Raw genomic sequence first — 42,308 nt, forward strand, 5'->3', positions numbered from 1 at the left:
GTACGAGAGGTCATTGCGCGGGTACACGAACGGCTGGCCGATGCTGTACTTGTACGCCATGGCGACGAGCGTCGGCAGCTTCGCGATCATGCGGATCGCCGACACTTCGCGATGCTTCGGATTGTTGATGTCGAGCGAGTCGTGATAGAACGCGGACAGCGCGCCCACCGCGGCGACGAGAATCGACATCGGGTGCGCGTCGCGGCGGAAGCCGCGGAAGAAGAACTGCATCTGCTCGTGAACCATCGTGTGGTTCGTGACGGTCTTCACGAACTCGTCCTTCTGCGCCTTGTTCGGCAGTTCGCCGTTCAGGAGCAGGTAGCAGGACTCGAGGAAGTCTGCGTTCTGCGCAAGGTTGTCGATCGGGTAGCCGCGGTACAGCAGCTCGCCCTTGTCCCCGTCGATGTAGGTGATCGCCGAGTTGCACGACGCCGTCGACATAAAGCCAGGGTCGTAGGTGAACTTGCCGGTCTGGCCGTACAGTTTGCGGATGTCGATCACATCCGGGCCCATCGAGCCCTTGTAGATCGGCAGTTCAACGCTCGGCGAGTTGTCGCTGAACGATAGCGTGGCTTTTACATCAGACGGGGTCATAGCACATCCTCAATCGAAGATAAATACAGTTTGCAGGTCTGGCACGGCGCCTCCTGGCACCACCGCGTCTCAGACGTTGCGTAGCAACTCCAGCACCCGTTTCACGTCCGGGTCGGCAAGATCGCCCTCAGGTTCCTTGCGTGCGAGAAGCAAGTCCATCAGGTCGTTATCGCTCAGCTCGAGCAGGCGCGTAAGCGCACCCACGTCGGCGTCGCTGAGGTCATGTTCGTAGCGGCCAAAGAAACGCTCGAAAATCAGGTCGTTTTCGAGCAAGCCGCGCCGTGAGCGCCAGCGAAGGCGCGCACGGCGGAGGGGATCGGACTGATGCGATTCCATTTCGATAAAAACGCGATTACAGCAGATGGCAGCGTCAAACGGCGCGGCGAACCATCAGTTCCTTGATCTTGCCGATAGCCTTCGTCGGGTTCAGGCCCTTCGGGCAGACGTCGACGCAGTTCATGATCGTGTGGCAACGGAACAGGCGGTACGGATCTTCCAGGTTGTCGAGACGCTCACCCGTGGCTTGATCGCGGCTGTCCGCGATGAAGCGGTAAGCCTGCAGCAAACCTGCCGGGCCGACGAACTTGTCCGGATTCCACCAGAAGCTCGGGCACGACGTCGAGCAGCTCGCGCACAGAATACACTCGTACAGGCCGTCGAGTTCGTCACGCTGCTCAGGCGACTGCAGACGCTCCTTCTCGGGCGGCGGCGCGTCGTTGATCAGGAACGGCTTGATCGAGTGGTACTGGTTGAAGAACTGCGTCATGTCCACGAACAGATCGCGGATCACGGGCAGACCCGGCAGCGGACGCAGCACGATCTTCTGCGGCAGATCGTTCAGGTTCGTCAGGCACGCGAGGCCGTTCTTGCCGTTGATGTTCATCGCGTCCGAACCGCACACACCTTCGCGGCACGAACGGCGGTACGACAGGGTCTCGTCGACTTCCTTCAGCTTGACCAGTGCGTCCAGCAGCATGCGCTCGTGCGTGATTTCGAGCTCGTACGTCTGCATGCGCGGTGCCGCGTCCTTGTCCGGATCGTAGCGGTAGATTTCAAAAATTCGTTTGGCCATTTCCGATTCCTTTTGACTGGCTTGTGCCTTAGAACGTACGCGCCTTCGGCGGCACGGACTCGACGGTCAGCGGCTGCATGTGAACCGGCTTGTATTCGAGCCGGTTGTCGCCACTGAACCAGAGCGTATGGCGCAGCCAGTTCTCGTCGTCGCGGTGTTCGTAGTCGCTGTGGGCGTGGGCGCCACGGCTTTCCTTGCGCGCTTCCGCCGACACCATCGTCGCGCGAGCCACTTCGATGAGGTTCGCCACTTCGAGCGCTTCGACGCGCGCGGTGTTGAACACCTTCGACTTGTCCTTCAAGTGGATGTGCTTCACGCGCTCGGCGATTTCCGCGATGTCCTTCACGCCTTCTTCCAGCAGCGCCGACGTGCGGAACACGCCCGCATGCTTCTGCATCGAGCCGCGGATGTCGTTCGCCACGCTTTGCGCGTACTCGCCCGACGTCGAGCTATCGAGCGCTGCGAGACGCGACAGCGAGAAGTCGCCTGCATCGGCCGGCAGCGGCTTGTGCTCGCGCAGTTCCTTGACGTGCTTGACGATGTGGTTGCCGGCAGCACGGCCGAACACCACGAGGTCGAGCAGCGAGTTCGTGCCGAGGCGGTTCGCGCCGTGCACCGAGACGCACGAGCATTCGCCCACGGCGTAGAAGCCGTTGACGACTTCTTCGTGACCCTTCGGCGTACCCACGACCTGGCCGTGGATGTTCGTCGGGATGCCGCCCATCTGATAGTGGATGGTTGGAACGACCGGGATCGGTTCCTTGATGCAGTCGACGTTCGCGAACTTGAGCGCGATTTCGCGGATCGACGGCAGACGCTTCATGATCGTCTCGGCGCCGATGTGCGACAGGTCGAGCAGCACGTGGTCCTTGTGCGGACCCACGCCACGGCCTTCCTTGATTTCCTGGTCCATCGAACGCGAGACGAAGTCACGCGGTGCGAGGTCCTTCAGCGTCGGTGCGTAGCGCTCCATGAAGCGCTCGCCGTTCGAGTTACGCAGAATGCCGCCTTCGCCGCGCACGCCTTCGGTGATCAGCACGCCTGCGCCGGCCACACCGGTCGGATGGAATTGCCAGAACTCCATGTCCTGCAGCGCGATGCCCGAACGGGCCGCCATGCCGAGGCCGTCGCCGGTGTTGATGAACGCGTTCGTCGATGCCGCGAAGATCCGGCCCGCGCCGCCCGTGGCGAACAGCGTGGTCTTGCCTTCGAGGATGTAGACGTCGCCGGTTTCCATTTCGAGCGCGGTCACGCCGAGGACGTCGCCTTCCGCGTCGCGGATCAGGTCGAGCGCCATCCATTCGACGTAGAACTGCGTCTTCGCCGCGACGTTCTGCTGATACAGCGTGTGCAGCAGTGCGTGGCCGGTACGGTCAGCCGCCGCGCACGCGCGCTGGACGGGCTTCTCGCCGTAGTTGGCCGTGTGGCCGCCGAACGGGCGCTGGTAGATCGTGCCGTCGGCGTTACGGTCGAACGGCATGCCGAAGTGTTCCAGCTCATACACGGCGTTCGGGGCTTCGCGGCACATGAACTCGATCGCGTCCTGGTCGCCGAGCCAGTCGGAACCCTTGATCGTGTCGTAGAAGTGGTAGTGCCAGTTGTCTTCGCTCATGTTGCCGAGCGAAGCGCCGATGCCGCCTTGAGCAGCGACCGTGTGCGAACGCGTCGGGAACACTTTCGAGAGCACGCAGACCGACAGGCCGGCGCGCGCGAGTTGCAGCGATGCGCGCATACCCGAGCCGCCCGCACCGACGATAACCACGTCAAACTTGCGACGCGGCAGAGAATTCTTGATTGCAGCCATTCTTTACACTCTCCAGAGAATCTGCGCGGCGTAGCCAAGGCTCGCGAGCAACCACACGATCGTCAGCACGTCCAGCGTGATACGCAGGCCGACCGGCTTGATGTAGTCCATCCAGATGTCGCGCACGCCGACCCAGGCGTGATAGAACAGCGCGAGCAGCGTGACGAACGTTGCGAGCTTCATCCACTGCGTGGCGAAGATCGACGCCCAGCCGTCGTACGAAAAGTCGTGCGCACCGAAGAACCAGGCGAGCAGGATGACCGTGTAGACGGCCATGATCACTGCGGTGGCGCGTTGCGCGATCCAGTCACGCAGGCCATAGTGAGCGCCGACAACGAGGCGCTTCGGACCAATTCCGTTTTTGGCAGACATGTTTTAGAACGCTCCGAAGAGTTTCGCCGCAAAGGCGATCGTGAGGATCGTGGAGACGATCACGACAACGAGAGAGGTCGACTTGCCCTGCTGCTTGCCGACCAGATCATGGTTGAAGTCCATGAGGAGGTGGCGCACGCCGGCGCAGAAGTGGAAGAAGAAGGCCCAGCCGAGCACGAGCACGATGAGCTTGACAATACCGCTGGAGAGGAAGCCCTTGAAGACCTCGAAGCTGAGTTCCGAGGTGAGGCTCTGGTCAAACAGGTACAACAGGAAGGGCAGGAAGATAAACATCAGTATGCCGCTGATGCGGTGACCGATCGATACGCGACCCGCGAGCGGCAGGCGGTATGCGAACAATATCTGCCCAAGCCCGATGTTCCGGTATTCCGGCCTCGGTTTTTTTGCGGCTTCTGCCATGCTAGACCCCTACTTGGTAATTACACTAACTCACAATTTTAACGCCTTTTCATATCGCGCTGCAGCGAAATTGGTGTCCGGGGACTGCTGCTTGCGTGCGCAATGAAGGCGCCTTTGAGGGAAGCCGCATTTTTGCGATGCATCGCGCGGCCGCCCTTTCAGCTCAAATCATTCTGATAGTAGTACCCCGTTGTGACATACCAGCCACGGCGCACTTCGACAGGGCGGTCTCCATAGGTATAGGACACACGCTCGACGGAAAGCAATGGAAAGCCGGTCGGCACGCTGAGCAAGTCAGCCACCGCGGGCTCGGCGGCCACGGCGCGGATCTTTTCGGTCGCGCGAATCATGCGCGTGCCGAACTCCGCCTCGAACATGGCGTAAAGCGGTCCTTTATAGTCGGCGAGCCGCTCGATCGTGAGACCACGGAACACCGCACCCGGCAACCAGATCTCGTCGAGCACGGTGTTTTCGCCGTCGAACTGCAGCAGACGGCGGATCTGCACCACCGGGTCGGCGGGCTTCAGGTCGAGCTGACGCGCGATGTCGGCCGTCGCGCGCAGGCGCCGGCATTCGAGCAGTTTGCTGATGTGGGGGTGTTCCGCGCCGTCGTCGGCCAGCAATCTGAGAAAGCGAAACTGGGCGCGCTCCTCGTTGTGCGTTGCGACGAACGTGCCCTTGCCCTGGCGGCGCACGAGGAGGTTCTCGGCGGCGAGTTCGTCGATCGCCTTGCGCACGGTCCCCTGGCTGACCTTGTAGCGGCTGGCCAGTTCTACTTCGCTCGGGATGATCTCGCCGGGCTTCCATTCGCCGGACTCGAGACTCTGTGTAATGAGCCCCTTGATCTGCTGATAGAGAGGACTGAAGGTAGGGGACGGCGCTGCGGACGCAGACGCGGCCGTGCCGCTCTCGGGAGCGGGGGAATTCGCGTTGCTGGCCGGGTTCGCACTCATGGCGCGCATTTCAACATAAAGGCCCCCTCGACGTCCAGCATTTCCCGGCAATAGATATGTCTTATATAAGACATATGATAGTGTTGACTTTGCCCCCTCCGACTCCTACACTGCCGATCGAGCAAGGGTTTGCGGGTGGGTTTGCGTCAACGTGAGCGGGAACCGCCGGCAGCATCCACCTCGTGGCGCAACGCGCCGCAGGCCGCCTTCGCATCATGCTGTTCCCTCACCGCAGTAGAGGCTTCTCCGCCCCGCCGGCGCCCTTCGCGCCGCACCCTCGCGGACCAGCCAAAGCGAGCTGTAGCAGGAGTCGGCACACTTGATGCGGCCAGCGTCAGGCGCCCCTGTCGAGGTCGCGGCGCAGAGGGCGGCCTCACCCGAGGCGACCCCATCCATCCCTCGCTTTTTGTCGCTCAGGTTACCGGCACGCCGGGCCTGCCGCGACGCGCTGCCGCAGCCTTGCAGGTCGCGGGGCGCGAGTCCGGCAGTCCGTCCGCCTGTTTCACGAACGCCTCGCGTAACGCGCATATAGAATGGCGTTTTACCCTGGCGTCTAACGCACCCTCCTGGAGATTTTCAATGGCTAAGCCCGCAAAGCGCGTTGCCGTCACCGGCGCCGCAGGTCAGATCGGTTACTCCCTGCTGTTCCGCATCGCGAACGGCGACCTGCTCGGCAAGGATCAGCCCGTCATCCTGCAACTGCTCGACCTGCCCCAGGCGCAAGCCGCCGTCAAGGGCGTCGTGATGGAACTGGAAGACTGCGCATTCCCGCTGCTCGCGGGCGTCGTGGTCACCGACGATCCCAAGGTCGCATTCAAGGACGCCGACGTCGCGCTGCTCGTGGGCGCCCGTCCGCGCTCGAAGGGCATGGAACGCAAGGACCTGCTCTCGGCCAACGCCGAAATCTTCACGGTTCAGGGCAAGGCGCTGAACGACGTCGCCAGCCGCGACGTGAAGGTGCTGGTCGTCGGCAACCCGGCCAACACGAATGCCTACATCGCCATGAAGTCGGCCCCGGATCTGCCGAAGAAGAACTTCACGGCCATGCTGCGTCTGGATCACAACCGCGCGCTGTCGCAACTGGCCGCCAAGTCGGGCAAGGCCGTTGCTTCGATCGAGAAGCTCGCTGTGTGGGGTAACCACTCGCCGACGATGTACCCCGACTTCCGTTTCGCAACGGTCGAAGGCCAGTCGCTGACGAAGCTCATCAACGACGACGAATGGAACCGCAACACGTTCATCCCGACCGTCGGCAAGCGCGGCGCGGCGATCATCGAAGCGCGCGGCCTGTCGTCGGCGGCATCGGCGGCTAACGCGGCAATCGACCACGTCCGTGACTGGGTCCTCGGCACGAACGGCAAGTGGGTCACGATGGGTATCCCGTCGGACGGCTCGTACGGCATCCCCGAAGACATCATCTACGGCGTGCCGGTGACCTGCGAAAACGGCGAATACAAGCGCATCGAAGGCCTGGAAATCGACGCGTTCTCGCGCGAGAAGATGGACGGCACGCTGAACGAGCTGCTCGAAGAGCGCGACGGCGTCTCGCACCTGCTCGGCTAAGCCCGGCCAGGCTAACCGGACTCCGTTCGCGTAACGGGTTCCGGTTTTTTTGCGTGCAGAAACACTGACGGCGCGCAAAAAAAGCGGCATGTGTGCGCGTGCGGCGGGATGTCCCGCCTCGCGCGCTGCCGCTGATCCGGATGCGCCTTGCGGCACGCGCAGGGTGCATCCGAATCAGGTTTCATCTCCAACACTCGACCCCTGACGCCGACGATGCGCGCAATCCTTCCCGCCGAAGTGCTATTTGACGGCGAAGCGCCGCCGACCCTCCTGCCCGCGTGCGACCACTACGCGGGCAGCGAGAAGCTGATGCTGAAATCGCTCGCGCTGCAGCAACAGCTCGGGCCGGTATTCGACATCACGCTCGATTGCGAGGACGGTGCGGAGGTGGGCCGCGAGGCCGAGCACGCTGAACTCGTCGCGTCGCTCATCGGCAGTGAGCACGACCGCCATGGACGCGTCGGGGTTCGCATTCACGACTTCCATCACCCGCACTGGCGCGACGACGTGCGCCTGATCCTGCGCGCTGCAAAGCGCGCGCCGGCTTACATCACGCTGCCCAAGATCCGCGCCGTCGGCGACGCCGCCGAAATGGTCGCGTTCATCGAGGCAACGCGCGTGGAGATGGGCATCGACAAACCGATCCCGGCTCACCTGCTCGTCGAAACGCACGGCGCGCTCGCGCGCGTATTCGATCTCGCGGCGCTCTCCGGTGTCGAGGCGCTCAGCTTTGGCCTCATGGACTTCGTTTCGGCCCACGACGGCGCGATTCCCGACTCCGCGATGCGCTCGCCCGGTCAGTTCGACCACCCGCTCGTGCGCCGCGCGAAGCTGGAGATCGCGGCAGCCTGCCACACCTTCGGCAAAGTGCCCTCCCACAACGTGAGCACCGAAGTGCGCGACATGAGCGTGGTCGCGGGCGACGCGATCCGTGCCCGCAACGAGTTCGGCTATACGCGCATGTGGAGCATCCACCCCGCGCAGGTGAGCGCCATCGTGGCCGCGTTCGCGCCGCGCGAAGAGGAAGTGACGCTTGCGACCGAGATCCTGCTCGCGGCCCAGGCCGCGCAGTGGGGCCCGACGCGCCACGCCGACTCGCTGCACGACCGCGCGAGCTACCGCTACTACTGGTCCGTGTTGCGCCGCGCCCGCGCGACGGGCCTAGCCGTACCCGCCGAGGCCGCGCCGCTGTTCGCGCCGGGCGAGCTTGCGCAGGAAGCCATGTCGTGAACGACGTGGTGTAATTCATCAAGAACAAGAACATCGGAGCCAGCGCGAAGGGCGTCCGTCCGAAGTTATTGCAGTCTGTATCAATTTGCAGTCTGTATCGATAAATAGGTGAAAATAGCGTCCGCTGCGCGCTCTCGGGGCGCGCGCAGTGCTAGCCAGCGGCCGCAACAGCGGCCGCGCACTGATCAACCGATCTAGATATAAAGGTTTGACTCCATGAAAAAACTGCTGATCGCCGCCGTTGTTGGCGCACTGTCCTCGTCGATGATGCTCGCGGCTACCGACGCCGCTGCCCAGACTACGTCGACCACGGCCACCAAGCCTGCCGCGACGCCGGCCAAGCCGGCCCCGAAGCACCGCATCATCAAGCGCAAAGTGAACCCGGCCAAGGAAGCGAAGGTCGATCCTATCCCCGCGGGCTCGGAACACTGGAACTGTGCTGAAGGCATGGCGTTCGACCTGAAGGGCGACATGGCGCGTGACCAGATCGTGGTCGTCCACTGGGCGAACAAGAACTACAACCTGCCGCGTCAGGTCACCACGACCGGTGCCGACCGTTTCCACGACGTCGCCACCGGCCTCGACCTCGTCGTGATCCCGACGAAGGCGATGCTGTTCTCGGACAAGGACAGCTCGCGTCTCGCCGACGAGTGCAAGACTGTTGCCATGCAGCAAGGCGCACTGGCGCCGACCCAGGCCGAAGCGCTGAACCCGGCAAACCGTGCTCCGGCGGCTGCAAGCCCGGCACAGGGTAAGTAAGCACCGGCCCACAACGCGTTCCGCTTGACGGAACGCCTGGAACGCCTCGATGTCCGCTCCGATCGCCCATGTCCGGCCTGAGCCGGATCAGGTCCTGGTCGATATCGTCGACTATGTCCTGAGCTATCGAGTCGACAGTGCGCTCGCACTGGAGACGGCGCGGCATTGCCTGATCGACACGCTCGGCTGCGGGCTCGAGGCGCTCTCCTACCCTGCCTGCACGAAGTTGCTGGGACCGATCGTGCCTGGCACGATCGTCCCGCACGGCGCCAAAGTGCCGGGCACGCAGTTCCAGCTCGACCCGGTTCACGCCGCGTTCAACATCGGCGCGATGATCCGCTGGCTCGACTTCAACGACACGTGGCTCGCCGCCGAGTGGGGCCATCCGTCGGATAACCTCGGCGGCATCCTCGCGACCGCCGACTGGCTCTCGCGCACCGCAGTGGCGGAGGGCAAGACACCGCTCACCATGAAGGACGTGCTCGTCGGCATGGTGAAGGCGCACGAAATCCAGGGCGCTATCGCGCTGGAGAACTCGTTCAACAAGGTCGGTCTCGACCACGTGCTGCTCGTGAAGCTCGCCTCGACCGCCGTGGTCGGTCAGTTGATCGGCCTCACGCCCGACGAACTGATCAACGCCGTCTCACTTGCGATGGTCGATGGCCAGTCGCTGCGCACCTACCGGCACGCGCCCAATACCGGCTCGCGCAAGTCGTGGGCCGCCGGCGACGCGACCGCGCGCGCGGTGCGCCTCGCACTGATCGCGAAAACGGGCGAGATGGGTTATCCGTCGGCACTCACGGCGAAGACGTGGGGCTTCTACGACGTCTCGTTCAAGGGACAACCGTTCCGCTTCCAGCGCCCCTACGGCACGTACGTGATGGAAAACGTGCTGTTCAAGATTTCGTTCCCCGCCGAATTCCACGCGCAGACCGCGGCCGAAGCCGCGATGACGCTGCACAGCATGCTCGCGCAAAACGGCAAAACGGCGGAGGACATCAAGCGGGTCACCATTCGCACGCACGAAGCGGCGAAACGCATCATCGACAAGACCGGTCCGCTCGCGAATCCCGCCGACCGCGATCACTGCATCCAGTACATGGTGGCCGTGCCGCTCCTGTTCGGTCGCCTCACGGCCGCCGATTACGAGGACGACATCGCGCGCGACCCGCGCATCGACACGTTGCGCGCAAAGATGGTCTGTGTCGAAGACCCGCAGTTCACGAAGGATTACCACGACCCCGACAAGCGCTCGATCGCGAACGCGCTGATCGTCGAGCTGAACGACGGCACGGCGCTCGACGAAGTCGTGGTGGAGTACCCGATCGGTCACAAGCGACGCCGCGACGAAGGCATCCCGCTTCTGATCGAGAAGTTCCGGACCAACCTCGCGCGCCGCTTCCCCGCGAAGCAGCAGCAGGCGATTCTCGACGTCTCGCTCGATGCGGCACGGCTTCACGCCATGCCGGTCAACGAATACGTCGACTTGTACGTGATCTGAGCAATCAGGAAACAATCAGGCAATAATCAGGTATCCGTAGCAACCGTGTAGCAAAGCGTTATTTCCGCGATTAAACGAAGGAAAACACCATGGCCCACAATCTCCACAAAACGCTAAAGGAATTCGACAGCGGCTCCGGCAAAGGCAAGTTCTACTCGCTGCCGCAGCTCGGCAAGCAGTTGGGCGTCAAGATCAATCGCCTGCCCGTCTCGATCCGTATCGTGCTCGAGTCCGTGCTGCGTAACTATGACGGCAAGAAGATCGCGGACGAGCACATCGAGCAGCTGGCGAACTGGAAGCCGACGGCATCGCGCGTCGACGAAATCCCGTTCGTCGTCTCGCGCGTCGTGCTGCAGGACTTCACGGGCGTGCCGCTGCTCGCTGACATCGCCGCGATGCGCGGCGTCGCCAAACAGGCAGGCAAGGACCCGAAGGTCATCGAGCCGCTCGTGCCGGTCGATCTCGTCGTCGACCACTCGGTCCAGATCGACTACTTCCGCCAGAAGGACGCGCTCGACCTCAACATGAAGCTGGAATTCCAGCGCAACAACGAGCGCTACCAGTTCATGAAGTGGGGCATGCAGGCGTTCGACACGTTCAAGGTCGTGCCGCCGGGCATCGGCATCGTGCACCAGGTCAACCTCGAGTACCTCGCACGCGGCGTGCACAAGAAGACCGAAGGGGCTGACACCGTCTACTACCCGGACACGCTCGTCGGCACCGACAGCCACACCACGATGATCAACGGTATCGGTGTCGTGGGCTGGGGCGTGGGCGGCATCGAAGCGGAAGCGGGCATGCTCGGCCAGCCGGTGTACTTCCTCACGCCGGACGTCGTCGGCGTCGAGTTGAAGGGCAAGCTGCGCGAAGGCTGCACGGCAACCGACCTCGTGCTGACCATCACCGAAATGCTGCGCAAGGAAAAGGTCGTCGGCAAGTTCGTCGAGTTCTTCGGTGAAGGCACAGCCTCGCTGTCGCTGCCGGACCGCGCGACGATCGGCAACATGGCGCCCGAATACGGCGCGACGATGGGCTTCTTCCCGGTCGACGAAAAGACCATCGATTACTTCAAGGGCACGGGCCGCACGCAAGCCGAAATCTCCGCCTTCGAGAACTACTTCAAGGCGCAGGACCTCTTCGGCATACCGAAGGCCGGCGAAATCGACTACACAAAGACGCTCACGCTCGACCTCGGCACGGTCGCGCCGTCGCTCGCAGGTCCGAAGCGCCCGCAAGACCGCATCGAAATCGGCAACGTGAAGTCGACCTTCACCGATCTGTTCTCGAAGCCGGTCGCGGACAACGGTTTCAACAAGAAGGCTGCCGACCTCACGACCGAGTACAAAACGACCGACGGCGTGAAGCTGCACAACGGCGACGTGCTGATCGCCGCGATCACGTCATGCACGAACACGTCGAATCCGAGCGTCCTGCTCGCTGCCGGCCTGCTGGCGAAGAAGGCGGTGGAAGCCGGCCTCACGGTCGCGCCGCACATCAAGACCTCGCTCGCACCGGGATCGCGCATCGTCACGGAATACCTGACGAAGACGGGCCTGCTGCCGTACCTCTCGAAGCTCGGCTTCGAGCTCGCCGCTTACGGCTGCACGACCTGTATCGGCAACGCGGGCGACCTCACGCCGGAACTCAACGAAGCCATCACGAAGAACGATGTCGTTGCAGCGGCCGTGCTGTCCGGCAACCGTAACTTCGAAGCGCGTATTCACCCGAACATCCGTGCGAATTTCCTGGCCTCGCCGCCGCTGGTCGTCGCCTACGCGATCGCGGGCAACATCACGCGCGACCTGATGACCGAGCCGGTCGGCAAGGGCAAGGGTGGCCGCGATATCTACCTCGGCGACATCTGGCCGACGAGCGACGAAGTCAACGCGCTGCTCAAGTACGCGCTCGACGCCGACGTCTACCAGAAGAACTACAGCCAGCTCACGAAGAAGGGCGACCTGTGGAGCAAGATCGAAGGCGAAGAAGGTCAGGTCTACGACTGGCCGAAGTCGACGTACATCGCCGAGCCGCCGTTCTTCGGCTCGGACTTCTCGATGACGCCGTCGTCGTCGGTCGCCGCAGTCAAGGGCGCGCGCGCACTGGGTATCTTCGGTGACTCGGTCACGACCGACCACATCAGCCCGGCTGGTTCGATCAAGGAAGACTCGCCGGCAGGCAAGTGGCTGAAGGAAAACGGCGTGCAGAAGGCCGACTTCAACAGCTACGGTTCGCGCCGCGGCAACCACGACGTCATGATGCGCGGCACCTTCGCGAACGTGCGCATCAAGAACCTGATGATCCCGGCGAAGGCCGACGGCACGCGTATCGAAGGCGGCCTGACGATCCATCAGCCGAGCGGCGAACAGATGTCGATTTACGACGCCGCGATGAAGTACATCGCCGCCGACACGCCGACCATGGTGTTCGCCGGCGAGGAGTACGGCACGGGCTCGTCGCGTGACTGGGCAGCCAAGGGCACGCAGCTCCTCGGCGTGAAGGCTGTGGTCGCACGCAGCTTCGAGCGTATCCATCGTTCGAATCTCGTCGGCATGGGCGTTCTGCCATTGCAGTTCAAGGGTTCGGACAGCGTGACGTCGCTCGGCCTGACCGGCGATGAAACGTTCGATATCGAAGGCCTGACCGACGACTTCAAGCCGCAGCAGGATCTGACGCTCGTGATCCATCGCAAGGACGGTAAGGAGCAACGCGTTCAGGTGCTGCTGCGTATCGACACGCCGATCGAAGTCGACTACTACAAGCACGGCGGTATTCTGCCGTTCGTGCTGCGCTCGCTGCTGGCGGCTTAAGCAAGTCGCTCTACGGATACCGCATCTGGCAACGGATGCGGGTCACATCTGGAAGCCCGACGTAAGTCGGGCTTTTTTTGCGGCTTGCTCGATGCTATCGGGCAAGCGCTGGCTCCGCGAAACCAGTGTGGTGTCTTTCTGAATCGACGCGATAAGGCGAAACACATTCACCACGCATACGTTATCGACGCGCATTGACTTGCATCGGGGCCGTGACTATAACAAATCCAAAACCCTGAAGAATTCCTAAAGGACCACTTTTCCGATTCCGTACGTAATGGAACGTCGTGCTGTCGACGCAGCGTGACGTCGCTACTCCTTTGTCCGTCGACATCAAGCGTAGTTATATTGGAGTCCTCACGATACGGAAACTTTCTTACGCTGGTGGCCAGGTAATTTTTCGCCGTTGCGTCGGTGCACTTCCAGCTTTTGTGTGGAACGACTACCGCTGCCGGTGAAAGAGAGTCCATTGCGTCTTATGGTTGCGCGTTACCGCCAACGCACGATTTCGCCCACGTCCTGAAGACCCCTACCTTGCGAGTCCGAGGAGGTATGAGATGGCCATCAATATCCTGATCGTTATCGACGGCGAATTCCAGTTTCAAACCAATTCAGTCACGGATTTCACCTTTAACGCATTGGTGAGCACGCTGAAGGGCGCGGGCTTTCAGGTCACGACGGCCAATCGCGAAGCCGACCCCGGTGCCGATCATCAGAATTTCGTTTTTGGCGATCCCAGTATCAATCTGCTCGGCTTCGACATGATCTGGATGATTGCAGACGGAGGTTTTAACGATGCCCCGCCGTCCGGACCCGAGGGCACAAAGGGCCCCCTCGACGCGAATCAACTTAACGCTATAGCAAGTTTCATGGAGCAGGGTGGAGGCGTCTTTGCGGTGGGCGATCACTACAGCCTCGGCTCGGACATGTGCGGCCAGATCCCGCGAGTCCGCATCATGCGGAGTTGGTACGGCTTGAACGACCCCACGAATCCACCGGTCCCACCGAACGCCCCGCCCAATTTCACAGCTCTCGGCTCCACCCGGGCGGACACCACGGTCAAGAACAGTAGCGGGACATATCCCACGACCGACTATATGGGCAATACCATCACCCAGCCCTACGCCTACTTTGAAAATCAGTCGGACGCATTGCCACAAACCATCACACCGGCTTCGTCGCCGGCTCATCCGGTCTTGCGAAACAACGGGCACGATGTCACGGTTTATCCGGACCATATGCACGAAGGCAACGCGCTGGGCGTCGTCCCCAGCTTCGACTACACACAGCTATCGCCTTATGGCGATACCTCCCAGCGTGAATTCCGCACAATCACCTCTGCTCCCCCAGAGATGCCGACGGTCATCGCCACCGGCCAATCCCATAAGCAGGCCAGTTACTCGGTTAATGCCACTGGCCCAGTCGCAGTCGATGCGAGCCCAGCCGGCACATCGACGGTCAACACGCTTAGCGTGTACGACGGGCGCAATGTGGGTGTTGGCCGAATCGTCACCGGCTCAACGTTTCATCATTACCTGGACATCAATCTGACCGGCGTCCTCGCCACCACTGCGACGACGCTCAACAACATGGTTGGCGGCGACGCTGAACAAGGCCAGGGCCTCTCAGCCAATGCTGCGGCATTCGCCGACATTCAGGCCGTTTACATCAACATCACCAATTGGCTCGCGCGCCCGCAGCCAGCCATTGGCCTCATTCTCGATCGAAGCACCTTCAGCCAGAACGAGGTAACCGCAACGCCGAACTTCCCTGCGGCGATTTACGTGACGGTTGACGGCCTCAAGCCGTCCCAGTTTCCCGGTGGCGGCATCACCACACTTACGCCGACTGCGGCACAGCTGACACAGTGGGCACCGGCGGTCACCATCAGCGGCAGCGCGCCCATCACCATCGTCCCGACCGGGGTGGCGAGTGACGATCCCACTTTGGCGGATCGTCTGCAGCGGTTCACCTTCACCTATCAGGTCAATTTCACCGGAAACGCTTTCGGCTTCACCGGCAACGTCGCCACGATACCGGTCAGCGCATCGTTGACGACAAGCGCAGCAACTTCGCCACTCACCGACTCAGGGTTACTCGAACTTATCAAAGATGCGAACCCGTATATGCTCGATCTCGCGGACGGAAATTCGACGTCATGGCTCAGTTCGGATATCAAAGTATTTCATGTCGTCGCCGGCGACACGTTTCAGGGCGTTTCACTTCCCGCCAATGCGACGCGCGCTGATGCGCTAAATTTTTTGCGAAGCATCGTGTCCAGTATCACGCCAAGCCAGTTCACGCAATTGCCTTCGACCGAAGCCGGCTCCGTGTTGAGCGTAGCGGCCGTGACCACGGGCAATCCGCCCAAGCCGGTCTACAACTTCGCGCTAGCCCGCGTTCGACTGAGCCCTGCGGGCGGCGACGCCAATCCGGTACAAGTCTTCTTCCGAACGTTCATTTCTCAAACCACGGCTGCACTGACGTACCAGCTCGACGGCAGCGGCATGCCGACCGAGGGGTACCTCCAGACATCGGGAACGCCGCCCATCGACCTTCCGGGAACGCAGAATGGCGGGACGCAATGGTTATCGTTCCCATACTTTTCGGCGATACGCGTGCAACCGCCCAGCGCGCAGACCGACTCCGACAATTCCAAACCCGTTCAGGCGAGCGTGGGCTACCAGTTTTATGGGGCGCTGATTGACAACAACCTGAACGACCCCTATCTCACCTCGACGCCGGTATCGGGTGGCGCACAGAAATCCTTACCAACCATACTGATGGGTGAGCATCAATGCGTCGTCACCGAGGTCATCTATACGGGCGCACCGATCGTGAACGGCGCCACCCCGTCCAAGTCCGACAAGATTTCCCAGCGCAATCTGGCGATCAGTAGTGTCGCCAACCCGGGCTTGAGTGCCTCGCGCGTCGCCATGCACACGTTCGAGATCGAGGCTACGCCGGGTGCAATTTCGGCGGACTTCCCGCCTGACGAGTTGCTTTTCGCGTGGTCCAGAACAATCCCGGGTGGCACCCTGCTCAACCTTCATATCCCGAGCTGGAACGCCCAGGATGTGGTCGATCTCGCCAATCGCTTCTATGCGCGCCACGATATCCGGGCGATCGATGCGCATACGATCGAGCTTCCTTCCGGTGGGGACCGCTACGTCCCGATCCCGAAGAGCCTGAGCCGCCAGACAGGCGTCCTGTCCGTGCAGTTCCCTCTCGGGATACGCAAGGGCCAAAGGTTCGACGTGTCGGTTCAACAAATTACCAACCGGCAGCGCGTTACCGAACCACCGCCAAGGCAGGGCGAGCAGATCACGCTGGAAGAAGCACGGAAACTGATTGCAGGTATTTCATCGACTGCCTCGAAGGAAACCGGGATAGCGCGCTCAGCAGATGGCGTGCCTCGCGGCGTGTTCGGCCTCGGCGACGGACGCACGCTAGTGACCGATCTATCGGTATTCGATTCGGCGGGCGACCACGCAATAATCCTCACGCAGCCATCGCCCAAACTGCTGGAAGCGGCGAGCCTGGAGTCGAGGCAATGGCGCGAGCCCATCGGCGCGTTTCAGATCGGTATTCCCGTATCCACACAAGAGGATATGTTGCTCTACCATCTGCAGCTGCTGTCGATCATGAGCTGGCGCGTCGAGCATCTCGATCCGAAGAGCCCATGGTATCCGACCATGGTCTACTATCTTGAGCTACTGATCCTGAAGGTCCTGGCGCTCGGCGGTAATCCACACACCGTTCCGCCGACGCCCGACGGTAACATCCCCGTACTTCATGGAGGCGGCAAGGACGATGGCGGGGACGATGAATGTAAGGACGAAGACACGCGGGGCGTCGTGATCGTCAACATTTACGCGCAGGGCAAAGAGCACAAGAAGTGAACGTGCGCGGAATCGCGCCCTGCCTTACGGCAGGGCCGAGCTTTGGTCGCCGACTGAAAGAGACGCCCTGGAATAATGCCCGGCGCAAGCGGCATGAACGGAGGTTCGGCGGATATCCCAGGTGGCAAGGACGTCATCGCAATCCGCCTTTCGTATCGTCAGCATGAATCGCCTCGCACCGGATACCCATGTCGACGGGCAAGCAACGTTCGGGGGAACGAAGCACGTACTCTGTAACCCAGCGCTGTAACCCAGTGGTATCGAAAATTATTCGATGAGCTTGTTGAGCGATGCGAACTCGATGAGCGCCGCCAGCGACGACACGCCGAGCTTGTCGAGCACGCGCGTCTTGTACGTGCTGATGGTCTTGTCGGAGAGCCCGAGGCGCGCCGCAATACCCTTGTTGCTCATGCCGCGTGCAAGATACTGCAGCACTTCCACCTCTCGCGGCGAAAGCCCGTTGAGTGCGACGTCGCGCCCGCCACCGCAACTGCCGGCCGGGAAGCAATCGTAGCCCAGCAGCACCGCCTTCACGACGCTACACAGTTCCTCCACGCCGCGGCTCTTGCTGACATAACCGTTCGCGCCCGCCATGCGAGTGTGATTTGCCATCACCAGCTCGGGCTTGGCGGAGAGGACGAGAATTCGCGTGTCCGGCTGCGTCGAGCGAACGCCGCGGATCACGGATAGGCCATCGAGTTTCGGCAGTTCCAGGTCGAGAATCACCAGATCCGGCTTCAGCGACTGCACCATCCGTAGCCCTTCCTCGCCGTCGCTACTCTCGCCTACGAGTTCGTATTCCGTATGCAACACGTTGACGAGCATCTTGAGCACGATGGGATGATCGTCGATGACGACGATGCGCTTCATGATTTGATCCATATTTCCTGGGATTTGCACTCGAAAGCCTGTGGGCGTGAAACCTACAGCGTGAACGATGGGGCAACACCTGGATATAGGAAACGTCTGAATCGAATGGGGAACGATTGGACCGAGATCAACTTTCCGCACCAACGCTTTGAAATTAACTAATGCGTGAATTAGACTGGAACGCATGGTCCAGCGCCCCGTCACGACTACCAGATCCCCTGCATCGGAGTCCGAGCGAGCGCGGCCCCGGCCGCGTGGCCGGCGTCGCGCCGACGCCGAACTCGACGTGCGGGAACGGCTGCTCGCCTGCGCCACCCAACTCTTCGCCGAGCACGGCATCGCGGCCACCACCATGGCGCAGATCGCCACCGCAGCGGGCGTAACGTCGGCGATGGTCCACTACTACTTCACCAACCGCGAGAAGCTGCTGGACGCCGTCGTCGACGAGCGCATCGCGCGATCGATCGAGTATGTCTGGTCCAGCGTCGAGAGCGAAGGCAGTCAGGACCCGGACGCGCTGGTCGAGGGCCTCATCGCGCGCCTGTTCGATGTCACCGCGCGCATGCCGTGGCTGCCGCCGCTCTGGCTGCGCGAGATCGTCAATGAGGGCGGCCTGTTGCGCGAGCGGATGTTCAGGCGCCTGCCCTTCGGACAGTTGCAGCGTTTCGCGGCACGCATCGGCGAGGCGCAGCTGAACGGCACGGTCAATCCCGCACTCGAGGCACCGCTGCTGTTCATGTCGATCATCGCGCTCATCATGCTGCCGCTCGCCACGGCACCAACGTGGCAGAGCGCGAGCGGCTTGCCGAAGATCGATCGCGACGTATTGCATCGGCACGTTAGCGCGCTGCTCTCGGCGGCGCTGCGCGTACCGCCCGGAAAAACGAAGGCGCCAACGCGCCGCAAGCCACGGAGTGCGACATGAACCGCGTGTGGACCGGCCTCGCCCTCTGTGCCGCAAGCGCCCTGACGGCCTGCTCACGGCACGAGGCGCCTGCCTGGCAGGGCTATGTCGAAGGCGAATACGTCTATCTCTCGTCATCGCAATCGGGCACGCTGACTCAGCTCGACGTGCAACGCGGCCAGACGATCGCCGCCGGGACGAGCGTCTTCGGACTCGACTCCGTCAACGAAACGGCCGCGCGCGACGAGGCGCAGCATCAGCTCGCCGTCGCGCAATCGCAGCTTGCGGATATACAGACCGGCAAGCGCCCGCCCGAGGTACACGTGACCGAGGCGCAGCTCGCGCAGGCCATCGCGAACGCGCACAAGGCCGCGCTGCAGCTCACGCGCGACGAGGCGCAATTCAGTGCGGGCGGCATTCCGCGCGGGCAACTCGACGATTCGCGCGCCAACGCGGCCTCGACTGCGGCCCAGGTCCGCGAATTGCAGAACCAGGTGACGGTCGCGAAGCTCCCCGGCCGCACCGCACAGCTCGCCGCGCAGGCGGCCCAGGTCGAAGCGGCGCGCGCCGCGCTCGCGCAGGCCCAGTGGAGGCTCGACCAGAAGCGCGTCGCCGCGCCGCACGCGGGACTCGTGTACGACACGCTGTTTCGCGTCGGAGAGTGGGTACAGGCGGGCAACCCCGTCGTGCAGATGTTGCCCCCGCAAAACGTGAAAGTGCGCTTTTTCGTGGCGCAAACCGTAGTCGGCACGCTCGCACCGGGCCGGGGCGTGACGATCCACTGCGACGGCTGCCGCGCCGATATCCCCGCAACGATCACCTGGATCTCGAACTCCGTCGAATACACGCCGCCCGTCATCTACAGCAACGAGAACCGGCAGAAGTTCATCTTCATGGTCGAGGCGCATCCATCCGCCGACGACGCCATGAAGCTGCATCCGGGCCAACCCGTCGAGGTGCGGCTGCGATGAATACGCCCGCCACACCCGGTACGCGCGACGGCGGCGGTTCCGCAGAACACGGCTACGCGATCGACGTCCACAAGCTGAACAAGCACTTCGGCAACAAGCACGTCGTCAACGATGTCACGCTGCGCGTCGCGCACGGCGAGATCTTCGGTTTTCTCGGCCCCAACGGCAGTGGCAAGACCACGTCGATCCGGCTGATGTGCGGCCTCCTCACGCCGGATTCCGGCTCCGGAACCTGCCTCGGCTACGACATCCTGCGCGAGAGCGAGCAGATCAAGCGAAACGTCGGCTACATGACGCAGCGCTTTTCTTACTGGGAAGACCTCACGATCCGCGAGAATCTGGACTTCGTCGCGCGCATCTATCAGATGCAGAACCGGCGCGAAGCGGTGGACCACGCGCTCGAATCGCTCGGCCTCGCGAGCCGCGCGAATCAGCTCACCGGCGCGCTCTCGGGCGGCTGGAAGCAGCGCCTCGCGCTCGCCGCGTGCATGCTGCACGAACCGCGGCTGCTGCTGCTCGACGAACCCACCGCGGGCGTCGATCCCACAGCACGCCGCGACTTCTGGGAGGAACTGCACCGGCTCGCGGCGCGCGGCATATCGGTGCTCGTGAGCACGCACTACATGGACGAAGCGGAGCGTTGCCACAAGCTCGCGTACATCGCCTACGGCAAGCTGCTCGCGCAGGGCACCGCCGCGGACATCATCGCCTCGCAGGATCTCGAGACCTGGTCGATACACGGCGAACAGCTCACCGCGCTTTCGGCGCAGTTGCGCGCGATGCCCGGCGTCGACCAGACCGTGGTGTTCGGTTCGGCGCTGCACGCGAGCGGAAGCGATCACGCGGCGCTCGCGGCCGCAGTCGAACGTGTTACGGCAGGCAAGCCGCTGCGCGCGGAGCGCATCGACACCGGACTCGAAGACGTATTCATCTATCTGATGAGTCACGTCGAAGACAACTACGGTGCAAAAAGCGGGGCGAAAAAGTGAAGCTTCGTTTCGGGTTCTCGATGGCGCGCTGGTGGAGCATCGTGCTCAAGGAGTTTCTCCAGCTCAAGCGCGACCGCATCACATTCGCGATGATCGTAGGACTACCGATCATCCAGCTCACGCTATTCGGCTACGCGATCAACACCGATCCCAAACACTTGCCCACCGCGATCGTGATCAGCGAAGACAGCGTATTCGCGCGCAGCTTCGTCGCGGGCATGAAAAATTCCGCCTACTTCAATGTGGTCGAGACGCTGCCCAACGAAGCCGCGGCCCGTCAGGCGCTCGCGCGGGGCACGGTGCAGTTCGTGCTGAGCATTCCCGTCGATTTCTCGCGGCGGCTATTGCGCGGCGAGAGGCCGTCGCTGCTCGTCGAGGCGGACGCCACCGATCCCACCGCCATCAGTACCGCGCTCGCGGCGCTGCCGGGTCTGGTGGCTCCGGTCGCCGCGAAGGACCTCACCGGTCCGCTCGCGCACCTGAACGGCACGCCCGCCGCGTTCGACGTGCAGGTCCACCGCCTCTACAACCCCGAAGGCATCACGCAGTACAACGTCGTACCGGGCCTGATGGGCACGATTCTGACGATCACGATGGTGATGATGACCGGCCTCGCGATCACGCGCGAGCGTGAGCGCGGCACGATGGAAAACCTGCTCGCGACGCCGGTGCGCCCCATCGAAGTCATGACGGGCAAGATCGTCCCCTATGTGGCGATCGGTCTCGTACAGGCGACGATCATCGTGCTCGCCGCGCGCGTCGTGTTCGATGTGCCGTTCGAGGGCAGCCTCATGGCGCTTTATCTCTCGACGCTGCTCTTCATCGCGGCGAACCTCACGGTGGGCATCACGCTTTCGTCGGTTGCGCAAAACCAGTTGCAGGCCATGCAGCTGACCGTGTTCTATTTCCTGCCGAGCATGCTGCTCTCCGGCTTCATGTTCCCGTTCGCGGGCATGCCGGGCTGGGCGCAGGTCATCGGCAACCTGCTGCCGCTCACCTACTTCAACCGGCTCGTGCGCGGCATCCTGCTCAAAGGCAACGGCTGGACCGACCTGTGGCCCTCGGTGTGGCCGCTCGCCGTGTTCATGGTCATCGTGATGGCGATTGCAGTGCGCTTTTACCGGCGCACACTCGACTAGGCGGAGGCGCTCGGCCATGCGTGCTTTCTCGTTGTCCGCAACCGCGTGTGCGCTGATGCTCGCGGGCTGCGCGGTCGGCCCGGACTTTCGTACGCCTGCCGCGCCCGATACGACTACCTATACGCGCGCCGGCACGCCCACCGCGACCGCTGCCCCGAGTGGGGCAGGCGGCGGCGCGCAGACATTCCTCGCGGCACCGAACGCGCCGCGCGCATGGTGGACGCAGTTCGGCAGCCCGGCGCTCGAACAGCTAGTCGACGCTGCCCTGAACGCCAGCCCTACGCTCGATTCCGCACGCGAAAAACTCGTGGAAGCGCGCGAAAACTACAACGCGCAGGCTGGCGCAACGCTGTTTCCGTCCGTCGATGCGAAGCTCTCGGGCACGCGCCAGAAAGTCGACCTCGCAGCGTTCGGCATTACGTCCGCGCCGAATCCTCCACCGTTCACGCTCTTCGAGGCGACGGTCAGCGTGTCGTATGTCTTTGACATTTTCGGTGCGAATCGCCGCGCGCTCGAAGCCACGCGCGCCCAAGTCGACTATCAGGGTTACGAACTGGAAGCGGCGCGTCTTACCGTGGCGGGCAACGTGGTGTCAGCCGCAGTGCGGCGCGCGTCGCTGCGTCGCCAGATCGAAGTCACACAGCAACTGATCGACGCGCAGTCGCGCCAGCTTTCGATCATGGAGAAGCGGCTCGCGATAGGCGGTTCCGCTGAGATCGACGTGCGCAGTCAGCGCACACTGCTTGCGCAAACGCGCGCGACGCTGCCGCCGCTCACCACGCAGCTTGCGCAGACCGATCACCAGCTTGCGATCCTGTTGGGCGTCACACCGTCGAGCACGCAGTACGAAGCACAACTCGATGCCCTCACGCTCGACGCGCTGCATCTGCCCGACACCGTTGCGATCACGCTGCCGTCGACACTCGCCCGCGAACGGCCCGATATTCGTGCCGCCGAAGCGATGTTGCATCAGGCGAGTGCAAACATCGGTGTCGCAACGGCGAATCTGTATCCGCAATTCTCGCTCTCCGCACAGGCAGGCTCGGAGCGCACGCGTATCGCGGACATCGTCAGCGGGCTGAACATCTGGAATTTCGGCCTCGGGCTCGCACAGCCGGTTTTTCACGGTGGCGAATTGCGGGCAAAGAAGCGTGCGTCGGAGGCGGCCTGGAATGCCGCGTTTGCCGACTATCGACAGACTGTGCTGCAGGCGCTGCAGCAGGTCGCCGATACGCTGCACACGCTCGAAGACGATGCGCTCGAACTGCAGTCACGTGACGTGGCCGCGCGCGAGGCACAGGCGAATGTGGCGATCGCGTCTGCGCGCTACAAGGCAGGCGGCGTCAGCGAGTTCGCTCTCATCGACACGCAACGCACGGCGCTGCAGACTTCGCTCGACCGGACTCGCGCCCAGGCAGACCGCCTCGCCGATACAGCTGCGCTCTATCAGGCATTGGGCGGGGCTGCGCTGCCGGACGAGGCGGCAAGGTAGTCTCGCGCCACGCGACGCGCACAAACAAAAACGGCACCCTCAGGTGCCGTTTTTACATCATGCCTTCACCGCCCGTGCGGCATTCCTGCCGCGCAACCATTCAAGCGCGAGCAACAGGGAAGTCGAGAACACGATAAGGATCGTCGCGAGCGCGGCGATCGTCGGGCTGATGTTCTCGCGAATGCCCGTGAACATCTGGCGCGGCAGCGTCGTCTGATCGGCGCCCGCGAGGAACAGCGTCACCACCACTTCATCGAACGACGTCGCGAACGCAAACAGCGCGCCCGAAATCACGCCCGGCGCGATTACGGGCAGCGTAATGCTGAAGAACGTCTTCACCGGATTCGCGCCAAGCGAGAGACTCGCGCGAACGAGGTTGTAATTGAAGCCCTGCAGCGTCGCCGACACGGTGGTCACGACAAACGGCACGCCGAGCGATGCGTGCGCGAGAATCAGGCCGGTGTACGTATTCGCGAGGCCGAGCGGCGCGAAAAACAGGTACATACCGACGCCGACTACGACGACAGGCACGATCATCGGCGAAATGAGGATCGCCATGAGCACCGACTTGCCGCGGAAATCGGCCTTCGTGATACCGATTGCGGCCAACGTGCCGAGCACCGTCGCGACGACCGTGGCCGCCGGTCCGACGATGAAGCTGTTCTTCGCGGCCATGCGCCACTCGCTGGACATCACGAGGTTCTCGTACCAACGCAGCGACCACCCCGGAATCGGATAGACGAGAAAGGTACTCGACGAGAAGGACAGCGGCACGATGGCGAGCACCGGCAGCACGAGATAAAGCAGCGTCAGCACGGCAAGGCCGCGCAGCACGAAATACCACACACGCTCGACACCCGAGGTGTGCGGCGCGAAAAGGGGCTTGGCGAATTTCATCGAATGTGTCTCCGCGACGGCGTCAGCCGAGGCTCAGTTGCGTGCGCGTGAAGCGCCCGTAGACGAAGTACAGCACCGTCGTCGCCGCCAGCAGCAGCGCGCCGAGCGCGCAGGCCATGCCCCAGTTGATCGAGATGTTCGTGAAGTACGCCACGTAATAACTCACCATCTGATCGCCAGGACCGCCGAGCAGCGCGGGCGTGATGTAGTAGCCGATCGAGAGAATGAACACGAGCAGCGCGCCTGCGCCCACGCCCGGATACGTCTGCGGCACGTACACGCGCCAGAACGCCGCGAACGGATGGCTGCCGAGCGAGACGGCTGCGCGCTGATACGTCTGCGGAATCGACTTCATCACGCTGTAAAGCGGCAGCACCATGAACGGCAGCAGGATGTGCGTCATCGAGATATAAACGCCCACGCGATTGAACAGCAGCATGAGCGGATGCGAAATCAATCCGGTGCCCATCAGCGCCTTGTTGACGAGACCCTCGCCTTGCAGAATCACGATCCACGCGGCGACGCGCACGAGGATGGACGTCCAGAACGGAATCAGCACGAGGATCATCACGAGGTTCGCGCGGCGCTCGGAGAGCGTCGAGATCCAGTAGGCGAGCGGGTAGCCGAGCAACAACGCGAATATCGTCACGAACACGCTGATCGTGAACGTGCGGCCGAATACGTCGAGGTAGATCTGGTGGTCGGGATCGGCGGCAATGATGTTGCCGAACGCATCCTGACGGTGGTCGAGCGCCGCCAGCAGATAGAACGGCGAAATGCGCGAACTATTCTTCGCGATGGCCTGCCAGTAGCTCACGTCGTCCCAGCGGTCGTCGAGTTCGACGAGCTTCGCGCGCGTTTGCGCGGGCGTAAGCGTGAGCGGATGGCCGTCGTCGTCGGCGAGCGGCATGGCGCGCGCGGTCTTCGCAACGAGCGAGCGGAAGCCGGGAATTTCGACGTTCAGGCGGCGTGCGAGCGCACCCATCGCTTCGCCATCCTGAATCGCCGCGAGATCCTGCGTGAGCGCCACGAAAGCCGTATCGGGCGGCGCGCTCTTGCGGTCCCAGCCGCGCAGCGTCGTGATGGTGTGAGGCAGCGCTGTCGCCACTTCGGGGTTCTGCACCGCGCGCGTGAGCAGCGCGGCGATCGGCACGACGAAAATCAGCAGCAGAAAGATCGCCAGCGGCGCGATCAGCATCAGCGCCATCGTGCGTTTTTTCGCCTGTGCCACGCGCAATTCGCGCTTTAGCCGGGCCGTCGATTCGCTGCCGGTGTCGGCAACGGGGGTCACGGTGGTCATCGTTGTCACAGCCTGTCTCCTACCCATACAACAGGCCGCGCACGGTGCCAAGCATCACGCGCGCGGCCTCTCCTCCGTTCATTCATGCAGGCACGAGCCTGCGTGAATGCGCTCGCTTACTTCGCGGCCCACGAAGCGAAGCGCTGCTCCAGTTCGTCGCCATGGTCAGTCCAGAATGCGAGATTCTGCTGAACCGCGTTCTTGGCGTTCGCGGGCGAGTTCGGCAGGTCCTCGAGCGTCTTCGCATCAAGCGCCTTGATCGCACCCTGGTTCACCGGACCGTAGGCGATGTGCTGCGAGTAGGCCTGCTGCGGCTTCGACGAGATCGTGTACGCGATGTACTGCTCGGCCAGCGCCTTGTTCGGCGAGCCCTTCGGAATCGCCCAGTAGTCGAGGTCATAGATGCTGCCGTTCCAGACCACCTTCAGGTTCTTGCCTTCGCGACGTGCGGCGTCGATGCGGCCGTTGTACACGGTCGACATCACGACGTCACCCGCAACGAGGAACTGCGGCGGCTGTGCACCTGCTTCCCACCACTGGATGTTCGGCTTCAGTTCGTCGAGCTTCTTGAACGCGCGGTCCTGGCCTTCCTTCGTCGCGAGCACCTTGTAGACGTCCTTCGGCGCGACGCCGTCAGCCATCAGCGCGAATTCCAGGTTGTACTCAGCGCCCTTGCGCATGCCGCGCTTGCCCGGGAATTTCTTCACGTCCCAGAAATCGGCCCAGCCCGTCGGCGCGGTCTTGAGCTTGTCGGCGTTATAAGCCAGCGCCGTCGACCACACGAAAATGCCTGCGCCGCAGGGCTGCTGTGCCGCCTTGATGATGTCGGCCTTGTTGCCGAGCTTCGACCAGTCGAGCTTCTCGTAGGTGCCTTCGTCGCAGCCGCGTGCGATGTCGCCGGTCTCGACTTCAACCACGTCCCAGTTCACGTGCTTGGCTTCGACCATGGCCTTCACCTTGGCCTGCTCGCCGTTGTACTCCACGGCCGTGATCTTGTTGCCGGTTTGTGCCTGGAACGGGCCGTTGAACGCTGCCTTTTGTGCATCGCCGTTTGCGCCGCCGAAGTTCACGACGGTCAGTTCAGCGGCGTGCGCCATGCCGAGCGAGAGTGCGAGCGCGGCCGCGACCGCTGCAACGCGCGTGTTGCCGATCTTTTTCATGGTTAAGTCTCTTCTCCAAGGTGGTGTTTTATCCCGGGCTTCGCGCCCGGTCTTCCCAACGACTACAGACAGACCCGAGCGGGTTACCCGCTCAGGCGAACACGCGCAGATGCTCCGGCGCGAATTCGAGCGCGACCGGCTGGCCGGGCGTAAAGCCTTCAAGCGCGTCGGTGCCGAGCGGCACCTTCACGAAACACTCGTCCTGGTGCGGCAGACCGCAGCGCATGCGCACGTGGTCGCCGAAATAGATGAGCCCGCGCGCCTCGCCGGCGATCGCGTTCACGCCTGCGCGCGCCGAGCCGTTCGCGGCGAGCCTCATGCGCTCGGGCCGGATGCATGCAACGGCCCCGGCGCCGGCCTTCGCACCCGCGACGTTGCGGCCGGTGAGACGCGTGCCGTCGGCAAGCTCGAACTCGCAGAACTCGCCGTCAACGGCGGAGATGGTGCCGCGCAGGCGGTTGCTGTCGCCGATAAAGTTCGCGACGAACGCATTGCACGGGGATTCGTAGAGGCAGTCGACAGTATCGAGCTGCTGGACGATGCCCTTGTCGAACACGGCGACGCGGTCGGACATCGTGAGCGCCTCGCCCTGATCGTGCGTGACGTAGACGAACGTGACGCCGAGCTTCTCGTGCAGCGACTTCAGTTCGTATTGCATATGTTCGCGAAGCTGCTTGTCGAGCGCGCCGAGCGGCTCGTCCATGAGCACGAGTTTCGGCTGGAACACGAGTGCGCGAGCGAGCGCGATGCGCTGCTGCTGGCCGCCCGAAAGCTGCGCCGGATAGCGCTTGGCGAAGCTTTCCATGCGGACCATCTTGAGGGCGTCGTTCACGCGCTGTGCACGTTCGGCCGTGGGCACCTTGCGCACGCCGAGCGGATACGCGACGTTCTGCTCGACGGTCATATGCGGGAAGAGCGCATAGTTCTGGAACACCATGCCGATGTCGCGCTTGTGCGGCGGCACGTTGTTCAGCAGTTTGCCATCGAGGCGGATCTCGCCGCCGGTGGGAAACTCGAAGCCCGCGAGCATCATCAGGCAGGTGGTCTTGCCCGAGCCGGACGGCCCGAGCAGGGTCAAAAACTCTCCCTGATAAATATCGAGGTCGAGCTGCTTCACCACCAGGGTTTCGCCGTCGTAAGTCTTGCGCACGCCGCGAAAGCTGACGATCACGTCGGAATTCTTCATCGCCCAGTCTCCATCCTTAATTCTGTTCTCACGAGTCGGTAACCCCGTTCGGGCCACCCTCGGCGATCCGGCGCGATTAAATACGCTTTATGGGGCATTAACCGGATCTGACATCGCGATTACTATAGACGCTTCCGGCTCTATCCTATGGAGCCATTTCATAATTATTGATGGAACCACTTAGGCATGGAGATCCTGTCTGAATGGCTTTCGGCGCAGCTCGAGCAGGAGAGCGCCGAACCCGTTTACCGCCAGTTGCTGCACCTCATGCAGCAGGCGATCCTGACCGGCCGGCTCGCGCCGGGGACGAAGCTGCCCAGTTCGCGCTCGCTCGCGGGCGACCTTCACGTCGCGCGCAACACGGTGCTGCACGTCTACGACCAGTTGAGCGCCGAAGGATACGTGATCTCGACCACGGGCAGCGGCACCTATGTCGCAGACACGCGCCCCGACTCCGCCGCCGTGAGCCTGCCCCCGCTGGACGGCGAGACGGCCGACGAAGCGACGGCGACCGCCTCGCCGCGCGGCGACATATCGTCGCGGGGCCAGCGGCTCATCGACCAGGCCGGGGTATCGGCGAAACAATGGGGCGCGTTCATGCCGGGCGTGCCCGACGTCGCCGAATTTCCGGCGCGCACGTGGAGCCGCCTGCAATCGCGGCTGTGGCGGTCGGCGAGCCACGGCCTGCTCACCTACGCGCCCGGAGGCGGCTACCGGCCGCTGCGCCGGGCGTTGTCGGACTACCTGCGGGTCGCGCGTTCGGTGCGCTGCACGCCCGACCAGATCATCATCACGACCGGCATCCACCAGTCGATCGACCTCACCGTGCGCCTGCTCGCCGACGTGGGCGAACGCGCGTGGGTCGAAGAGCCGTGCTACTGGGGCGCGCGTAGCGTGCTGCAATCGTCGGGGCTCAAGCTTGCGCCGATCCCGGTGGACGACGAAGGGCTGAACCCCAGCGAAGCGGACCTGCGCGATCCGCCGCGTATCGCGCTCGTCACGCCATCGCATCAATATCCGCTCGGCATGGTGATGAGCCTCGCGCGCCGGCGCACGCTGCTCGAATACGCACGCCAGCACAACGTGTGGATCATCGAGGACGACTACGACAGCGAGTTCCGCTACGGCAGCCGCCCGCTCGCGTCGCTGCAGGGCCTCGACGATGCGAACCAGGTGATCTACGTGGGGAGCCTCGGCAAGCTGTTGTTTCCGGGGCTGCGCATCGGCTACATGGTCGTGCCCGAGCGGCTCGCGCCGATTTTCCGCACGGGCGTCGCCGAGCTTTACCGCGAAGGGCAGCTCATGCAGCAGGCCGTGCTCGCGGAATTCATCATGGACGGCTATCTCACCTCGCACGTGCGCCGCATGCGCACGCTCTATGGTGAGCGCCGCCAGCTATTGATCGACGCCGTGACGCGCCATTTCGGCGATGCGCTGCCCGTGATGGGCGAAGAAGCCGGTCTGCATTTCGTGCTCGGTCTGCCCGACTACGCCGACGACCGTGCGACGACGGCCGCCGCTCTCGACGCTGGCGTGATCGTGCGTCCGCTCACCGGGTATTACAACGGCGAGCAGAAACGCCAGGGTTTGTTGACCGGCTATGCCTGCGTGCCGCATGAACAGATCGAGCCAGCCTTCGCGACGCTCGCGCGCGTGATCGAAGATCAGGTGTTCGCGCGCGCGCCGAACGCGAAGCAGCGCGCCGCATGACACGGCGCCTCGCCACGCGCGTTACTTGAGCCCGAAGTCGACGCGCGTGGTGGCGCCCTTGTCCTCGATCCCCTTCGCGTCGAGCTTCGGCGCGACGATGAACACGCGACCCGGATCGACCTTGCTCTCGAAGTACTGCTGCACCGCCTGCGCGCGCTTTTGCGCGAGGTCGCGCAAGGCGGCATCGTCGACGGGTGCGTGATCGGCGAGTGCCTGCTTCATGTCGTCGTCGGGGAGCGTCTTCGTCAGGCCGATCATGTTGCGCGGCTTCTTGAAATCCGCCGACTTATACGCCTTTTCCAGGTACTTGCCGTACTCCTTGTCGTCGACCGTCACTTGCGACGTGTCCACGCTCTCGCCCTTGCCCACCGTATCCTTCACCTTCTGCAGGCGCACGAGGTTATCGACATACGCGGTGCGCAGCGCCGGCGTATCGACCGCCGGGTCGACGCGGCCGATCAGGTCGATCTTGACCGATGGCTTGTCGGTCAACGCCTTGATCAACGTGTCGAGCTTCTTCCTGTTTTCATCGGATAGCGTGGCCTTGCCGGGCGCGAACTCGACATAGCCGAGATCCTCGGCTCCACCGCCGAAGGCGTTCGCCAGCAACGTGAACGGCGCCGTCACAGCCTTCTCGATCAGGTGCAGCACCGCCGTCCAGATCAGGCTGCCGAGGCTGAACTCCGGATTCGAGAGCGAGCCCGACACGGGAATGTTCACGTCGATCACACCGTTGCGGTCCTTGAGCAGCGAAATCGCGAGGCGCACGGGCAGCTTCGTGGCGGTGTCGTTCTCGACGTGCTCGCCGAACGTCAACTGGTCGATGAACAGGTGATTGTTCGCCGTCAGTTCGCTGTTCTCCAGCTTGTAGTGCAGATCGACGTTGAGCTTGCCCTTCGTGATCGGATAGCCCGCGTACTTCGCCGAATACGGCGTGAGGTTCGTGAGTTCGATGCCATGCGCGCTCGCGGTGATGTCGAGCGACGGTTTGTCGATGAGCGGATTCACCGTGCCGTTGATCGCGATCGGTCCGTTGGCGGCGAGCTTCGCGGAGATGTCGACGGGCGCGGGCGTCGTCGATTGCGTGCCGAACGCGCCCACCGTGCCCTGGATCTGCACGAGGTTGGCGGTGTAGTTCGGCTTGATGAAATTGTCGGTGTAGGTCACGCGGCCGTCCTGCAGCACCAGCCGGCCGAAGTGCAGCTTCATCGGATTTTTCGACGGCTGCGCGGCAGTGACCGTGGCAGGCGCCGACGCAACCTGCGGCGCGGCTGGCGCAACCACCGCGCTCGCTGCCTGCGGTGAAAGCGGCACGGGTTCGCGCCCGCCGCGCGTGGCAGCAGCTGTATCGCGCGTGAGCGACTGCGCCGGGCCCGTCTGGTGTGCGACCACATCCTTGAGATTCAGGCGGCCCTGCGCGTCCAGCACGACGCTGCCGTAGAAGCCCGCGAACGTCACGCGGCTTGCATCGACGTCGGTGCCGCGCGCTTCGTCGTAGTTCGCCTTCAGGTTCGAAAGCGCGAGCGAGCGCCAGCCCGCGAACGGGCCCGACGTGACCTTGTCGAGCATGCGCACGTCGATGAGCGCCGCGTCGCCGCGATAGTTCGCCTTCATCGCCTTGCCCTGCTCCACCGCCAGGTCGCCCTTCATGTTGAGCAGCGCACTCGCAATCACGGCGTTCAGCTCGCTGCCGAAGTACGGCTCGAACGCGGCCGCGTCGAGCCGGTTCGCGTCGATCTTGAGCGTGGCTTTCAGCGGCGTCGGGTTCACGTTGCCGTTGAGCGCGAGCGTGCCTTTGTGGTTCAGCGTCGCCTTCAGGTCGATGGGCAGCGCGTGACCGAGGTCGTCGCTGATCTGCTGCACCTTCAGGTCGAGCGGCGTGATCGCGAGCTTCACGGGCTGCGGCGTGGTGCTGTCGGTGAAATTGATCGTGCCGTTGTGCAGGTTGAGCGCGTCGATCTTGTAGCGCCAGGCCGGTCCTTCCGTCGCCGATTTCTTTGCCGCATGGATCGCCGTGCGTTCCTGTGCAACCTCGTGGTGGCCCGCGAGATCCATGAGGTTGATGTTGCCGTTCTTTGCGCGCTCGCCGTTCACGACGAGGCCCGTCGCGTCCACCGAAGCGATCTGCGCGGTGTGCGCCGTGAGATCGACCTGCGTCACCTTCACGACGCCCTGCCCGAGCGCGATGACGGGTGTCTTTTCGCCGCGCGCCGCCGCTTTCAGCGAGTCGAGGCTCAGTGTACTGTCACCGACCTGCACCGCCGCAGGCGACTTCGACCAGTCGGCGGTAATCGTGGAGTCGAGGCCGAGCTTGCCGTCGATAATCTGCGCGGCGCTCAGATTGTCGAGGTACGGCTGCATCGGCACGAGGTGCAGGTTTGCCAGTTCGATCTTCGCGTCGGCGGCCTTGGCGACCATGCCGAACGAGCCCGCGGCTTTCACCGTGCCGCCATCCTGCGTCGCCAGGGCGAGCGTGTATTTCGCGGGCGTCTTCGCCGTGCTCGAGAAATCGCTCAGCGTGGTGTTGAGGTCCGTGAGCACGGTGTCGACAGGGCGCGACGTGGTTTCGTCGTGTACGTGCACCGTGCCGCCATTGATCGCGAACTGGCGAATCGAGAGGTCGAGAGGTCCTGCCTTTGCCGCGGTGGACTGCGCCGGGGCCGCCGAAGCCGCCGCACCGCTCGCCGCGTTCGGGCTACCCGCCAGCTTTTCGATACTCAGCACCCCGTTCTTGTCGCGCGCGATCCAGACGTTAGGTGCATCGAGGCGGATTTCGTCGAAGTGGAACGCATTGCTGAACGGCGCCAGCGACGCCGCCGCGACATGCAGGCTGCGCGCGGCGAAGAGCGGCGCGTTGGCCGTATCGGCGGTGTCTATTTCGTTGAGGTCGGTGGTGCCCGAGACGCGTAGTTCGGGTTTATCGCCGGACATCACGAAGGTGAGCTTGAGGTCGGTCGAGAGCTTGCCGCTCTTGACCTGCACGGGCAGTTTCGACGGCGCGTAGGTCAGGAGGCGCGGCACGTCGAGCGAGTCGAGCCGCAGCGAGACCTCGGACTCGCGCGACGTCGCAAACGGCTTGGTCCGGCCGTCGAACGCGAGCGTGCTGTTACCGTCGATGCGCGCGCGCAGGAGCGGCTCGACGAAGATATCGGTCTTCGAAGGCAGCGTTGCGATGAACGGAACGCCGACCGTAATGCGATCGATAAAATGCTTTTCGTTGAGCAGGCGATCGTCGAATGTGATCTGGCCATTTTCGATGCGGATATTGGAAAGCGAAAACGGCGTTGGCTTGCTGTTCGGTTGCGAGGGCTTCGAGAACTTCTCGATCAGGTCGGTGAAGTTGAAGCGCTGCGCATCGAGCCGCACGATCGTTACGCGCGGCGAGTCGAGACGCACCTCGTCGACGATGGGCGCGAGGCGGAAAAGCGACATCCACGATGGCCGCACGACGAGCCGCTCGACATCGAAGAAATTGCCTTCGCCGCCGCGCTCGCCGATATGGACGCGGTCGGCTTCGAATCGCAGCGTATAAGGATTGAGCGCGATGCTGCCGATGCTGACCGGGCGATCCAGCTGCTTGCTGAGCTGCTGGGCGGCAACGTGACGGATGATCGGCGGCGCGGCGAAAAAGCCGAGCAGCCCGACGACGACGAGGAAGATCAGCACGCCGGTCAGGATGTGCCGGGTGCGGGGCGCGCGCGCGACGGCGCGGACCGATTGCAGCGAAGAGTTCAGCGACGTTTTGTCGAGGCTTGCCATGCTCACTTGACGGTGACGCGGCAGCAGGCCCGCCGCGTGTAGTGGGACTGGGGTGACGGTCGACTGTGTCGACAGCGGAAAGTATAGGCCCGATGGCGGCGCTCGCGGCAAAAGTACGACGTGAGACACGCATGCCACGCAAGGAAGCCGTGATCGGGCACGGTGGACGTGCCGGGATTTGACTGACTGATGACGGCGCAATGTCTTGCAGTGTCAAAGCAATGCCGCGATGCATCCCGTCCGCTGTATGCGCATCGCGCCACTAGATTGTGACGGGCTTGTTACGGGCGACGCCTTCGCCCGCGCACCCGGCGTGCACCGGGCGCGCGTCGCGCGCTTCACTGACGCTCGACCGCGGGCGGCTGCCAGTTGCCGTCGACGGCGGCGTGCGTCGCCGCGTAAATGCGCAGCACCAGGCGGAAGTCCCCGCGCGGCACGGGCACCCAGTTCGCGCTGCCGCGCGGACGCTGCGCTGCAACGTGCACGTCGAGCGAACCATCGCGATTGCGCCGCGCGCCGTTGCGGTCGCCGAATGCCACGCGCACGGGCGCGACCGCATCGAGTGCGCCGTCCGTCGTGTACGCCGTGATCGACCAGAAACCGCGCGCAGGCGGCAGTTGTTTCGCCGTGAAATGAATCACGTAACGGTTTGCGCCGTTGAGCTGATGGCCTTCGCTGTCGACCGTCACGCGCGCGCGCACCTCGTCCGCGTTCTTCGCGAGACCCGGCTGCGCATACGCGGTGTAGGCACGCAGCGAGTAGTCCGGCCCATAATTGCCCGCGTCGTCGCCGACCCACTGCCAGCCGTTGCCCGCCAGCACGTTCGACGGCGCCGTTGCGACGCGCGTGCGGCCGTCCGCATAGCCCGCCGCCACGGCGTTTTTCGCACTGCGCGGAAACTTCACCGCGTCGCCGGGGCGCACGCCGATGTCGGCGAGAATCTTGAGCGCATGCGGGTCCTCCGGCGCGGGCGGGTTGTCTGCCAGCGCCCGCGAAAGGCGATCGAAAAATCCGTTGGCGTCGAGCGCGGCGACCTGCGAGCCCGGCGTGCCCGGCGCAACCGGATCGCCGCTCTGGCTCGCTCCCGCGGCCGACGCATCGACACCGCGCCCGCCATGCTCGTCCCACGCCGAAAGCGGCGCGACACGCATGGCGCGCTGCAGCTTGTGCACCGGCGCAAGGTCACTGCCGCCGCGCGTCTGGATGCGCGCGAGGAACCACACGTAACGCGTGCCGACTTCGACGCGCTCGACACGCGCGGGAAGCGTCCCTTTCCAGCCCGCGGGCACGAACGCAATCGTTTGCGCTTTCAGGCCACTTACACGGTCACCGAGTTGTGCGCCGGTCGACCACACGACGTTCGTCCACATGTCGAGCGCGCGGACGTCCATGTAGCGGCCATGCGTATCGGGCAGGCTCACGAGCACCGGTTCGCTGCCGACATCGAGCCAGCCGGTCGAGCCGAGTGTGTCGAGATTGGGATCGGGCGGGTTCGATGCGCCCACCGGGGGCAGCGACTGCGTATGGCGCAGCGTGTTCGTTTCGGACCTGCCCGGCGCGTTCCCGGTCGCGGCTTCGCGCGCGACGTCCATCAGGACGAGCGGAAAGCCGAAAACATAGGAGTCGGACACTTCGTCTTTTACCCAGCCGGTTTCGCTCGGCGCAACACCCGGCGCGGACGCACATCCGGCCATGAGAACGACGCCTGCAACCGCGAAGCAGGTACGGTAAAACGAAAACTCTCGGCGTTTTGTTGTCATTTGTGGATCTTGTGTGCGATGCAGGCGATGCAGCAATTGACGTCACCAAACCCCGACGAAGCGCACAGGCCCCCCTGGGCCGTGGAATTCGCGCTGCGTTGTGACCATGCTGCCGGGTGGTATCGTATCGCTCGCGCCTCGGCGTGAAAAGCAGTCTAAACGGAATTCTGCGTTACAGACCACAAAGCGAGCCCACACAGCGAGACCACACACCGGGTCGTCAATCGACACTGGCCGCGCGTTCGCCGCAGAGCGCCACGCGCCTTCTGGAGACCATTCACATGTATGTTCCTGCCCATTTCGAAGAAAACCGCCGCGAGGTGATCGATGCGCTGATCGCCGCACAGCCTTTCGGCTCGCTGGTCACGCGGGGTCCCGCCGGTCTGGACGCGAACCATATTCCCTTCGAATTCGAGCCGGCCAACGGGCCGTTCGGCACGCTGCGCGCGCACGTTGCACGCGCGAATCCGGTATGGCGGGAGGTCGCCGACGCGCCCGAGGCGCTCGTCATTTTCCAGGGCCCGACGGCTTACATTTCGCCGACGTGGTATCCGAGCAAGCACGAGACGCATCGTCAGGTGCCCACCTGGAACTACATGGTCGTCCACGCGCACGGCCGCATCGTCGTCCACGACGACGAGAACTACGTGCGCGGCGTGGTCGCGCGACTCACGCGCAAGATGGAAGCTGGCGAAAGCGTGCCCTGGAAGATGGGCGACGCGCCCGCGGACTACCTCACGCAGATGCTCGGTGCGATCGTCGGCATCGAGATCGAGGTGACGAAGCTCGTCGGCAAATGGAAGCTCAGCCAGAACAAGACGGCCGCCGACATCGAGGGCGCCGCCAGCACGCTCCTCGCTCGCGAGGGTGACGCGCAGCGCGCGGTCGGACAGGCCATGCGGGAATCGGCGCCAGCAAGCAAGTGATGCAGTGCCGGGGGGGCTGCGGCGCGTGCGAGCGCTGGCGCCCCGCGACGGCGCTCGCGTATTCAGTGTGCACCCGGTGCCCGGGCCGCATTTCCCGTTTTACGGTGCGAATTTCGCCCGAGGATGCATCATCCTCGGGGATGCGTCGAAAACGACCTTGACCTTCCCATCATGGGAACGTAGATACTGCCTGACGTCGAAACATTCACAGCGTCCCGGCCCCCAAGCATGAACGATCCTGTCGTTGAAGACCGCGCCCCCACCCGCGTCGCCGAACTCGAAATCCGCGGCATGACGTGCGCGTCGTGCGCCACCCGTGTCGAAAAGGCGCTCGCCAAAGTGCCGGGCGTGACGCGCGCGTCCGTCAATCTCGCTACCGAAAAGGCCACCGTCGAGGTGCGCGAAGACGTCATGCCCGAAGCGCTGACCGGCGCGGTCGAAAAAGCCGGCTACGAAGCGGCCCCCATCGCCACCGAAACGGCCACCTTCACCATCGGCGGCATGACCTGTGCGTCGTGCGCCAATCGTGTCGAGCGCGCGCTCTCGCGCGTGCCCGGCGTCGCGGGCGTCACCGTGAACCTCGCGACCGAGCGGGCCACGGTCAACCTGCGTGCGCCACTCACCGGCGATATCGCCGACCAGCTCGTCGCCGCCGTGACGAAGGCGGGCTACGAAGCGACGCCACTCGCCGACGAAGCCACCGCTGCAACCGGCGACGATGAAACCGCACGCAACATCGCGGCCCGCGACGCCACCCGTCGCGAATGGCATGCCGTGCTGATCTCGGCCGTGCTCACCGCGCCGCTCGCGCTGCCCATGTTCGGCGACTGGTTCGGCGTCCACTGGATGCTGCCCGCCAGCGTGCAATTCTTGCTCGCGTCGATCGTGCAGTTCGGATTCGGCGCGCGGTTCTACCGCAGCGCCTCGCGCGCCGTGCGCGCAGGCGCCGGCAACATGGACCTGCTCGTCGCGCTCGGCACGTCGGCCGCATGGGGCGTGAGCGTGTACGCGATGCTCGCGCATCCCGGCGACATGGCGCATCTGTACTTCGAGGCGTCGGCGGTCGTCATCACGCTCGTGCGCTTCGGCAAGTGGCTCGAAGCGCGCGCGAAGCGCCAGACCACCGACGCCATTCGCGCCCTCAACGCCCTGCGTCCCGACCGCGCGCGCATCCGGGAGAACGGCGTCGAGCGCGAAGTACCGCTCAACGCCGTGCGCGTGAGCACGGTGGTCGTCGTGCGTCCGGGCGAGCGTCTGCCGGTGGACGGCGTCGTGCTCGAAGGCCGCAGCCACATCGACGAATCGCTGATCACGGGCGAAAGCCTGCCCGTGCCGAAAGAGCCTGGGAACCCCGTCACGGCCGGCTCGATCAATGGCGAAGGCGCGCTGGCCGTGCGCACCATGGCCATCGGCGCGGAAACGACGCTCGCGCGCATCATCCGGCTCGTCGAGAGCGCGCAGGCGGAGAAGGCACCGATCCAGCGCCTCGTCGATCGCGTGAGCGCCGTGTTCGTGCCCGCGATCCTCGTCATCGCGGCGATCACGCTCGCCGGCTGGCTCCTCGCGGGGGCGCATGCCGAAACCGCGATCCTCAACGCCGTCGCCGTGCTCGTCATCGCGTGCCCGTGTGCGCTCGGTCTCGCGACGCCCGCAGCGATCATGGCGGGAACCGGCGTCGCCGCGCGCCACGGCGTGCTCATCAAGGATGCCGAAGCACTGGAAACCGCGCACAACGTGAGCGTGGTCGCGTTCGACAAGACCGGCACGCTCACGCTCGGCCAGCCGTCGCTCACGGCGTTCGAGACGGCCGATGGCGTCGACCGTGCCGATGCGCTCGCGCTCGCCGCAGCGGTGCAGCTGCAAAGCGATCATCCGCTCGCGAAAGCGGTCGTGAAGGCGTTCGAAGCGCAGGCGGCGGGCCGCGCCCTGCCCGCCGCCGCGCATGCGCGTGCCGTACCGGGCCGCGGCGTGGAGGCACAAGTCGGCGGACGACGCCTCGCCATCGGTAGCGGCCGCTGGCTCGATGAGCTTGCGTTCGCGGTGCCGCCCGCGCTCGCGGCGCGCGCGAAGGCGCTCGAAGAAGCCGGCAATACGGTGTCCTGGCTGAGCGGCCCACGCGCCGCCGGAGAAGCCGACGGGGTGCTCGCCCTGCTCGCCTTTGGCGACACCGTGAAGCCCGCCGCACACGAGGCCATCACGCGCCTGAAAGCGATGGGCATCCGCAGCGTGCTCGTGACCGGCGACAACGCAGGCAGCGCGGCGGCTGTCGCGTCGGAGCTGGGTATCGACGAAGTCCACGCGCAAGTGCTGCCCGACGACAAAGCCCGCACGATTCGCGACCTCAAGATCCGCACGGGCGGCATCGTCGCGATGGCCGGCGACGGCATCAACGATGCGCCCGCACTCGCCGCCGCCGATATCGGCATCGCCATGGCGACGGGCACCGACGTCGCCATGCATGCGGCCGGCGTCACGCTGATGCGCGGAGATCCTTCGCTCGTCGCCGCCGCGATCGACATCTCGCGGCGGACCTGGCGCAAGATCCAGCAGAACCTCTTCTGGGCGTTCGTCTACAACCTGATCGGGATTCCGCTCGCGGCGTTCGGCCTGCTCAATCCGATGCTCGCCGGCGCTGCGATGGCGTTCTCCAGCGTGAGCGTCGTCACCAATGCGCTCTTGCTGCGGACCTGGCGCGAGCGGCGCTGAGGCGGTCTGGGGGACGCCCCTGGGATCACCTGGCGTCCGGCCGAACCGGCCAAGGCCAAACGATCGTGGAAGCGATATTGCGCTGCGCGCAGATCGACGCGATCAAGTCCGCGATCGCAAAGCTCAAGACTGGAGATACCGGCCTGATCGGCTCAGCGGGAGAGACGCCGCTGCGCTCGGCGTCGGGGGTGCCGTGCCTGCGACGCAGCGTCGAGGTGTCATGTCTTTCGCGTCAAGGACTTGGGTGCGATGTCCAACGCTTGCCCACAGCCCTTTCCACGAAATCTGTGGAAAAGTTTGAGGCGCGATGTGCCTCCGATGTGCCTCGATCGCCGCTGCGTCGTGTCTTTCCTTGCGCGTCAAGCACTTGGCCGCGATGTCCCAAGCTTACCCACAGCCCTTTCCACGAATTCTGTGGAAAAGTGTGAGGCGCGATGTGACTTCGATATGCCTCGATCACGGCTGCTGTGAACGAACAATAGAGTTCGACACAAGACAAAATAGTTAGACACAAAACAATAGAGACTGACACAAGCCGTTTGCGTGCCGCTATTCTCCTGCCTCTCATTCAATGGGGCAAGCATGCGGGCACGACGTTTCAGGACACAGCCGGACATCGATCGATACGTGGCTTAAGGCTTTGGGCAGGGCGTCGGCCCCGACTACAAGCCGTGGCTTCGGGTGCAGGACGTTCCATCGCGTGGCCGCTCGCGAAAGATCCATGGCGTCAAGACACGGCGCATCCCCACGTGCTCTCCGATCTCAAGTATCACTATCTTGTAGCGCTTGAATTTTCTGAGCAAGTTGTCGATATTCGCGAGCAGTTCCCACTACTTCCTCTTGCGCCAGTCCAGGATATTGCCCTCCTGCGCGGCATCCGCTATCCACTTTATGCGGGGACAACCGTGCCTATCGTGATGACGACCGATTTCGTTGTTACCGTAAAGGCAGACGAGGGTTCGGTTCGCGAATATGCGCGAACCGTCAAATATGCTGACGGCCTGGCACCCGGTAACAGGCTTTCCCGCACACTCGAAAAATTCGAACTCGAAAAAGCCTTCTGGGCGCAGCGTAACGTGGACTGGAAGCTCGTTACTGAGACGAGCATGAGCGTCGTGATGGCAAGCAATCTCATCGGGCTTCGTGGCTGCGCGGAAATCGTGCAGGAATTGCCGGAGACGGATAAAAAAGCTTGATACCGTAACCGGCTACGGCAAAATTTGATTCATGGTCGGCGCACGTGTGCCAATAATTCGAGGGAATCCACGCCGTTTCCCGTGAGGAAGGACGGCGTGTGTCTCAAGGTTGCAGCCTGGCGTCAGGCTGCGAGGTTATGCTCAGAAGCGGTGGCGCAGCCCGACTGCAGCGCCAGCCTGATTGGCTGTTGTCGACGGGGACAGAATACCCGCGATCGATGTTGTGTTGCTGATCGCGGAGCCCTGATCGTTGTTGTACATGTCGCCCGATGCGTGCTGATAAACCCCGGCGAGGTACACATCGGTGCGCTTGGTGAGCGAGTAGTCCAGCGCCAGCGTGACCGAATGCCATTTCGGATCGCTCGACGTCGTGCCGGAGCCCGACGTCTTGCCGAAGGTGTACGTATAGGCACCCAGCACGGCAAGTGCAGGCGTGAGGTTATAGATGCCGTTCAACTCGACATTGTCGAAGCGGGCGTCCAGTGGAAGCGCCACGCCTGCGAAATGCGTTTGCTGGAGCTTCGTGTGCGTCCAGAGCACGCCGACCGTCGCCGGGCCAAACGCATACTTTGCGCCTACACCGAAGACGCGATGCACACCTGCGGGCAGTGCGTCATCCGCCGCGGCACCAGCGGAATTCAGTGAAGCGGGATCATTGTTTAACTGGTCGTAGGCCGCGGCAACCTTGAGCGGACCGTTCGAATAACCTGCGCCGACACTCCACGCGCGTCCGTTGGCGAACTGGCCGGGGTCATTGCTGAACCCATAGAGGCCACCAAAATGGAAGCCCGAGTAGTTCGCGCTCTCAAACTTGACAGCATTGGCGATGGAGCGCTGGGTGCCCAGATTGTCATTGTTCAGCGGATGCCCCGCCACGTTGACTCCCGCTCCGCTTCCAGAGAGGGAAAGCGGAGAAAGGTAATCGACCACTGAGTCGAACTGACGGCCAAGGGTTAATGTGCCGTAGGTGTCGCTCTGAAGTCCGACGTACGCCAGCCGGTTGAATAGGGACTCGTTCCTGGCGAATCCGCCATTGTTGATGTTGAAAGCCGACTGCAGCCTGAAGATTGCCTTCGTGCCGCCACCCAGATCTTCTGCGCCGCGCAGTCCGAAATAGGTATTCGACAGTGCACTGCCGCTCTGTTGCCACAGACTGTGGCCACCCGCGTTATTCAGGTACAGGATACCGGCGTCGATTGAACCGTAGAGGGTGACGCTGCTCTGTGCATGCGCGGATGCGCTGAATACGCCCAGTACGCCAATGGCGGCCAGGGCTTTCTTGAAAATGATCTTCACGTTCTTCATTCCTTTCCCCGGCCTGAATCGGCCAACTATCCGCCGATTGAAATATGGGAAGCACTTCTTTTGCCGAGGCAGGGCGACTATAGCCATACCGCTGCGTCGGGCCGTTGTTGGTCGGCAACGTATGGAATTCAATTCTTCAGGACCGTGAGCGAGAACAGATTTCGGACTGGTCGCGTTAACTTTGTTGGCCCGGTCTGTCAGAGCGCGGCGTCTGCTCTGCACTCGTCATGACAAAACAGGCCGTCAATCCCGACTACATCAAACGGATGCATCAAATCCGGACGAAACGTGCCTTTCGCACAGGTTTCTGACGATATTTAACAGAACGAAATTCTGGATCGATGCACGATCCTTCGCATGCGCGCGCAACGCGCGTAGCGCATGCGCGCGCAACGCGCGTAGAAGTCGATGCCGGACGGGTGTCGTGTGAAGCCGCTGGATAACACCCTGCAAAGGCGGGGTTTCATCCGGTATCACAAGGTGGATAAGAATGAATAACCGTTGTTACCGGCTTGTCTTCAGCAAGCTGCGGGGAATGCTTCTCGCCGTCGCAGAAACAGCCATCGGTCACAGCACAGGTCATGGTGAAACCGGGCCTTCACCCGCACTTCGGTCCTTCACGCTTTTCGCCATGCGCCACGCTGCATTTGCCGCGCTGGCGCTTTTCGGACTCGCACCTGTTTTCGCGGATGCGCAGATTGTGCCCTCGGGCGCGCATGCGCCGAACGTCATCAGTACGGCCAACGGCCTGCCGCAAGTGAACGTTACCAGGCCGTCGGGGGCTGGCGTATCGCTTAACACTTATTCGCAATTCGACGTAAGCAAAAGCGGCGCGGTTCTGAACAATTCGCCCGTCAATGTGGGTACGCAACTCGCAGGGCAGATATCCGGTAATCCGAATTACGCGGCGAATAACGCGGCGAAGATCATTGTCAACCAGGTCAACAGCAACAATCCGTCGATCCTGAATGGCTACGTCGAGGTCGCAGGCCAGAAAGCCGCTGTTGTCATCGCGAACGGTTCGGGGATTGTGGTTGACGGCGGCGGTTTTATCAATACGT

At 63.4% G+C, this 42,308-nt stretch carries 31 protein-coding genes; 16 read left to right on the plus strand and 15 right to left on the minus strand.

Annotated elements, in window-relative coordinates; translation table 11 throughout:
• From D1Y85_RS25190 to D1Y85_RS25220, 7 genes are all read right to left on the minus strand, one after another.
• Window positions 1-594 (minus strand): citrate/2-methylcitrate synthase (locus tag D1Y85_RS25190; protein ID WP_281278324.1); only part of this gene is annotated, 594 nt, incomplete at its 3' end.
• Between the two features lie 69 nt (window positions 595-663).
• Window positions 664-936: an FAD assembly factor SdhE gene (locus D1Y85_RS25195; protein WP_124153801.1), complete on the minus strand. Its 273-nt coding sequence runs from the start codon at window positions 934-936 to the stop codon at window positions 664-666.
• A 28-nt stretch (window positions 937-964) separates the two neighbouring features.
• Entirely contained in the window at window positions 965-1,666 is a 702-nt protein-coding gene (locus D1Y85_RS25200; RefSeq protein ID WP_124153802.1) for a succinate dehydrogenase iron-sulfur subunit, read from the minus strand.
• A 28-nt stretch (window positions 1,667-1,694) separates the two neighbouring features.
• A complete protein-coding gene (gene sdhA, locus D1Y85_RS25205; protein ID WP_124153803.1) occupies window positions 1,695-3,470 on the minus strand; it encodes a succinate dehydrogenase flavoprotein subunit in 1,776 nt (591 codons plus the stop codon).
• A 3-nt stretch (window positions 3,471-3,473) separates the two neighbouring features.
• Window positions 3,474-3,842 (minus strand): succinate dehydrogenase, hydrophobic membrane anchor protein, encoded by a 369-nt coding sequence (gene sdhD / locus D1Y85_RS25210; RefSeq protein ID WP_124153804.1) that lies wholly within the window; start codon window positions 3,840-3,842, stop codon window positions 3,474-3,476.
• Window positions 3,843-3,845: 3 nt separating this feature from the next.
• Window positions 3,846-4,262: a succinate dehydrogenase, cytochrome b556 subunit gene (gene sdhC / locus D1Y85_RS25215; RefSeq protein WP_124153805.1), complete on the minus strand. Its 417-nt coding sequence runs from the start codon at window positions 4,260-4,262 to the stop codon at window positions 3,846-3,848.
• 158 nt (window positions 4,263-4,420) lie between these two features.
• A complete protein-coding gene (locus tag D1Y85_RS25220) occupies window positions 4,421-5,215 on the minus strand; it encodes a GntR family transcriptional regulator (RefSeq protein WP_124153806.1) in 795 nt (264 codons plus the stop codon).
• 579 nt (window positions 5,216-5,794) lie between these two features.
• Here D1Y85_RS25220 and D1Y85_RS25225 point away from each other — a divergent pair.
• From D1Y85_RS25225 to D1Y85_RS25250, 6 genes are all read left to right on the plus strand, one after another.
• Complete coding sequence (locus D1Y85_RS25225) at window positions 5,795-6,778, plus strand: malate dehydrogenase (protein WP_124153807.1); 984 nt, start codon at window positions 5,795-5,797, stop codon at window positions 6,776-6,778.
• Between the two features lie 213 nt (window positions 6,779-6,991).
• Window positions 6,992-8,008 (plus strand): HpcH/HpaI aldolase/citrate lyase family protein, encoded by a 1,017-nt coding sequence (locus D1Y85_RS25230; protein WP_124153808.1) that lies wholly within the window; start codon window positions 6,992-6,994, stop codon window positions 8,006-8,008.
• Between the two features lie 216 nt (window positions 8,009-8,224).
• Window positions 8,225-8,767: a hypothetical protein gene (locus tag D1Y85_RS25235; protein ID WP_124153809.1), complete on the plus strand. Its 543-nt coding sequence runs from the start codon at window positions 8,225-8,227 to the stop codon at window positions 8,765-8,767.
• Between the two features lie 49 nt (window positions 8,768-8,816).
• Window positions 8,817-10,268 carry a bifunctional 2-methylcitrate dehydratase/aconitate hydratase gene (locus D1Y85_RS25240; protein ID WP_124153810.1) on the plus strand — a complete coding sequence of 484 codons (1,452 nt, stop codon included), beginning with the start codon at window positions 8,817-8,819 and terminating at the stop codon, window positions 10,266-10,268.
• An 89-nt stretch (window positions 10,269-10,357) separates the two neighbouring features.
• On the plus strand, window positions 10,358-13,075 hold the full coding sequence (gene acnA / locus D1Y85_RS25245) for an aconitate hydratase AcnA (RefSeq protein WP_124153811.1): 2,718 nt from the start codon (window positions 10,358-10,360) through the stop codon (window positions 13,073-13,075).
• Window positions 13,076-13,632: 557 nt separating this feature from the next.
• On the plus strand, window positions 13,633-16,977 hold the full coding sequence (locus D1Y85_RS25250; protein ID WP_124153812.1) for a hypothetical protein: 3,345 nt from the start codon (window positions 13,633-13,635) through the stop codon (window positions 16,975-16,977).
• Between the two features lie 267 nt (window positions 16,978-17,244).
• Here D1Y85_RS25250 and D1Y85_RS25260 read toward each other — a convergent pair whose 3' ends face one another.
• The gene (locus tag D1Y85_RS25260) at window positions 17,245-17,847 is read right to left on the minus strand and encodes a response regulator transcription factor (RefSeq protein ID WP_124153813.1); all 603 of its coding nucleotides are present in this window, start codon (window positions 17,845-17,847) and stop codon (window positions 17,245-17,247) included.
• A gap of 184 nt (window positions 17,848-18,031) precedes the next feature.
• Between D1Y85_RS25260 and D1Y85_RS25265 the strand changes: the two genes are divergently transcribed.
• The 5 genes from D1Y85_RS25265 to D1Y85_RS25285 are packed head-to-tail and all read left to right on the plus strand — an operon-like array spanning window position 18,032 to window position 23,342.
• A complete protein-coding gene (locus D1Y85_RS25265) occupies window positions 18,032-18,772 on the plus strand; it encodes a TetR/AcrR family transcriptional regulator (protein ID WP_124153814.1) in 741 nt (246 codons plus the stop codon).
• Complete coding sequence (locus tag D1Y85_RS25270) at window positions 18,769-19,722, plus strand: HlyD family secretion protein (RefSeq protein WP_124153815.1); 954 nt, start codon at window positions 18,769-18,771, stop codon at window positions 19,720-19,722. The genes D1Y85_RS25265 and D1Y85_RS25270 overlap by 4 nt, the downstream gene beginning before the upstream one ends.
• A complete protein-coding gene (locus D1Y85_RS25275; protein WP_124153816.1) occupies window positions 19,719-20,711 on the plus strand; it encodes an ABC transporter ATP-binding protein in 993 nt (330 codons plus the stop codon). Before D1Y85_RS25270 ends, D1Y85_RS25275 begins: the two co-directional genes overlap by 4 nt.
• A 20-nt stretch (window positions 20,712-20,731) precedes the next feature.
• Entirely contained in the window at window positions 20,732-21,850 is a 1,119-nt protein-coding gene (locus tag D1Y85_RS25280; protein WP_124153828.1) for an ABC transporter permease, read from the plus strand.
• Window positions 21,851-21,866: 16 nt separating this feature from the next.
• Window positions 21,867-23,342, plus strand: coding sequence for an efflux transporter outer membrane subunit (locus D1Y85_RS25285; protein WP_124153817.1), 1,476 nt, complete (start codon window positions 21,867-21,869; stop codon window positions 23,340-23,342).
• Between the two features lie 57 nt (window positions 23,343-23,399).
• Here D1Y85_RS25285 and D1Y85_RS25290 read toward each other — a convergent pair whose 3' ends face one another.
• From D1Y85_RS25290 to D1Y85_RS25305, 4 genes are all read right to left on the minus strand, one after another.
• Window positions 23,400-24,239 carry an ABC transporter permease gene (locus tag D1Y85_RS25290; RefSeq protein ID WP_124153818.1) on the minus strand — a complete coding sequence of 280 codons (840 nt, stop codon included), beginning with the start codon at window positions 24,237-24,239 and terminating at the stop codon, window positions 23,400-23,402.
• A gap of 22 nt (window positions 24,240-24,261) precedes the next feature.
• Window positions 24,262-25,539 carry an ABC transporter permease gene (locus D1Y85_RS25295; RefSeq protein ID WP_124153829.1) on the minus strand — a complete coding sequence of 426 codons (1,278 nt, stop codon included), beginning with the start codon at window positions 25,537-25,539 and terminating at the stop codon, window positions 24,262-24,264.
• 116 nt (window positions 25,540-25,655) lie between these two features.
• Window positions 25,656-26,699, minus strand: a complete 1,044-nt coding sequence (locus D1Y85_RS25300; protein WP_124153819.1) for an ABC transporter substrate-binding protein — start codon at window positions 26,697-26,699, stop codon at window positions 25,656-25,658.
• Between the two features lie 91 nt (window positions 26,700-26,790).
• Window positions 26,791-27,885: an ABC transporter ATP-binding protein gene (locus D1Y85_RS25305; protein ID WP_124153820.1), complete on the minus strand. Its 1,095-nt coding sequence runs from the start codon at window positions 27,883-27,885 to the stop codon at window positions 26,791-26,793.
• 186 nt (window positions 27,886-28,071) lie between these two features.
• Between D1Y85_RS25305 and pdxR the strand changes: the two genes are divergently transcribed.
• Window positions 28,072-29,595, plus strand: a complete 1,524-nt coding sequence (gene pdxR / locus D1Y85_RS25310; RefSeq protein ID WP_124153821.1) for a MocR-like pyridoxine biosynthesis transcription factor PdxR — start codon at window positions 28,072-28,074, stop codon at window positions 29,593-29,595.
• A gap of 21 nt (window positions 29,596-29,616) precedes the next feature.
• Here the strand turns inward: pdxR and D1Y85_RS25315 are convergent, their stop codons facing one another.
• Window positions 29,617-33,354, minus strand: a complete 3,738-nt coding sequence (locus D1Y85_RS25315) for a DUF748 domain-containing protein (RefSeq protein WP_124153822.1) — start codon at window positions 33,352-33,354, stop codon at window positions 29,617-29,619.
• 338 nt (window positions 33,355-33,692) lie between these two features.
• The gene (locus D1Y85_RS25320) at window positions 33,693-35,114 is read right to left on the minus strand and encodes a DUF1254 domain-containing protein (protein ID WP_124153823.1); all 1,422 of its coding nucleotides are present in this window, start codon (window positions 35,112-35,114) and stop codon (window positions 33,693-33,695) included.
• A gap of 281 nt (window positions 35,115-35,395) precedes the next feature.
• Between D1Y85_RS25320 and D1Y85_RS25325 the strand changes: the two genes are divergently transcribed.
• From D1Y85_RS25325 to D1Y85_RS25335, 3 genes are all read left to right on the plus strand, one after another.
• Window positions 35,396-36,040 (plus strand): FMN-binding negative transcriptional regulator, encoded by a 645-nt coding sequence (locus D1Y85_RS25325; protein ID WP_124153824.1) that lies wholly within the window; start codon window positions 35,396-35,398, stop codon window positions 36,038-36,040.
• 228 nt (window positions 36,041-36,268) lie between these two features.
• Window positions 36,269-38,746 carry a heavy metal translocating P-type ATPase gene (locus D1Y85_RS25330; RefSeq protein WP_124153825.1) on the plus strand — a complete coding sequence of 826 codons (2,478 nt, stop codon included), beginning with the start codon at window positions 36,269-36,271 and terminating at the stop codon, window positions 38,744-38,746.
• Between the two features lie 749 nt (window positions 38,747-39,495).
• Window positions 39,496-39,942: a TnsA endonuclease N-terminal domain-containing protein gene (locus D1Y85_RS25335; protein WP_221410339.1), complete on the plus strand. Its 447-nt coding sequence runs from the start codon at window positions 39,496-39,498 to the stop codon at window positions 39,940-39,942.
• Window positions 39,943-40,083: 141 nt separating this feature from the next.
• Here the strand turns inward: D1Y85_RS25335 and D1Y85_RS25340 are convergent, their stop codons facing one another.
• The gene (locus D1Y85_RS25340; RefSeq protein WP_124153826.1) at window positions 40,084-41,247 is read right to left on the minus strand and encodes a porin; all 1,164 of its coding nucleotides are present in this window, start codon (window positions 41,245-41,247) and stop codon (window positions 40,084-40,086) included.
• 490 nt (window positions 41,248-41,737) lie between these two features.
• Between D1Y85_RS25340 and D1Y85_RS25345 the strand changes: the two genes are divergently transcribed.
• Window positions 41,738-42,308: two-partner secretion domain-containing protein (locus tag D1Y85_RS25345; protein WP_124153827.1), on the plus strand; the 571-nt coding region annotated here is incomplete at its 3' end.

The sequence above is a fragment of the Paraburkholderia dinghuensis genome (assembly GCF_003837865.1).
In the GTDB taxonomy this organism is placed as follows: Bacteria; Pseudomonadota; Gammaproteobacteria; order Burkholderiales; family Burkholderiaceae; genus Paraburkholderia; species Paraburkholderia dinghuensis.

What these genes read in the sequence shown, in the direction of transcription:
- D1Y85_RS25220 (WP_124153806.1), bottom strand. Translation starts at nt 5,215, where the DNA reads ATGAGTGCGAACCCGGCCAGCAACGCGAATTCCCCCGCTCCCGAGAGC.
- D1Y85_RS25250 (WP_124153812.1), top strand. Translation starts at nt 13,633, where the DNA reads ATGGCCATCAATATCCTGATCGTTATCGACGGCGAATTCCAGTTTCAA.
- D1Y85_RS25295 (WP_124153829.1), bottom strand. Translation starts at nt 25,539, where the DNA reads ATGACCACCGTGACCCCCGTTGCCGACACCGGCAGCGAATCGACGGCC.
- D1Y85_RS25280 (WP_124153828.1), top strand. Translation starts at nt 20,732, where the DNA reads ATGGCGCGCTGGTGGAGCATCGTGCTCAAGGAGTTTCTCCAGCTCAAG.
- D1Y85_RS25270 (WP_124153815.1), top strand. Translation starts at nt 18,769, where the DNA reads ATGAACCGCGTGTGGACCGGCCTCGCCCTCTGTGCCGCAAGCGCCCTG.
- D1Y85_RS25265 (WP_124153814.1), top strand. Translation starts at nt 18,032, where the DNA reads ATGGTCCAGCGCCCCGTCACGACTACCAGATCCCCTGCATCGGAGTCC.
- D1Y85_RS25325 (WP_124153824.1), top strand. Translation starts at nt 35,396, where the DNA reads ATGTATGTTCCTGCCCATTTCGAAGAAAACCGCCGCGAGGTGATCGAT.
- D1Y85_RS25315 (WP_124153822.1), bottom strand. Translation starts at nt 33,354, where the DNA reads ATGGCAAGCCTCGACAAAACGTCGCTGAACTCTTCGCTGCAATCGGTC.
- acnA (WP_124153811.1), top strand. Translation starts at nt 10,358, where the DNA reads ATGGCCCACAATCTCCACAAAACGCTAAAGGAATTCGACAGCGGCTCC.
- D1Y85_RS25200 (WP_124153802.1), bottom strand. Translation starts at nt 1,666, where the DNA reads ATGGCCAAACGAATTTTTGAAATCTACCGCTACGATCCGGACAAGGAC.
- D1Y85_RS25235 (WP_124153809.1), top strand. Translation starts at nt 8,225, where the DNA reads ATGAAAAAACTGCTGATCGCCGCCGTTGTTGGCGCACTGTCCTCGTCG.
- D1Y85_RS25290 (WP_124153818.1), bottom strand. Translation starts at nt 24,239, where the DNA reads ATGAAATTCGCCAAGCCCCTTTTCGCGCCGCACACCTCGGGTGTCGAG.
- D1Y85_RS25260 (WP_124153813.1), bottom strand. Translation starts at nt 17,847, where the DNA reads ATGAAGCGCATCGTCGTCATCGACGATCATCCCATCGTGCTCAAGATG.
- pdxR (WP_124153821.1), top strand. Translation starts at nt 28,072, where the DNA reads ATGGAGATCCTGTCTGAATGGCTTTCGGCGCAGCTCGAGCAGGAGAGC.
- D1Y85_RS25300 (WP_124153819.1), bottom strand. Translation starts at nt 26,699, where the DNA reads ATGAAAAAGATCGGCAACACGCGCGTTGCAGCGGTCGCGGCCGCGCTC.
- D1Y85_RS25320 (WP_124153823.1), bottom strand. Translation starts at nt 35,114, where the DNA reads ATGACAACAAAACGCCGAGAGTTTTCGTTTTACCGTACCTGCTTCGCG.
- sdhA (WP_124153803.1), bottom strand. Translation starts at nt 3,470, where the DNA reads ATGGCTGCAATCAAGAATTCTCTGCCGCGTCGCAAGTTTGACGTGGTT.
- D1Y85_RS25285 (WP_124153817.1), top strand. Translation starts at nt 21,867, where the DNA reads ATGCGTGCTTTCTCGTTGTCCGCAACCGCGTGTGCGCTGATGCTCGCG.
- D1Y85_RS25340 (WP_124153826.1), bottom strand. Translation starts at nt 41,247, where the DNA reads ATGAAGAACGTGAAGATCATTTTCAAGAAAGCCCTGGCCGCCATTGGC.
- sdhC (WP_124153805.1), bottom strand. Translation starts at nt 4,262, where the DNA reads ATGGCAGAAGCCGCAAAAAAACCGAGGCCGGAATACCGGAACATCGGG.
- D1Y85_RS25330 (WP_124153825.1), top strand. Translation starts at nt 36,269, where the DNA reads ATGAACGATCCTGTCGTTGAAGACCGCGCCCCCACCCGCGTCGCCGAA.
- D1Y85_RS25275 (WP_124153816.1), top strand. Translation starts at nt 19,719, where the DNA reads ATGAATACGCCCGCCACACCCGGTACGCGCGACGGCGGCGGTTCCGCA.
- sdhD (WP_124153804.1), bottom strand. Translation starts at nt 3,842, where the DNA reads ATGTCTGCCAAAAACGGAATTGGTCCGAAGCGCCTCGTTGTCGGCGCT.
- D1Y85_RS25230 (WP_124153808.1), top strand. Translation starts at nt 6,992, where the DNA reads ATGCGCGCAATCCTTCCCGCCGAAGTGCTATTTGACGGCGAAGCGCCG.
- D1Y85_RS25305 (WP_124153820.1), bottom strand. Translation starts at nt 27,885, where the DNA reads ATGAAGAATTCCGACGTGATCGTCAGCTTTCGCGGCGTGCGCAAGACT.
- D1Y85_RS25240 (WP_124153810.1), top strand. Translation starts at nt 8,817, where the DNA reads ATGTCCGCTCCGATCGCCCATGTCCGGCCTGAGCCGGATCAGGTCCTG.
- D1Y85_RS25225 (WP_124153807.1), top strand. Translation starts at nt 5,795, where the DNA reads ATGGCTAAGCCCGCAAAGCGCGTTGCCGTCACCGGCGCCGCAGGTCAG.